Below are 57,671 nucleotides of genomic sequence, written 5' to 3' on the forward strand. Positions count from 1 at the left end.
TCAATCACGACTACCGGCACGGTGACCGGTGCCAACAATTACGGTATTGAAGCCGTCAATCAAGGTACAGGCCCAGTGGCACTCACTGTGGGCGCTGGCAGCACGGTACAAGGCACTGTTGCCGGTATTTCTGTCGAGGCAGCCTCGCCTATTGATATTACCAATGCTGGCACCATCCGCAATTTATCTAACCTCTCGTCAGATATTGCCATCAAGACTCGCTCAGCATCGGGCACCCTCACCAACAGTGGATTGGTGCAAGGTACCGTGCAGTTGAGCGATTCGGGCAATACTGTCATCAACAATGCTGGCGGCACCTGGGATACTTCGGGGGGGACGAATGATTTAGGCGCTCTCGTAGCAGATAATTCTGTGCTCAATAACGGCCTGATTATTGCCGCAAACGGTTCTGCCACCGACCCCCGACAAACGACCACTTTCGACCATGTCGGAACCTTCACCAATGCCGGCGTTCTGAGCCTGGCGAATGGGCGGGTCGGCGATGTTACCGTGATTAACGGCGATTATGTCGGTAATGGTGGCAGCCTGTGGCTCAATACCGCGCTAAGCGATGATAGCTCCGTCGCCGATAAGCTGGTGATTAACGGTAATACGAGCGGCAGTACGAGTGTCAGGGTTGATAACCTCGGTGGAACTGGGGCTCAAACCCTAAACGGTATTGAACTCATCCAGGTGAATGGCTTGTCTGACGGTGAGTTTATCAAAAGCGACCGTATCGTGGCTGGGGCTTACGATTACTCTTTAGTACGCGGATTGAATAGCAATGACTCAAACTGGTATCTGAGCAGCGGACTGTCACCGTTTGATCCCACTGATGGCTCAGCGACCCTGCAAGTGCAGCGTCCGGAAGTTGGCGCTTACAGTGCTAACTTAGCGGCAGCAAACAACATGTTCGTTACCCGACTGCATGACCATTTGGGTGAAACTCAGTATATTGACGCCCTGACTGGAGAGCAGAAAACCACCAGCCTGTGGTTGCGTAACGAAGGTGGTCATAATCGTTCCCGTGATAGTTCCGGTCAGTTAAAAACTCAGGCAAATCGTTATGTCGTGCAACTGGGCGGAGATATTGCCCAATGGAGTCACAATAATCTTGACCGTTTCCACCTTGGTTTGATGGCCGGTTACGGTAAAAGCAATAGCACCACAGTATCAAGTTTGTCCGGTTATAACGCCAAAGGAGAAACATACGGTTACAGCACGGGTGTATACGGCACGTGGTACGCCAATGACTCAGACAAGTCAGGTCTGTATGTGGATAGCTGGGCACAATATAGCTGGTTCAATAATAGTGTTGATGGTGAATATTTAGCGCGCGAAGAGTACAAGTCGAAAGGGATAACAGCGTCAATTGAGAGTGGTTATACCTTTAAGATGGGTGAAAATACCGCTAAAAATGCGACCTATTTTATCCAACCCAAAGCTCAGGTGACTTGGATGGGTGTGAAAGCAGACGACCATAAAGAAGCCAATGGCACCCATGTTACTGGGGAAGGGAATGATAATATCCAGACACGTCTGGGGATAAAAGCCTTTATGAATGGTTACAGCGATATTGATGCAGGTAAAGATCGCGTATTCCAGCCATTCGTGGAAGCTAATTGGGTTCATAACACCGAAAATTTCGGCACCAATATGAATGGCGCGACCGTGAAACAAGAGGGCGCGGCAAATATTGCGGAAATGAAAGTAGGTGTTGAAGGGCAGCTCAACCAACAAGTGAATATGTGGGGCAATGTGGGCCAGCAAATAGGCAATAAAGGCTACAGTGACACAGCAGTAATGTTAGGTGTTAAGTACAACTTCTGATCAGTTTGACCTCCGGGGTTTGCATTCAGATTATGCTGCCCCGGAACTCATGCCATCTCATTATTAACATGCAATTTTTAGCATGTGATATTCCTCTTACCCCTGATCCGAAAATCTTTGAACTCCCGAACTCCCGAACTCCCGAACTCCCGAACTCCCGAACTCCCGAACTCCCGAACTCCCCAACTTCCCAACTCCCAACTGATTTTTACATAAAGCTCCAATCACCTTTTTATAAGGTTCAGTTGAACGTAAAAATTTGATTGTATTACTCAGGGGTTGTGACCTGCTTAATTCACCCGATAACATCTCCTAACTGGAATATCGGTAAGTACATCGCAATCACTAGAACTCCAACAATACTGCCAATAATTAGCATTAAAAGCGGCTCTAACATTTGGGTTAGATTATCGGCCAAATCTTGCGTTTGTTGCTGATGCCAACTTGCCAGCTTTTCTAATAACACATCTAATGCGCCCGATTCCTCACCGACACGAACCATTTGTTGGCATAGGGGCGGGAATAGAGGATGTTGTGCTATAGCAGAATGGAGCGGTGCTCCCTGGTTTATTTGGGCTTGAATCTGTTTTAGCGCTTGTTGATATATGCTGCTATTAATGGAAGCTCGTGCCGCATCCAACCCACCAGTTAAAGGTAATCCTGCATTTTGAGTAATAGCCAGTGTTTGAAATATTTGGCTAAGGCTGCTGCCGCGAATTAATGCAGATATTACCGGAAGGCGTAATAAGAGCCTTTGCTCCCATTGCTGCCAATAGGGGTGATGCCGGCGCATATACTGATATCCAATTGAGATGGATATCAGTAATAAGGCGATAAATACCCCATAGCTCGTAAGATATTCGGACATCAACAGCAGCGTAGCAGTGAGTGCCGGTAATGGTGTATCGAATGACTGATATATTTGCGCAAATTCAGGCAATACCATGACGAGCATAACAATGCTGACAACCAGCGCAATAATGCAGACAAATACCGGATACTTAAGTGCCTTCACCACTTTCTTTTGTAATTTTTGTTGCTGTTCTTGATGCTGAGCTAATTTAAGACAGCATTGTTCAAGATTACCCGTCATCTCCCCCATAGCAATTACCGGTGGATATAATCTGGGAAAAGCGTGAGGGTAAAGGGCCATCACCTCTGATAATGATTGCCCTTGTGATACCTGAATACTGATTTCCTGCAATAAACATTGCCAAGGAAGGGCATCCATTTCTTTTGCTAACATTCGCAAGCTATTAACTAACGGTAATCCCGCTTGCAGCAATGTCGCTAACTGGCGAGTAACTACAATCAGGCGTTCTCCTCGCCAATAACGAATGGATAACCGTTTGCCGCCCTTAATCTCTAATGGTTGTAAGCCCTGACGAAACATATGTTCATAGACAATGTTTTTATTCATTGCCAGTAGTGTGCCCGTTTGTAATTGCCCAGCAGTATTAATGGCTCGCCAGCGAAATAAGCGCTGATAGCTCACGAGATTGTCTCAATTTGTGTTTGTAACCCCACCACACGATGGATTTCACTAATGCTGGTAATGCCACTTTCTACCAAGGCTAAACTAGCGGACAGCAATGTTATTTGCTCTTGTTCTTGTGCGATTCGAGTGAGTTCTGGCGGGCTGACGTTATTAAGCAAAGCTTGTTGAATTGATGGGGTTACATTCAACATCTCATAGATTCCTGTTCGGCCATAATAGCCAGCACAGCAATGTTCACATCCTACGGCAAGATAATGCTGTAATGGGTTTTGTGATACACAAGAAGATGCTTGAATAGAGGTGGGTGATATCTGTCGGCAGTGCAGGCACAATTTACGAACCAAGCGCTGGGCGATAACTAAGAGTAAACTTGATGCAATTAAGTGACGTTCTATCCCCATTTGTGTCAGACGAATCAGCGTTTCCGCCGTTGAATTGGTATGCAGCGTGGAAAGTACCAAGTGCCCTGTTAGTGCGGCTTTAACCGCAATTTCGGCCGTTTCATTGTCACGAATTTCGCCGAGCATAATTACATCAGGATCCTGACGTAGCATTGCGCGTAATACACCAGAGAAATCCAGCCCAATCTTATTGTTGGTTTGAGTTTGATTTATGCCATCAATCGGGATCTCAATAGGGTCTTCAACACTGCAGATGTTTATCTGCGGCTGATTAAGTTGGGCCAGACTGCAATAAAGTGTCACTGTTTTGCCACTACCGGTTGGCCCGGTGACCAAAATCAAACCCTGCGGAGAGGATAATGCTCGAGCTAGTTGTTGGTGAGCGATTGTGGTTAACCCCAGCTTTTCCAAGGTAGGTTGCTGTTGCATATTAAGGATTCGTAGCACTACCTTTTCTCCGAACTGTACTGGGAGAGTTGCAATCCTCATGGAATAGCGAGTGGTGTCTAACTTTAGGGTGAATTGACCATCTTGCGGTAAGCGTTTTTCAGCAATATTCAATTTAGACATGACTTTTAAACAACTGCTGATACGACTGGCTAATTCTGCTGTGGGCGCTGGGATTTCATGCAATACACCGTCTATTCTTAAACGGATGCGATAACTATGTTGATAAGGCTCAAAATGGATATCTGATGCACGTTTCGCAATGGCCAGTCTGAGCGTTTGGGTTATAAATTGAATAACAGGAATATCACTTTCATTATCCAGCAACGTTTCATCAGTATCTTGTCGTGACCGATTTGATGATATTGCCTTAAGCCGTCCCTCCTTTTTTGAAGATATGCCCCGATTGGTTTCTTCGGATTTAGCACCTTTGAATAATTCCAGATTTAATGACTGCTCAATCTTGGCTTCTGGCCAGTATTCAACTCGAATTTTACAACCACAAGTAAAACGTAGTGTTGTTAATAGATCATCATTTACAGGAGTTGCTGAGGCAATAGATAATTTTTGGCTATCTAGTGTTAAGGCTATTACCCTATGACGACGACAAAGTGCATGCAATTCATCATTTATTATCTTGGGTGGATATGCCATGAATTCAGTCATCTTATTTGGCCTTGTCATTGATGTGGAACACTGTCTTACAGCTATCAGTAATGCTGTCATTTACAGCAGTACAGGTTTTTTCCCAGACGATATTTCCATCTTTATATGTGGGTGACAAAGCGAGCGTCAGACTGGCGAGGGTATTCTGGCCCGTAAATGTAATGACACCTTTACTAACTGTTGTGGCACTAACGTAACGTGACGATTGTGCGGTTGGAACTCCATGACTGCCTGCATTACAGTTTTCAAGGCTTGCATGTTCCAAAGCACAAAGCTCTACTGCCATTTTGTAGGGGACAATGGCTTGTAACATATCGGTGAGTGCTGCTTTTTGGATATAACGCTGATAGGAAGGAATACCAATACCGCTAAGAACAGCAATGATGGCGATCGCAACCATTAATTCAATTAATGTAAAACCTCGTTGATTAGTCATATAGCACTTTCCTTGTGTGTGAGAAAACGAGGCAAGAGTGCATTTTTTTACTGTATGGCAATAGGGGGATGAGATTGATTTGCGAAGCAGGCTGTCGACTATTTAGGTTGTTGCAATCGCTTAACAGATAACTTCGGCGGTGTTCGCAAAATAGAATAGAAACCGTATTCCGCCGAAGATAATCTGCTAGGGTTATTGAAAACGCATGGAAAGGTCTAAGGCAGTAATATGTTTGGTGAGTGCGCCGACTGATATGAAGTCAATCCCTGTTTCTGCATAACTTCGCAGCGTTTCCAGCGTGACATTACCTGAAACCTCCAGTTGTGCACTGTTCTGGGTTTGAGCATGTTTATCGCGCATTTTTACAGCATCACGCATCATGGGAATAGTGAAGTTATCCAGCATGATGATATCTGCATTTGCTTCAAGTGCTTGCTGTAGCTCATCAAGGGATTCAACTTCAACCTCGATAGGGACATCCGCATGTATCCAAAATGCTTTGGCAACAGCCTCTTTAATCGACCCGGCAGCAATGATGTGATTTTCCTTAATCAGGAAAGCATCGGACAAACCAAGTCGATGATTACTACCACCGCCACAGAGTACGGCATATTTCAACGCGGTACGCAGCCCTGGTAATGTTTTACGGGTATCCAGTAATTGTGTATTTAATCCGGAGAGCACGGCCACATAGTGGCTCACTTCGGTAGAAACGCCTGATAGCGTTTGCAGGAAGTTAAGAGCGGTACGTTCACCTGTTAGCAGGATGCGGGCTGGGCCAGCTAGATGGCAGAGTACCTGATTAGCCGTCAGATTGTCGCCATCGTTAACTTGCCACTCAACCGAGACTTGAGCACCAAGCTGAATGAAAACTTCATTCAGCCAACGTTGGCCACAAAAAACACCGTCTTCGCGAGTAATAATAGTCGCTTTAGCTTGTTTATCTGCTGGGAGTAATTGCGCGGTTAGGTCGCGTTCTGCATTGACTTCCCCACCAAGGTCTTCACTTAAAGCTTGAGCAACAGTAGAGGGGATATCGTATTGAATTCGTTCCAATAGCTCGGCACGGCGGCTGTCGGCATTATAGCTGCGGGTCGGCATAGAAAACTCCGAAATGGCGAATGGATAGTTGTCTAAACATGCTACTCTGTTGCTGGCAGAAGTGCCATAAAAGAGCCAATCGAAGCATATTTTTAAGGGGCTTAGGTAAAGCATGGAGTTAGAGAATGGCTGGATTTTAGGGGTTAAACGGGTCGTTTCTCCTCATTTTGATCAACGCCCTGAAGGTGACGAGCCTTCTCTGTTGGTGATTCATAATATTAGTTTGCCTCCAGGTGAGTTTGGTGGCCCGTATATTGACCAGTTATTCACTGGCACACTTAATGCTGATGAACATCCTTATTTTGCTGATATTGTGCACTTACGTGTTTCGGCCCATTGCCTGATTCGCCGAGACGGTGAAATTATTCAATATGTTCCGTTCGATAAACGTGCCTGGCATGCAGGTGTATCAACTTTTGATGGCCGTGAGCGGTGTAACGATTTTTCTATTGGGATCGAGTTGGAGGGAACTGATGTGTTACCGTTTACCTCTGCACAATATCGCAGTCTGGCAGCAATAAGTGCATTACTTTTTGCCCATTATCCAATAACAGCAGAGCGGGTGACGGGCCACAGCGATATTGCCCCTGGACGGAAAACTGATCCAGGCCCTGCTTTTGACTGGGCGTTATATCAACAGTGTTTGGCGAGGTTATCTTCACCATCATAATGTGAGAGCCATTCAGAATTAATCAGAAATTTATAATTGAGCGCTCTGAGCTTGTAATCGTCTGATATTGTTGTTCATGCATGCCGGGAGGCATATGCCCTACTTCGGGGTGGGTTAAGTGCAAAGGGAGAATAAGAGCTAATGACACTGTTTACGCTGTTGCTGGTGCTAGCATGGGAGCGCTTATTTAAACTGGGCGAACATTGGCAGTTAGATCATCGCCTTGAAGTGGTATTTGCCCGTTTACGCCATTTTTCGTTGGTACAAACAATCTTACTCACTGTGGTGTGGATGGCGCTGGTATGGCTGGTTTTACAATTAGTGCAAAATATCTTGTTTGGTTTTCCTCTTTTGCTAATTTGGATGCTTATTTGCCTGCTGTGCATTGGTGCTGGTGGCATTCGTAAGCATTACCGCGCCTATTTGAAAGCCGCTCGTCAAGGCGATGCGCATGCTACAGATAAAATGGCAGAAGAGTTAGCATTGATTCATGGCTTACCCTTGGATAGCGGCGAGAAAGCCAAACTGCAATCCCTGCAAAACGCATTATTATGGATAAACTTCCGTTATTATTTAGCCCCTATTTTCTGGTTTGTTGTCTGTGCTAATTATGGCCCAGTAGCGTTAGCGGGATATGCTATGTTACGCGGATATCAAACTTGGCTGGCACGGCATCACACACCTTTACAGCGCTCTCAATCTGGCATTGATCGTATTTTGCATTGGTTGGACTGGGTACCTGTCCGATTAGTCGGGGTTGCTTATGCATTGTTGGGGCATGGTGAAAGAGCACTACCCGCCTGGTTTGCTTCACTCGGTGATTTACGCTCCCAGCAATATCAAGTATTGACTCGGTTAGCACAGTATTCGTTGGCGCGAGAACCTCATTTAGACCCAGTACAAACACCCAGAATAGCCGTGTCTCTGGCACGAAAAGTCACACTGACAGTGATTGTCGTGGTCGCTTTACTGACAATTTATGGCGCATTAGTCTAGCTATTGGCTCATCCGCATGAGTTGCTTTTCATCCACCATGCTCATCAAGAGTGACCAGTGTTGTGAGGCAAGAGGGCTGGGCAGTATCGTTAATATCTCCGTGATGGTTCAGAACAATCATTGAGATTTTTATTGCAGCACCGGTGGCTGGAATATCAGAAGGAAATTGGGCCAGCTTTCAATGCTGGCCCATTAAGAACTTGAATGTCAGATTCCCATGAGTCACATGGAGTTTCTGTTATTAGGCTTTCGCCCCTTTTCTGCGGTTTTTCAGGATGTAACTGATAGCCAGCAGCAGTATCCAAGCTGGAATCAACAGTACTGAAATCTGAATGCCTGGTGTGAAGTACATAATGACCAGAATGCCACTCAGGAACAGTAAGCATAAATAATTACTGAACGGATACCAGAATGCTTTGAATTGCGGGATGACGCCCTGGCGATTTTTGGCCGCACGGAATTTAAGGTGTGCAAGGCTAATCATCGCCCAGTTGATCACCAGCGCTGATACCACTAAAGCCATCAGTAATTCAAAAGCCCGGCCCGGAATCAGATAGTTAATCAACACACAAAAAGCAGTCGCAAATGCAGAAACGGCGATTGCAATAACTGGCACGCCGCGTCCATCAACTTTCAGTAGGATTTTTGGCCCGTTGCCTTGTTTGGCTAAACCAAACAACATGCGACTGTTGCAGTAGACACAGCTGTTATAAACCGACAATGCCGCTGTCAGTACTACGACGTTCAATACAGTTGCTACCACATTACTGTTCAATGCATGGAAGATAAGGACAAATGGACTGCCGCCTTCAACCACTTTTCCCCAAGGGTAGAGTGACAGTAAAATAGCCAATGAACCGATATAAAACAGCAGGATACGATAAATAACCTGATTGGTTGCTTTCGGGATACTTTTGGCCGGGTTTTCTGCTTCAGCTGCGGTTATCCCGACGAGCTCAAGCCCACCGAAGGAGAACATAATAACCGCCATGGCCATTACCAGACCCATGAGGCCATTCGGGAAGAATCCTCCCTGTGCCCATAAGTTAGTTACAGTGGCTTCCGGACCGCCTTGCCCACTCAGCAGTAAATAACCGCCGAATAAGATCATCGCAATAATCGCGACCACTTTAATGATGGCAAACCAGAACTCCATCTCGCCATAAACTTTTACGTTCGCCAGATTGATGGCGTTAATGGCAAGGAAGAAGACGGCGGCTGATACCCATGTTGGGATTTCCGGCCACCAATATTGAACATAGATGCCCACAGCGGTGAGTTCGGCCATGGCGACTAACACGTAGAGCACCCAGTAATTCCAACCAGAAGCGAAACCGGCAAAGTTGCCCCAATATTTATAAGCAAAATGGCTGAAAGACCCAGCAACAGGCTCTTCGACGACCATTTCCCCTAATTGGCGCATAATCAGAAACGCGATAAAACCACCGATAGCATACCCCAGTAAAACTGAAGGCCCCGCCATTTTAATGGTTTGCGCGATACCCAGAAATAGTCCGGTACCAATAGCACCGCCTAAGGCAATAAGCTGAATGTGACGGTTTTTAAGCCCCCGCTTTAGCTCCGTACCTTCCTGTTGAACACTCATTGTTGCTTCCTCTGTCATTATCACTTTTAGCTGACAAACCCTTCATCTTTCAAGTTGATGGCATTCGTTACTCGGGTTTGCCTCTGGAAACCGAAATAACTGCCTTCCTGCATATTGAAATTAATGAGATATAAACGGGTGCCTTTTGCTATGCGTAAGGTTTTGATTACGTTGTTTGTATTATTTTGTTTACGGTGGCTTTGTATTGAATTTACTGCTTTTGCTACCGTTTAAAAGAGAATAGTGGTAGGCGAGAATTATTGCATCTGCTTTTTATTGTAACTGACGAAATTTTAGTCAAAACGCAAAGAAAAATGTTGATGCGTGATCAAGCTGTTGTTTTCGGAAAAAGTAGGAATAGGTGTTTTTTGCACGAAAAGCCGGCAGTTGGCCATTTTAATTATGGTCATACCAGTAGATGGGCAGGAGAGTAGGTGGATTCGGATTTTTCTTGTCTTTATTTGAATTTAAATTCACTTAAATCGATTTTAAATTCATAAATAAAATGACTATATCGCTTCAGCTTGCCTAAAGATCCGTTTCATAAAAGTTAAAACTCATTCATGTCAGGTAATGGTATTACCACTGTTAAGTTATCATTTTGCATAGTGCTCTCGGTAAAGGTGTTAAAATGTGCTGACTTTTATGATTTCGGTCAAGGTCTGTATGGACAGGTAGTGAATACTTTGTTACTTTATCGTCACGTTTTTGAAATTGGTATTACCAATTGACTCCGCGCTACTCGCAGAGACGATTCACTCAATACGGCTTACAGCGCGACTTACAATAAATATGGCCTATAACAAAATACGGCAACCTAAATTATCAGATGTGATTGAGCAGCAGCTCGAGTATCTGATTTTAGAAGGGACGCTACGCCCGGGCGAAAAATTACTGCCTGAGCGCGAGTTGGCGAAGCAATTTGATGTTTCCCGACCTTCTCTGCGAGAAGCAATCCAGCGCTTGGAGGCTAAGGGGCTGCTGCTGCGTCGTCAGGGAGGGGGTACTTTCGTGCAAACCAATCTGTGGCAAAGCTTTAGCGATCCGCTAGCAGAGCTGCTGGCCGACCATCCTGAATCACAATTCGACCTGTTAGAAACCCGCCATGCCCTCGAAGGTGTCGCTGCCTATTATGCGGCACTGCGTGGAACTGATGAAGATCTACAACGTATTCGTGAATGCCATACTGTTATTGAGCAAGCACATGACCGCGGCGATTTAGATGCCGAGGCTGATGCTGTCATGCAGTATCAAGTAGCTGTCACAGAAGCGGCGCATAATGTCGTGTTACTGCATTTGCTACGTTGCATGGGGCCAATGCTGGAACAAAACGTTAAACAAAACTTTGAAATGCTTTACTCGCGCCGCGAAATGCTGGCAACGGTAAGCAGTCACCGCGCCAGGATTTTTGAGGCGATTGTGGCACGCGAGCCAGAGAAAGCCCGCGAAGCTTCACACCGTCACTTGGCGTTTATTGAGGAGATTCTGTTGGACCTCAGTCGGGAGCACAGTCGCCGTGAGCGATCTTTGCGTCGGCTCCAACAGCGCAAGGATTAGACGAATCATTAAGGTTGCGCCTCTGCAAGACCTCAATAACTCGTTTTATACCCTTTGTATTTGAAGCTACAGGGTTGTTAGCTACGTGAACTAGCCCGTATCACTTACTTGAGTAAGCTCATCGGGATGCGTTCGCTTGCTGTCTTTCTGTAACTCCAATTTATGTGGGTATAGGTTCTCATTTGAGAATGATTAGCGGCAACTAAACTGATGGGCCTATCTTCCGGTGTTTTCACCAGGGCACGTGCTTTAGCCCCGGGTTAAAGCACAGGAAGATAGGCTCCAAATAAACCATTAGAAACAGATAAGGAATACCACCATGTCAGAACGTTTAAATAATGACGTGGATCCGATCGAAACCCGCGACTGGCTACAGGCGATCGAATCGGTCATCCGTGAAGAGGGTGTTGAGCGTGCTCAGTATCTGATTGATCAGGTTTTGGGCGAAGCCCGTAAAGGTGGTGTGAGTGTTGCAGCTGGTTCTGCCAGCCGTGATTACATCAACACTATCGCAGTAGAAGACGAACCCGCTTACCCTGGCAACCTGGATCTGGAACGTCGCATTCGTTCCGCTATCCGTTGGAATGCCGTGATGACCGTGTTGCGTGCATCGAAGAAAGATCTGGATTTGGGCGGCCACATGGCATCCTTCCAGTCTTCCGCTACCTTCTACGAGGTTTGCTTCAACCACTTCTTCCGTGCTCGTAACCAAAAAGACGGCGGCGATCTGGTTTACTTCCAGGGCCATATCTCTCCGGGCGTTTACGCACGTGCTTTCCTTGAAGGCCGTTTGACCCAAGAGCAAATGGACAACTTCCGCCAGGAAGTTCACGGTAAGGGTCTGTCTTCTTACCCGCATCCAAAACTGATGCCTGAGTTCTGGCAGTTCCCAACTGTATCTATGGGCCTTGGCCCAATCAGTGCTATCTATCAGGCCAAGTTCCTGAAATACCTGTCTCATCGTGGTCTGAAAGACACTTCAGCACAGACCGTGTACGCCTTCTTGGGCGACGGCGAGATGGATGAGCCAGAATCCAAAGGTGCGATCACCATCGCAACCCGTGAAAAACTGGATAATCTGGTCTTTGTTATCAACTGTAACTTACAGCGCCTTGATGGCCCGGTTACTGGTAACGGCAAAATCATCAATGAGCTGGAAGGTATCTTCAGTGGTGCTGGTTGGCAGGTACTGAAAGTTATCTGGGGAAGTCGTTGGGATGAGCTGCTGCGTAAAGATACCAGCGGTAAACTGATCCAACTGATGAACGAAACGCTGGATGGTGACTACCAGACCTTCAAATCCAAAGACGGCGCTTATGTGCGCGAACACTTCTTTGGTCGTTTCCCAGAAACTGCTGCATTAGTAAAAGACATGAGCGATGAAGAGATCTGGTCTCTGAACCGTGGCGGTCATGATCCGAAGAAAGTCTTTGCTGCACTGAAAAAAGCACAAGAAACCACCGGTAAACCAACTGTTATCCTGGCCCACACCATTAAAGGTTACGGCATGGGCGAAACAGCTGAAGGCAAAAACATTGCTCACCAGGTGAAGAAAATGAACATGGAAGGGGTTCGTCACTTCCGCGATCGTTTCAATGTGCCAGTTGCCGATGCTGAAATCGAAAAACTGCCATACATTACCTTCGAGAAAGAGTCCGAAGAGTATAAATATCTGCACGAACGTCGCCAGGCGCTGGAAGGCTATGTGCCAACTCGTATGCCTAAGTTCACTGAAAAGCTGGAAATCCCAGCATTGTCAGATTTCAGCTCATTGCTGGAAGAGCAGAATAAAGAAATTTCTACCACTATCGCTTTCGTGCGTGCGTTGAACGTGATGCTGAAGAACAAGTCTATCAAAGACCGCATTGTTCCAATCATCGCCGATGAAGCTCGCACCTTCGGTATGGAAGGTCTGTTCCGTCAGATTGGTATTTACAGCCCGAATGGTCAGCAGTACACCCCGCAAGACCGTGAACAGGTTGCTTACTACAAAGAAGACGAAAAAGGCCAGATCCTGCAAGAAGGGATTAACGAACTGGGTGCTGCTTCTTCATGGCTGGCTGCTGCGACTTCATACAGCACCAATGATTTGCCAATGATCCCGTTCTATATTTACTACTCAATGTTTGGTTTCCAACGTATCGGCGATTTGTGCTGGGCGGCAGGTGACCAACAGGCGCGTGGCTTCTTGGTAGGTGGCACTTCAGGTCGTACTACATTGAACGGCGAAGGTCTGCAACATGAAGATGGTCACAGCCATATTCAGTCACTGACTATCCCGAACTGTATCTCTTACGATCCAGCCTATGCTTACGAAGTTGCAGTCATCATGCATGATGGTCTGGAACGTATGTACGGCGAAGCGCAGGAAAACGTTTATTACTACCTGACCACGCTGAACGAAAACTATCACATGCCAGCAATGCCGCAGGGCGCAGAAGAAGGTATCCGTAAAGGTATCTACAAACTGGAAACTGTTGCAGGTAGCAAAGGCAAAGTGCAGTTGATGAGCTCAGGTTCAATCCTGCGCCATGTTCGTGAAGCAGCTCAGATTTTGGCTAACGACTACGGTGTTGGTTCTGATGTGTACAGCGTAACTTCATTCACTGAATTGGCCCGTGATGGTCAGGATTGTGAGCGTTGGAACATGCTGCACCCAACAGAAACTCCACGTGTACCTTATGTTGCTCAAGTGATGAACGACGCGCCAGCGGTTGCTTCTACTGACTACATGAAGTTGTTCGCTGAACAGATCCGTAACTTTATTCCTGCCAGCGAGTTCCGCGTTCTGGGTACAGATGGTTTCGGCCGCTCTGACAGCCGTGAGAACCTGCGTCACCACTTTGAAGTTGATTCTTCTTACGTTGTGGTTGCAGCATTGGGTGAATTGGCTAAACGCGGTGACATCGACACCAGCGTAGTTGCAGAAGCAATTACTAAGTTTGGTATCGACGCTGATAAAGTTAACCCGCGTCTGGCATAAGAGGTAAAGAACAAATGTCTATTGAAATTAACGTACCAGACATCGGTGCAGATGAAGTGGAAGTCACCGAAATTATGGTGAAAGTTGGCGATACCGTTGAAGTTGAACAGTCGCTGATTGCTGTAGAAGGCGATAAAGCCTCTATGGAAGTTCCTTCTCCGCAAGCGGGTGTGGTTAAAGAAATCAGAGTTGCGGTTGGCGATAAAGTCGAAACTGGCAAACTGATTATGGTCTTTGAAGCAGCGGGTGGTGCTACAGCACCGGCTAAAGCAGAAGAAAAAGCAGCAGCACCAGCTCCGGCTGCGGCTGCGGCACCTGCGGCCAGCGCAGCAAAAGATGTTGCAGTTCCGGATATCGGTTCTGACGAAGTTGAAGTCACCGAAATCATGGTTAAAGTTGGCGATAGCGTTGCCGCTGAACAGTCTCTGATAACTGTAGAGGGCGATAAAGCCTCTATGGAAGTTCCGGCTCCGTTTGCAGGCATCGTGAAAGAAATCAAAATCAATACCGGCGACAAAGTTAGTACCGGTTCTTTGATTATGGTGTTTGAAGTTGCAGGTGCTGCGGCACCGGCAGCAGCAGCACCGGCTCCAGCAGCAGCTTCGGCGGCTCCTGCGGCATCAGCAGCTAAAAATGTTGAAGTGCCAGATATCGGTGATGATGAAGTTGAAGTCACTGAAGTGATGGTGAAAGTGGGCGATAAAGTTGCCGCTGAACAGTCACTGATTACCGTTGAAGGCGATAAAGCTTCCATGGAAGTTCCTGCTCCGTTCGCAGGTATCGTAAAAGAAATCAAAATCAGCACCGGCGATAAAGTCAAAACCGGTTCCCTGATCATGGTGTTCGAAGTGGAAGGCGCAGCGCCAGCAGCCGCGGCACCAGCACCACAAGCAGCCGCTCCAGCTGCTCCAGCACCGGCGAAAGCTGCAGCACCTGCTGCAAGCAAAAGCGAGTTTGCTGAAAACGATGCCTACGTACATGCAACGCCGGTTATCCGTCGTTTAGCCCGTGAGTTTGGCGTTAACCTGGCGAAAGTGAAAGGGACGGGCCGTAAAGGTCGTATCCTGCGCGAAGACGTTCAAGCTTACGTGAAAGATGCGGTCAAACGCGCTGAAGCAGCACCGGCTGCTGCAACGGGCGGCGGTCTGCCAGGCATGTTGCCTTGGCCGAAAGTTGACTTCAGCAAGTTTGGTGAAATCGAAGAAGTGGAATTGGGTCGTATCCAGAAAATCTCTGGTGCTAACCTGAGCCGCAACTGGGTGATGATCCCACATGTAACTCAGTTCGATGAAGCGGATATCACTGATGTTGAAGTCTTCCGTAAGCAACAAAACATCGAAGCTGAGAAGAAAAAACAAGATTTGAAAATAACCCCGCTGGTGTTCTTGATGAAGGCCGCTGCTAAGGCGTTGGAAGAATTCCCTCGTTTCAACAGCTCCATTTCTGCAGATGGTCAGAAACTGACATTGAAGAAATACATCAATATCGGTGTAGCGGTTGATACCCCGAATGGCTTGGTTGTTCCAGTATTCCGCGATGTGAACAAAAAAGGTATTGTCGAGCTGTCTCGCGAGCTGTCTGTGATTTCTAAGAAAGCCCGCGATGGCAAGCTGACTGCATCTGATATGCAAGGCGGCTGTTTCACTATTTCCAGCTTAGGCGGCATCGGCGGCACGGCGTTTACGCCAATCGTTAATGCCCCAGAAGTGGCTATTTTGGGTGTGTCAAAATCATCCATGAAGCCGGTTTGGAATGGTAAAGAGTTTGCGCCGCGTCTGATGCTGCCTCTGTCTCTGTCCTTCGACCATCGGGTTATTGATGGCGCAGCAGGTGCTCGTTTCGCAGCTTATATCGCGACCATTATGGCTGATATTCGCCGTCTGGTAATGTAATCATCAGGGCCGGCTTTGTGCCGGCCTTGTTGTTGTTGAGACACTCGTCACGTGATGCGGCTTTTCAGTTTGTTAACAATTCTGTAAACTGCATCGCGATGCAAGCGTCCCGGTGGATGAAGGGCGTTAGAAAACTAACTCGCCTAACATGCCCGATAGATTTCAAAATGCGGCTAACACTGCTGCAGTTTGAAAGATAAGGGTATAAATGACGTCAGACCCGCCGGACAAACAATTAAGAGGTCATGATGAGTACTGAAATTAAAACTCAGGTCGTGGTACTTGGGGCAGGCCCAGCAGGGTACTCTGCTGCTTTTCGTTGCGCGGATTTAGGTTTAGAAACCATTCTGGTTGAGCGTTACTCCACCTTGGGTGGCGTTTGTCTGAATGTGGGCTGTATCCCTTCCAAGGCGTTGTTGCACGTTGCTAAAGTTATCGAAGAAGCCAAAGCATTGGCTGAACACGGTATCGTATTTGGCGAGCCTAAAACTGACATTGATAAAGTACGTGTCTGGAAAGAGAAAGTTATCAATCAGTTAACTGGTGGTTTGGCAGGTATGGCTAAAGGCCGTAAAGTCAAAGTAGTTAACGGTTTCGGTAAGTTTACTGGCGCGAATACCTTGGTTGTTGAGGGCGAAAATGGCCCGACGACCATCACATTTGATAATGCCATTATCGCTGCGGGCTCTCGTCCTATCCAACTGCCATTTATTCCTCATGAAGACCCACGTGTTTGGGACTCTACTGATGCACTGGCACTGAAAACTGTCCCAGAACGTCTGCTGGTGATGGGCGGTGGTATTATCGGCCTGGAAATGGGCACGGTTTACCATGCTCTGGGTTCTAAGATTGACGTGGTCGAAATGGCAGACCAGGTTATCCCAGCTGCGGATAAAGACGTCGTCAAAGTCTTTACCAAACGTATCAGTAAGCAATTCAACTTGATGCTGGAAACTAAAGTGACCGCGGTAGAAGCCAGAGAAGACGGCATCTATGTCACTATGGAAGGCAAAAAAGCACCAGCAGAACCACAGCGCTATGACGCGGTATTGGTGGCTATCGGTCGTGTGCCTAACGGCAAATTGCTGGATGCAGGCCAAGCTGGCGTGGAAGTCGACGAGCGCGGCTTTATCCACGTGGATAAACAACTGCGCACCAATGTGCCGCACATCTTTGCTATCGGCGATATCGTCGGTCAACCAATGTTGGCACACAAAGGTGTTCACGAAGGCCATGTTGCCGCAGAAGTTATCTCGGGTATGAAGCATTACTTCGATCCGAAAGTTATCCCATCTATTGCATACACTGAACCAGAAGTCGCATGGGTTGGTTTGACTGAAAAAGAAGCAAAAGAAAAAGGCATCAGCTACGAGACCTCCACCTTCCCGTGGGCGGCATCGGGCCGTGCTATTGCTTCTGATTGCGCCGACGGTATGACCAAACTTATCTTCGACAAAGAAACTCACCGTATCATCGGTGGTGCTATTGTCGGGACTAACGGTGGCGAACTGTTAGGTGAAATCGGCCTGGCAATCGAGATGGGTTGTGATGCTGAAGATATCGCACTGACTATCCATGCTCACCCAACCTTGCATGAGTCTGTCGGCCTGGCTGCAGAAATCTACGAAGGTAGTATTACTGACTTGCCGAACGCCAAAGCGAAAAAGAAATAAGTTTTTTGCGCTGATGGGCATAAAAACGGTTCCTATTACAGGAGCCGTTTTTTTATGGTGTGGCTAAATACAGGGCGAGCTACAGAGATAACGCATTTCTATTTCGATGGTGTCATTATCGATGGGTTTTACCTCTGTAATCAAAAATTGACTGTTTGGTGGGAATATTCTGGTGCCTTCATTATTGCCAAGTAGGGTGGAAATATCGGTGCTGTTGGTTAGTCCCTTGGGATAATGGATGCTGTAGCTGATATTGACCTCTCCATCAGCAAGATTTTCTGTCTGAAAGTTGGCGATATATTCGGCGTCTGATGTGGTGCTAAAAAAGGCATCATTGCTGTAGACTTCCTCTTCAAGCATTTCGGCTTTAAATTCAGATTTATTTCTGACTTCACCGCGATAAACAATATCTATTTCATCGATATCCAGATGTTTTAAGGTTCTGTTTCTTAATGACAGATTAATATCTGAATTACGTTTTAATGCCTTAGTGAGTTGGGCTATTTCTATTTCAATCTTTGGACTGATATCGTTGTTGTGCATAGCATTATTTATTTTTACATAACTGTCCTCGGTGTAATTTCTTAATGCAAAATAATCTTGGAAGTTAATTTTATCATTAGTGCTTAATGTATTATATTCCTCAATTTCCGTATGAATATCTAGCTGGGTATCAAGCCAAAAATCTTTGCCATAAATACTCTCCATTTCTTCAATTGCAGTGCCAATATCACTTTCCTGGATAGGGCCTCTTAGGTGTATTAGGCTGAATTTGCTTTTTTCGGCGGCTAACTGGTTATCATCCTCTGTATCAGATTCTTTAATGCTGGATAAGTCGGATTCATTTATATTGAGGGAATCAAAATCTAATTCCAGATCTAAACCTAGATCTGACTCTAAATCTGACTCAGGGCGGTCTATTCTTACTTGTTTGGCTGCGGGTTCCTCACCTAAATTCGGTGCATTGGGGTCACCTAACAGATAGCCAATTTTACCATTAACTCTTTTTAAACCACCTTGGGCTTTAGGTCTTGCGCTGGCAGAGATAAGTGGCGTGCTCTCTGAATTAATGTGGGTTCTTGGTGTTGAAAGTGTTATCGGGGTTTTTATCAGTACACTGCCCGAGGGTTTTCCAATAGAAAATGCGAATCCTTTCGGCTGTGGGCTTGGCCCGCCAGCTAATACACCAAGCCCCACTTCTAACGCAATTTCTTCACCTGTTCTGGGCGGTGTTTTTCCTTCATCTTTAGGGACTTTCTTGCAGCTATGACCCATGCGCCATTGACAATGTTGGTGTTGAAATTCTTTCCAATCTTGGCCCACTCTGCGTTTGGGCTCAACTGACCTGGCATAAGTATCATTAATAATGAGGGTTATTAAAGAAAGAAATGCCATCGCAATTTTATGCATATAATATCCTTAGCTATGGGATGCGTTTTTATTAACTTATTATTTTTTGATCAGATGAGGGAATTTTATTTTTTAATGGGGGACTGTGTCTGCACACCAATATTCCTCTTGAGTAAAATAAGAAGATAAAATGATGTGGGATTCATTATTTAATAAAGTAATTGGTTAATGTAGATGTGATGATTTATCTACAAGAATTTATTTACTTTAGAGCGGGAACCCATTGCGTAATTGACTGGGGGTAATATTAAACATCCGCCGCAATGCAGTGGCGAAATTAGCGGCCCGAGTATATCCGGCTATGGTGGCAGCTTGATCAATACTGATACCTTCTTTCTGGAGTGCCAGCATGGCGCGTTTTAAACGACAATGGCGTAAATATTCAAATACCGTGGTGTGATAATTTTCCCGAAAACGGCGTTGCAGTGTGCTGGCACTCATATTGACTAACCGCGCTAATTCATCCATTGAAAGAAGGTCGGCCTCACCACTTTCCAGCCAGTCGCGCACCTGTTGAACACGATTTAGTCCACGTAATGATATTTTATTTTGCTGTTGAGCTTGTTGCTCTAGTGAGCTAAAGGCTTCAATAATCAAACCAATACATTGAGTTTCCCATCGTAAACGTTCCAAGGGTGTCTTGACGGGCGGCGCGCTGGCAATTTGCTGTGCAATCGAACGGGCTTGTATTGATGGTCGCCATAAATGGATCGCCAGATGCTGCTGAGTAAAGTTATACAGTGTTTCCCACTCGCTGGCCTGAGGTAATAAATCGCCATACAACCATTCACGGTCAAAAGTGAGGGTCAGGGTGCGTTCATGGCTGTTGTTCTTACCCAGGCGAGTAAAAAGGGTATTTTCAGTCAGAGAAACCAGCGAAGCATCGCCTTTTTCCTGCAAATGCAGTTGCTTACCGCCAAATGAAATATGTGCGCTGCCGCTGACCACTATCGCCAGCTTCAGTGCTGGATTGAGTTGGTTCTGGGTCTTGATATCGTAAAGGTTAGTCACATTCGCGGTATGCAAAATCAGATGTGGGTTCAGCCGCACGACCTGAAAATCGCCAAATAATACCGGATCGGTGGTCGATGATTTGGTACCGCTCAGTTGGTAGTCAGTGGCGACCAGATGGGATTGCAGCATAATTTGGTCGCGATAAATAGGTTTGGCCGAGGGAGAAACATTGCGCAGCTTATGTTTATTTACCACAGACGAGTTTTTATTTCCCACCGACCGGTTGTTATTCACGGCTGATAGTTTTTTGTTCTCTGGGGGCATAACAAATTCTCCACTGACATTGACGTTTTGACAAAGAGCTTTGCTGTTTTCGCAAACCTTTTCTCTAGTTGCAAATGTAACAATTAGCGCGATGAATTGATAATGAAAATAATTATCAATCTTGTTCGTTTTTGTTGCTCCGTGAATAGATTGGTAGAGATTTTCCTCTGCTGGCGTTTGCTGTGAGCTTTTGCATCGGGGATAGGGTAATGAAAGTAACACGGCAGCAGCGCGCTCTGACGACCTTAGCGAGTTTGATTGGGATCTGTATTGCAACGCCACTGTGGGCGCAGACGCAAGCTACAACTCAAGCAGCGTCTGATATCGCAACGATAAAAAGCGCACCAACAACAGCGGCGACATCATCGCCAGCGACCGCCACCGCCACAGCCACAACAGAGGGCGGCGCGGCGACGGGCGATACCTTGGTGGTGACAGCTCAACAGCAAGTCCGTCAGGCGCTGGGTGCTTCGACGATTACCGCAGAAGATATCCGAAAACGTCCTCCGGCGAATGATTTGTCTGAAATTATTCGTACCATGCCGGGGGTGAATCTTTCTGGTAACTCAGCCAGCGGCCAGCGCGGCAACAATCGTCAGATTGATATTCGCGGTATGGGGCCTGAAAACACGCTGATTATGATTGACGGCATTCCGGTTTCCAGCCGCAATGCGGTGCGCTATGGCTGGCGTGGCGAGCGCGATACCCGTGGTGATACCAACTGGGTGCCGGCGAATATGGTTGAGAAAATCGAAGTATTGCGTGGGCCAGCGGCTGCTCGCTATGGTAATGGCGCTGCCGGTGGGGTGGTGAATATCATCACCAAACAGCCGGATAAAGAGCTGCACGGCAGCTGGAATGCTTACATGAATCTGCCCCAGCACAGTGAAGAAGGGGCGACCCGTCGTACTGACTTTAGCTTGATGGGGCCGTTAACGGATAGTCTCAGTTTCCGCTTATATGGTGGTTACAATAAAACTGATGCAGATGATTGGGATATCAACGCCGGTCATGAGTCTGCCCGCACTGGTAATCAGGCCGGAACCTTGCCTGCTGGCCGTGAAGGGGTTCGCAATAAAGATATCAATGGGTTACTGCGTTGGGAATTCGCGCAAGGTCAATCTTTGGAATTCGAGGCGGGTTATAGTCGGCAGGGGAATATTTATGCCGGTGATACACAAAATACCAACAGCAATGCGATAGTGCGCAGTTTGTATGGCGCGGAAACCAACGTGATGTACCGCGATAATTACTCGCTAACACATCGCGGTTTTTGGGATAGCGGTGTCAGTACCACGTCTTATATTCAGTATGAAGATACGCGTAACTCACGAATCAATGAGGGGCTGGCGGGCGGAACTGAAGGCATTTTCTCTAATAACTATTTCAGTACCATCAAGCTGGAAAACTATTTGGCCCACTCCGAGATTAACTTGCCCTTCGAATTGGGGGTTAATCAGGTGCTGACTCTGGGGGCGGAATGGAATGACCAGAAAATGAATGACCCGACCTCCAATACCCAAACTACCAGTGAGGGCGGCAGAGTCAGTGGTTTAACCGGTACTGGGCGCAATACCCGCACCTCTGCGCAGATAGCCTCGGTATTTGTTGAAGATAATATTGAGCTGACAGATACCACCATGCTCACCCCTGCGCTGCGCTTTGACCATCACAGCACCGCAGGCAGTAACTGGAGCCCAGGGCTGAATTTGTCGCAAGAGCTGGGCGATTACTTCACCATGAAAATGGGAATTGCGCGGGCCTATAAAGCCCCAAATCTTTATCAAACCAACCCTAACTACCTGTTATATAGCCGTGGTCAGGGCTGTTATGGCGGTGGCGGCAGCTGTTATTTGATGGGCAATGACTCGCTGTCGGCTGAAACCAGTGTGAACAAAGAGATTGGGTTCGAGTTCCACAATGACGGCATCATTGCCGGTATCACTTATTTCCGTAATGACTATCGCAATAAGATTGAGCCGGGCCTGGTCTCTATGGGAACCGCCAATGGCGGTAGCGGCGCTTATGCCAACTCCGATATTTTCCAGTGGGAGAATGTGCCGAAAGCATTGGTTGAAGGGCTGGAAGGTAACTTAACTGTGCCATTCACCGATACCGTGCAGTGGAGCAGTAATCTGACTTATATGCTGGAATCGAAAAACAAAACTACCGGTGATTACCTGTCCATCACGCCGGAATTCACCTTGAACAGCTCACTGAGTTGGCAGGCCACGGAGGATTTGTCCTTCCTGTCGACGGTGACATGGTATGGGCGTCAGAAGCCGAAGAAATATGACTATCAAGGCTTGCCGGTCACCGGCACTGCGCTTAATGAAGTCAGCCCCTATGCCATCTTTGGGCTTAGTACCAGCTATACGGTAACCAAGAATGTCAGTGTGACCACGGGGATTGAAAACTTGTTTGATAAGCGCCAATTCCGTGAGGGTAATGCCCAGAATGTGGCGAATATCGCCGGTGCGGGGGCGGCAACCTATAACGAACCCGGCCGTACATTCTTTGTTAGCCTAAACACCCAGTTCTAAAATTATCTCTTGCCTACTTGAAGAGGCTGGGGGTTAGCCAGGTTCGTGACTCGGCCAAGGATAGGCCGCGTTTAAATCTGCTCCCGGTAGATTTGTCACCCGAATCACTCACTCAGGTGAGTATATCGGGATGAGTTCGCAGGCTACCTACCTGCAACTCTCATTATTTGGGTATGTCACTCTCGTCAAAACAGAAACAGTTGTTTTTAGCTGTTTCTGTTCCCTTTATCACCACAATATCTTCCATTCGTTATTCATCGCTTTAAAAGTCATACCGATAACACGTGATGCTCAGAGAGAGATGGTATCCATTCATTAGTTATGGTTATTATAGATTTCAAATTGCAGGAAGGCGGCAATTTGAAATCTATTAGATATATGCGAAGCCGGTCTCTGTGGATAAACCATTTTTGCGAATATTACCCTGTTACCACAGGCTAACTGCGAGCCATTATCATTCCTTAAGATGATTACACTGTACTCAACGATTCAGCAAAAATTTAATGTTGCTTTTATGTGAACGAATTAACACAGAGTTCAAATACTGGTATGCTGGCTGAGCGAAACTGGGCATCTTACCTTACACCTACTGCATCAGTGATGATGGCTGGTGGTAACAATAAGCCTGGCAAAATAAATGATAATTATAGCGAGGAGAGAGTCGTGCTAGAAGAATACCGTAAGCACGTAGCCGAGCGTGCTGCTGAGGGGATCGTCCCTAAGCCATTGGATGCATCACAGATGGCCGCGCTGGTTGAAGCATTAAAAAATCCGCCTAAAGGCGAAGAAGAATTCCTGTTAGACCTGCTGATTAATCGCGTACCACCCGGTGTTGATGAAGCCGCCTATGTTAAAGCCGGTTTTCTGGCCGCAATCACCAAAGGCGAAGCCCACTCTCCCCTGATTACCGCAGAAAAAGCAATCGAACTGCTGGGTACCATGCAGGGCGGCTATAACATTCATCCGCTGATTGATGCGTTAGATGATGAGAAGCTGGCACCGATTGCCGGCAAAGCCTTATCTCACACCTTGCTGATGTTTGATAATTTCTACGATGTAGAAGAAAAAGCTAAAGCAGGTAACCCACACGCCAAAAAAGTGATGCAATCCTGGGCGGATGCCGAATGGTATCTTTCTCGCCCGGCGCTGGCAGAGAAAATCACGGTAACTGTCTTTAAAGTGACCGGTGAAACCAACACCGATGACTTGTCTCCGGCTCCTGATGCTTGGTCTCGTCCTGATATCCCATTGCATGCGCTGGCGATGCTCAAAAATGAGCGCGAAGGTATTCACCCCGATCAGCCGGGCAGTGTTGGCCCTATCAAGCAGATCGAAGAGCTGAATAAAAAAGGCTTCCCACTGGCTTATGTTGGTGATGTAGTCGGTACCGGTTCTTCTCGCAAATCCGCCACCAACTCGGTGCTGTGGTTTATGGGCGACGACATCCCTCACGTGCCGAATAAGCGCGGTGGTGGTGTGGTGCTGGGCAGCAAAATTGCGCCAATCTTCTTTAACACGATGGAAGATGCCGGTGCGTTACCAATTGAAGTCGATGTAGCCAACATGAACATGGGCGATGTCATTGATATCTTCCCATATCTTGGCGAAGTTCGTCGCCATGATACCGGCGAAATCTTAGCCACTTTCGAGCTTAAAACCGACGTATTGTTGGACGAAGTTCGTGCCGGCGGTCGCATTCCCCTAATCGTGGGCCGTGGTTTGACCACGAAAGCGCGCGAATCTTTGGGCTTGCCGGTGAGTGAGGTATTCCGTGTCGCTAAGCCGGTTGCTAAAAGCAATAAAGGTTTCTCGCTGGCACAGAAAATGGTTGGCCGTGCTTGTGGTGTCACCGGTGTGCGTCCGGGGGAGTACTGCGAACCTAAAATGACCTCGGTCGGTTCGCAAGATACTACCGGGCCAATGACCCGTGACGAGTTGAAAGACTTGGCATGTTTGGGCTTCTCGGCTGACTTGGTGATGCAGTCATTCTGTCATACTGCGGCATATCCAAAGCCAGTCGACGTGACCACCCATCACACTCTACCTGACTTCATTATGAACCGTGGCGGTGTGTCTCTGCGCCCAGGTGATGGCATTATTCACTCCTGGTTAAACCGCATGCTGTTGCCAGATACTGTTGGCACTGGCGGTGACTCCCATACGCGTTTCCCTATTGGGATCTCCTTCCCAGCGGGTTCTGGTCTGGTGGCTTTTGCAGCCGCGACGGGCGTAATGCCTCTGGACATGCCGGAATCTGTACTGGTGCGCTTTAAAGGTGAAATGCAGCCGGGGATCACCTTGCGTGATCTGGTGCATGCCATTCCTTACTATGCTATCCAGGAAGGTTTGCTGACTGTAGAGAAGCAAGGCAAGAAAAACATTTTCTCTGGACGAATCCTGGAAATTGAAGGTCTGCCAGAGCTGAAAGTCGAGCAAGCCTTTGAATTAGCTGATGCTTCTGCTGAGCGATCTGCTGCCGGTTGTACCATTAAACTGGATAAAGCGCCGGTTATCGAATACCTGCAATCCAACATTGTGCTGTTGAAATGGATGATTGCAGAAGGCTACGGTGACCGTCGTACTCTGGAGCGCCGTATTAATGGCATGGAAAGCTGGTTGGCGGATCCGAATCTGCTGGAAGGCGATGCAGATGCAGAATACGCCGCAGTGATCGAAATTGATCTGGCGGATATTACTCAGCCAATTTTGTGCGCGCCAAACGATCCGGACGATGCGCGTTTGTTGTCTGATGTTGCCAACAGCAAAATTGATGAAGTCTTTATCGGTTCGTGCATGACCAACATTGGCCACTTCCGGGCGGCAGGTAAGTTATTGGATCAGCATAAAGGCCAACTGCCAACTCGGCTGTGGGTCGCACCGCCAACTAAAATGGATGCTGCCCAGCTGACGGAAGAAGGCTATTACAGCATCTTCGGTAAAAGCGGTGCGCGTGTTGAAATTCCGGGTTGCTCATTATGTATGGGTAATCAGGCGCGGGTCGCGGATGGCGCAACGGTGGTATCTACCTCCACCCGTAACTTCCCGAACCGCTTGGGCACTGGGGCGAATGTTTATCTGGCCTCGGCTGAGCTGGCGGCGATTGCCTCACTGCTTGGGCGTCTGCCGACTCCTGATGAATACCAAACTTATATGGCTCAGGTTGATAAGAGTGCGGCAGATACTTACCGGTATCTGAATTTTGATCAGTTGACTCAATATACAGATAAAGCTGATGGTGTGATTTTCCAAACCGCCGTGTAACCCACTCTATCCTTTGTACTTGCAGCTGCAATTACTTTGGGTATAAGGTGCACCAGCTAAACAAACGGGGGGCCAATGGCCTCCCGTTTTTATTTTAACTACCAAGTTTGATTGGCGTTTTTACGGGTATTTACCGGCTTTGCGAGATAGCGCCAAGTCAGGCCGCCAATAACGATTACACTCAATAAAAGAGCATCAGGAGGGCGTGCTATGGACTATGAATTCTTGCGTGATTTAACAGGGCAAGTGCTCGTCAGATTTTCCATGGGGCATGAAGTGATTGGCCACTGGCTCAATGAAGAAATTAAAGGTGATTTGGCGAAACTGGATCAAATTGAAGCCGCTGCCACTGAAGTTAAAGGCAGTGAGCGCCAATGGCAGCTGGTGGGGCATGAATACACCTTATGGCTGGATGGCGAAGAAGTGATGGTGCGAGCCAATCAACTGGATCTCGACGGCGATGAGATGGAAGAAGGCATGAATTACTATGATGAGGAAAGCCTTTGTCTGTGTGGTTTGGAGGATTTTTTGTTAGTTTTGAAAGGCTACCGCAATTTTATCACTTCAAATAAGTAATTTGGGTGAGAGAAGCTAATACTTCTGTGGCTTCAAGTAATAAAAATATACCCAAAGAACTTGGAGTTGCAGGTAGGCAGCCAGCGAACTTATCCCGATGAGCTTACTCCAGTAAGTGATTCGGGTGGGTGAGAGAAGCTAACACCCCTGCGGCTTCAAGTGCGAAGGGTATGGCGGCTGGCAGACCAGCAGAGCAGTGAGCCGATAACGACCATGCTCACACCCGGCCAGAATGCGGCCGAGGGCGGGGTATTGAGCCATAAACTGGCAATCAATATTGATAACAAGGGTGTGAAATAAGAGAGGGCCGCGACCAATGTGGCGTTGCCTTTTTTCATGGCGCTATCCCAACACAGGTAAGCCAGCGCGGTATTTGCTCCCATCAACAGCAACTCAAAGGTGGCGCGCTGAGTAAAATGCAACTTACCGGGTGTCAGCATAAAGAACATGATCCACAGGCACAGGGCGCAGGCGAGTAAAAACAGAGGCAATGCCCCGGGGCCACGGCTGTACAACCGCACTAAATTGGAATAACCCGCCCAGGTAAAGGCCGCAATCAGCGCCAGACTGTAGGCCAGCGGATTACTACTGACATTAGTGCGCAGGATATTAACATCCAACCCATCACCGCCACTGACCACCCAAACCACACCAAATAATGCCAGCGCGGCCCCCAGCCACAGCCACCAACGCGCCTGTAATTTGAGCAATGGCACTGCCAACAGCAGAGTCAGACTTGGCCACAGATAGTTAATCAGGCCAATCTCAAGTGTTTGCTGGCGATCATTTGCCATACCAATAGCCAGGGCAAAAGCCACCATATACACCACAAACAGTAAACCACAACCATACAGATAAGCCGGATGTTGCCCGCGCAGCGTCGGTTTACCAGCGACCAGCCACACCAAAATCCCACTGACAGTATAAATAGCCGCACCCGCGCCAAATGGCCCCAAGGTTTCAGACAACCCGCGTGTTAAGGCAACACTCATGCTCCACAGCAGGATTGCAATAATGCCATACAGAGTAGGGAGGCGGTTCATGGAGGGGCATCTTCCTTGTGCGACGTCATATAGAAAATAGGATCTTCTTATACCGCGTCAATCAGGATGATGGGAATAGCTGAAATGCATAATTGATAAGTCAGGTTAAGGATTTGGCAGATTTTTGATTGTTGGTTCAATAGTTATCAATATTATTTTGTGCAATGTTAATTATTATTTTCTTTATAAATAATAGGTTAAACAGAAAATCAGTCAAACTGCGATAAAATTTTCATATCGAATTGTGTAGGCTAACTCGAGAGCTACTTCCTCTGACCGAGTCGCTGTGTTGCCTATTGGCAGGCTGCGAATGGGGTGTTAACCCGACACAATACCAGGATGGTGAATTTATGGCAGGATTTGCTTATCAACGCATAGTTAGTTGGCTACTGGTTTATTTCACTGCGGTGCAGCCGTTACATCCAGCGATTGCCGCTGGTATTCAGCCGGATAATCCTCAAACTCAAGTCCAAATCCATAATGAGATTCTGGTAGTCAATATTGCTACACCGAATACTGCTGGAGTTTCCCATAATCGCTACCGCGACTTTAATGTTCCACCAGCAGGGGCCGTGTTAAATAACGCTAACGCGACTCTACATACAGCTCAAACACCTTACTTAGCGGCCAATCCACATTTAACGGGTAATAGCGCCCAGTTGATTATCAACGAGGTCACCAGCCGTCAACCTTCATTACTGGATGGCTCGCTGCGTGTCTTTGGCCAAAAGGCTAATGTGATTATCGCCAATCCTAATGGTTTGAGCTGCAATGGTTGCGGGTTTAGTAATATGGAGGGGATTACCTTAACCACCGGAAGACCGATGTTGAACCGGTTGGGTGAGTTGGACAGGCTCAATGTGGTGGGCGGAGAGATTACAGTAGATGATAAAGGATTACGTTCTTTCCACCAGCAAGACACCACCCTCATCAGCCGCACGCTGAATCTTAAGGGAAAAATCTATGCTAATCAGCTTGATATTATTCTGGGAGCTAATCGGATTAATTACCAGAATGGCCATATTCAACCTGTGCCTGTGTCGCGAGCCACGCCCGCACTGGCATTAGATACCAGTGTATTGGGTGGAATGTATACTGATCGGATCCGTTTGGTATCAACGGAAAAAGGCATGGATGCCAATCTTAATAATATTGTTAGCAATCAAGGGGATATTACGATTGATATTGCGGGGGATATAACCTCCGGAAATATTACTGCGAAAAAGGATCTTAATATCACCAGTAAAAATACCAGCGTCTCTGTGGGCAGTAAATTACTCAGTGGGCGAGATATTACACTGGTAAATACCAAATTAAATAATTTCGGTCAAATAAATTCAGAAGGTGATATACGAATTTTTAGCGACAAAGTATATAACACTGGCGGTTCGGCTAAGCTGCATGCTAAAAACCAGATGTGGATACAAAAAGATGCTGAAGGTAATAAAACCACACTGATCGAAAATAAGTCAGGCACTATTAAAACTGATAACAGTGATTTAATCATTCGAACCGAAAAACTGGATAATTCCCGCCAAATATTTAGTACTGACTGGGAGGCGTTGACGCCGGATTCTACCCATGCACAAATTTATGACTATTCAATACCTTATGATCCATCTTTTATAGATACCGGCGAAATTTCAGAAGATCAGCTTCCCGATAGTTTTCCCAGTGAATGGTTTGATACAGCAACTCTTAGAGTTATTCATGCACTAAGTGTTCAGCTTTTATATAAGGTGAATACTGAGCGGAGTCTGTATCAGATAACTGAGATGACGCCCGCAGCAACAATATATTCAGGTGATAATCTCTATATTAACGCTACTCAGCTGACTAATACCATTAGCAATATCAATGCAAAAAAGGATATTTTCCTGACTGGGAAGGATTTTTTAAATAGTAGCTATAGTGGCTGGATAAAGGATGAGTTTATTGATTATATGGTATGGAATGGCATGCATCACAGTAACTCATCCAGAGAGGAATATTGGCATTCTATATGGACTGAGTCAGAAAAATACAATGGTGCAATCACCACAGATGGAAATGTGGTATTTGATTTTAGTAATAATATTAAATTTTATCCGCTAGCATCAGAGAATCTTGTTACCGATGGTTCTGGCTTTGTGCTTAAAGAACCGAAACAACCAGTGGTAAAAGGTAATAATATCTTGCTGCATGCTAATACTATTTCTGGCAATGATTTAATACAGGCCCGTGGTGATGTCACATTTATTGCTGATGATATAATTAACTTAAATGATGCTTATTTACGCGGAGAAGATATTTCCATTACTGCACTGAATGATATTAATGCCGTACGCGGTGAAATTGCTGGGCGCGATGTTATGTTGCTGAGCAGAAAAGGTAATATTAAATTCAAACAAGATTATGACAGTAAGCACTATTTGCAGCCTGACCAGCACCGAGTTATTAGCCAGATAAATGCTAAGCGGGATTTTAGTGCCACTGCGGGTAATAGTATTAGTTTGACCGATACCTTATTACACCCCGCCAATAATATTTATTTTTTGGCAAATAATGATATTAACATTACGCACAGCAAAGATTTATTAGATGAAATGCACGGTGGGAAAATTTTCAACAGAGAACAAAGTATACAGATTCTTAATACACTATTCTCTTTGCCGGGAAAACTAAAAAGTCATCAGGATATAACCTTTAATGCCGGCAATAATTTGACCCTACACGGAATAACGCTAGAGTCAGGGCAAGACATTAACTTGCATGCCGCTCGTGATATTGATCTGTCACCGCGTGATATTTCATTTAATTTTGACCGTCCACCATCAGAGGATTTTTTCCGTCCAGAAGATGATTACCAGCTATTCTCCGTTGCCTCTCGCACTCCAGAACTTAGTGCTCAGATTAATGCTAAAGGTAATGTATTAATCAATGCTGGCCGCAATATTCTGGCCCAAGCTACCAAGATTTCCGCTGACAACAATATTAACCTCTTGGCAGGTAAGGATATCCAGCTGGCGGCTGTGCGCTATTCTGGCATTGATGATTTGGATGGGGGTCAGCGCCAGGATCGTCATATAGTCACTCGATTACATGCGGGTAAAGCGCTTAATGTCGCGGCGAACCATCAATTACTCGGCTATGGGGCAGAACTCACCTCTGGCGACGATATGACGCTGACTTCCGGCAGTAATATGCGCTTTGAGTCGCTATTGAATGAACAGCATCAGGGCGGTGGTGATAATTTCAGTTTTAATAAGCTGCAACAGCCGACTCGACTTAATAGCGGCGGTATTCTGACGCTAATTTCAAATGGCAGTATTTTGTTTCAGGCCACTCAATTGATGGCTAAGAAGGTGATGGATATCGCGGCTGAAGGTGGCTATCTATTCGCCCAGGCAATGGAAGAAACCAGCCATGCAGAACAGCGCTGGAGTAGCCGCAAGTGGTGGGGGCGGAAGAAAACGCACCATAATGTTCAGTATTCAGCCAGCAATAAGGTCACGGAGTTTACGGCTGATGGAAATATCAGTCTGCTAAGTCGTGATGACAGCAGATATCAGGCCAGCAAAATCGCCGCAGGTCAAAATGCCAGGCTAACCAGTACGCACGGTAAAGTGATTTTTGAAGCAGTCAAAAATACTACGTTTGAGCAAAAAACGACTTTATCGAAAGGTTTTTATATCAAACAAAGTGATAAGGGATATCAGGAAGAAAAATGGGTTTTGCCTAACATTCATACCGGTGGCGAATTAACCGTTGATGCGGCTCAAGGTATCAGCGCCGATATAAAAATCCAAAATGGCCAGTCATTGCGCAATGCCGTGATTGCACTCAGCCATACCCCCGGAAATCAATGGCTGAAAGATTTGAATCTGCGCGACGATGTGCAGTGGCAAAAAGTGATGGATGCCTACCACAGTTGGGATCACCGCAGCCAGCAATTAAATCCGGTGGTTGCGGTCGTCATTGCCATTGCAGTGGCGGCGGCAACGGCAGGATCGGGGTTGGTTGCGGCGGCCGGAGCTGCAGCAGGCGGTGGGATGGCCGGAGGCGCGGTGACGGCCGGAATGTCTTCTTTGGCATCGCAGGCGGCGGTATCGCTGGTGAATAATCAGGGGAATATCTCTAAAACCTTCAAAGAATTAGGCAGTAAATCATCGGTGAAGTCGCTGGTGACCTCAATGGCGGTTGGCGGGGCGCTATCTGGATTTGATGCTGCCTTAGGTTTTGATAGCACTGCCAACAGTGCCCATGCGGCTGAATTACCGCGCCTGAGCAATGGCGATTGGAGCAAGACTGCGCAGCGAGTTGCTGGTCAATCAATTATTCGTTCCAGCCTGGATACTGGCATCAATGGCGGCAGCTTTAAAGATAATTTGGCCACGGCATTATTTGCCAATACTGGCGCTCAATTACATGCCGAAGGGGCGCATTTAATTGGTAATAACGGCCAGGTGTTAGGTGCGCCGGGTAAAGCACTGAGCCATGCATTGGTGGCCGGGGTAGCGGCTGAAATTGGCGGTGGTAGTGGCAATGGAGCCGCCGCCGGTGCACTGGCAGCAGAACTGGCCGGGGCAGTAATGGGCGAGAACTTTATTGGCACGCAGCACTGGCAGGCGAAATCTGAACGTCAGGCCCAGCTCGCCCGGTTCCTCGGTGGGGTGGTCGGTGCAGTCTTTACCGGCAAAGCCGAAGGGGCCTACAGCGGAGCCAATGCAGCTGAAGTTGCGTTTCGTTATAACTATCTCAGTCACCATCAACAAAAACTGATGGAAGCTGAGATGAATGCCGCCAACACACTGGCAGATAAGGGGAAAGTATTTATTAAGTGGGGGGTAACCAGCGCTAAACAAGACGGTGCCTTTGCGGCGGGCATGGTTGCTGGTGTGCCAGAGGGGCTGTACGACAGCGGCGTTGAGTTGGTGGGGTTGTTGCAAGAGCCCAAACAAACCTTTATGGCACTGCGCGAGCTGATTAACAGCGATGATGCAGTAGGAACGGTGGCGCGAGGTATCAGGCAAGACTGGCTGGCGCGGATTGACCGCATGGAAGCACATTATCAGCAAGCTGGCACCCGCGGTGCCTATGATTCAGGAAAAGAAGCGGGTAAGCTACTGGTAGAATATGGTGGCTATGCTACCGCAGCGGGTGGTATAGCGGCGGGTAGTACGCGCATAGCCAGCAAGCAGGTAAGGAAGTTTAGTGAACCAGGGATCGCGAGCGTAAGTCAGGCAACTACGGGCATTCGATGGGGGCAAGGCATTCGGCAGCAAGGTATGCCGTGGGAAAATTATGTAGGAACACAGCTTCCGGCTAATTCACGGTTGCCAGCGAATTTTAAGACATTTGATTACTATAATCCTATTAGTCGAACTGCCATCAGCGTAAAAACCTTAGATACTACGACCGCGGCCAGAGTGGCAAATCCTAATCGGGTCTATTCGTCTCTTAAGGGTAACATTGATTCAGCTGCGAGATTTACGGATTACACATTAGATAATGTTCCTCTGAGTAGTAGCATGATTGGTTTTCGTGAATTGCGTGTGGCAGTGCCAACAGGAACTACACCAACACAATGGACTCAGATAAATCGAGCAATCGAATACGGTCAAGAACTAGGTGTGAAGGTCATTATAACAACGGTGAAGTAATTTTAATTATGGAACAGCCAGATAAGAAATTTTGGGCTTACGCGAAGACCAATAAGGATTTTGTATTTATTGAAACATATTCAGGATATTGGAATTGCCTTCCAGATCCAGAAGGGAAGCAATTTAATCTACTTGCTTCATCTGAAGATGAAACTATAGGCCATGCTATCGTTGAAGCCTTAGCTGCAAGTCGTTTTCTTCATCCTAAAGATTACCCTGATTTTTTTGATATCAGGGGGCGGGTTGTACCGCAATATGAAGAATGGGTTAAGTCGATCATGGACGAATATGGCTATAAAACTAAACGAGCCATGTTTAACGGCATGAAAAGCTGCGGTATAGAAAGCCAGAACGGAATGATCACATTGCGTCCCTCTTACCACGAAAAACTGGAAGCATGGAGTGGCAAAGGGATCACTGAAGCTGATTATGTAGTGATCTCAGCCAACAGCCCCCCAGCTAATATTGGTGCGGCACTGCGATTGGCTCTTAGTCGTTGCAAAGGGTGATATTGAGCTTACCCAGCTACCGAAAATAACGAGCTATTCTCAACATGCACTAGAACAAATAGCGGGAAGAGATGGTGGTATAGGGGTAAGTAAAAGTGCAATGGATAGTGCTTGGGTTAATCCATTGAAAATCGAGTATATCCCATCAAAATATGGGACAACATTTAGATATACAGGTAGTGATGCAGTTATTGTCGTCAATAAAGAAGGAAGAGTGGTTACAGGCTGGGATAAGTTATCTGCGGGAACTGCAAAATGAATGAGAATCTAAATCGGCATCAGCAGAATTTAATCACCGCTTTATGTAATATTAGTGAAGCTTCCAAACAATCACTTGCCGAGAAAGCTATTGCTGAAACGCTGATATTAAATGAGCTCGAAGAGCTGTGTAGCTTAATATCTAATGAGTATATGTTGAATGGTATTACCGAAAATTTTGAACCCAATGACTATGGAAGAGAACTTGAAGATCTGTTGGATATTGTGAATAGGAGGAGATTGAAATAGCTATTGTGGTGTTCATTGCCCAAATAGTAACGTTCACAATAATAAATCATTTATCAATACGCCTAATGAGAACATTTTTACTACTTTAGTTATTAAAGGTAGTTCGTTTAGCCGGGGCAGTAATGGGCGAGAACTTTATTGGCTCGCCGCACTGGCAGGCGCAACTTATGCCACTTCGGTGGGTGGAATAGCAGCGGGTAGTACGCGCCTTGCCAGCAAGCAGGTCAAGAAGTTTAGTACGAGAGGAACAACGGCCGTTGTTGATGCATATAGTCCACTGAATAAGGGCCCTCTAATAGAGCAAATTTCAGGGACTTTTAGAGGCGGTAGTTACAAGGAAAATATTACTACTAAACCCACAACGTTATATAGAGTCTATGGTGGGAGCTCTGGAGAATTAAGTGCTATTGGACCAGAGGCCAAACCTACAGGACCAGTTCAATCAATCATTGATAGTGCTTTGGATCCTAAGTGGGGAAATACTGCGACTAAAATTGTAGAAATAAGGGTTCCTACTGGAGTTAAATTTTATGAAGGAACTGCTGCTCAACAATCAGGTTTAGTTGGTGGTGGTAATCAAGTTTATATCCCTGGAAAGGTGAGTACATCATGGATAGTAAAATAATGCCTTTATATATATGGGAAAAAATTAGTTCTTTCCAATCGATTGGTGAATTTAATAGATTTCAAGAATGGATTTATACTCAACTTAAGAATGAAATTGTAACCGAAGTCCCAGTAGCTGCATATTATGCAAGTGAAAATTTTCATGAGCGTTGGTTTCGAAAAGCCTCTGGTGAAATTTGGCGTTTAGTTGATCCGGATTTTCCTTTTCTAGGATATTGGGGGCCAGTTAGATGATGGGATAATTGTGGGTTTATTAATCAAATATCCCCGCTAAAAAATAGGAATGTTAAGGTTGTACTTGCCCACGCCACATCAGACTTCCGGCATGCTACGGCCATAGTAGATTTCTTGCATTTCTTTATATAACAGGCGGTATTGTTGCTGGTGTGCCAGAGGGACTGTACGACAGCGGCGTTGAGTTAGTGGGAATGCTGCAAGAACCCAAACAGACTTTTATGGCACTGCGCGAGCTGATTAACAGCGATGATGCAGTAGGATCGGTGGCGCGAGGTATCAGGCAAGACTGGCTGGCGCGGATTGACCGCATGGAAGCACACTACCAGCAAGCTGGCACCAGCAGTGCCTATGATTCAGGAAAAGAAGCGGTAAGCTACTGGTAGAATATGGTGGCTATGCCACCGCGGCGGCAAGGCATTCGGCAGCAAGGTATGCCGTGGGAAAATTATGTAGGAACACAGCTTCCGGCTCATTCACGGTTGCCAGCGAATTTTAAGACATTTGATTACTATAATCCTATTAGTCGAACTGCCATCAGCGTAAAAACCTTAGATACGACAACCGCGGCCAGAGTAGCGAATCCAAGGCAAATCTACAGTTCACTGAAAGGGAATATTGACGCGGTGGCTGAGTTTAAGCGCCATAGCCTTCTAGGAAAATTAATTGATTCTTCATTGATTACTCATAGAGAAATCCAGTTAGCTGTACCGGCGAATACCACTACAGCACAATGGCTGGAAATAAACCGGGCTATTAAATATGGGAATAGTCAAAATGTAAACCTTATGGTGACGCAGGTGAAAGGATGAAATTTAATCAAGATCAGGATTATTGGGCTTGCTGCTATTGCAATAATAAATTTTTGCTGATTGAAACGCTGTCTGGGTTGGGTATGGTTGGGTCAGACTCACTCTTCCCGCCTCATTTTTTACCCCCAGATGCAGATGACCACAGTATCGGGGAAGCGGTTTTGACTGCGCTGTCAAACAGCCGGACATTATCGCTTGAAGAGTACTCAAACTTTTTTAATCTTGAAAAGAGCCAGGAGCGATACACTGACTGGGTAGCGATGCTGATGGAGCACTACGGTTGTAAAACCAAAAGAACCTTATTCAAAGGTATGAAAAACTGTTCTATTCATTGCATTAATGGTGAGATTACCATTTCTCCCAGCCGCCATGTAAAACTGGAAGCCTGGGATGGTATAGGAGGTGATGTCACTTTGTCCGCCAATAGCTCCTGTGCTGAAATTGGTGCGGCACTGCGATTGGCTCTTAGTCGTTGCAAAGGGTGATATTGCGCACCCGACTTACCCAGCTACCTTAACCCAAAATCCCGGTAAAAAACCGGGATGCTAAATTTGAAGTTACCCACAGCTCATCACACTTCTGGCACATTCCGGCCATAGTAGATTTCCTGCATTTCTTTATATAACAGGCGGGTAATGCGCTCTCTTTCTTCTGCGCTAAGTTCTTCGGGCTTGGCATTAAACAGATAATGCTTTAAATCGAAATCTTTCAGCATCATCTTGGTATGGAAGATATTTTCTTGGTAAACATTCACATCCATCATGTGATAAAGCGACTTCATATCATCAGACATAAAGTTCTGAATCGAGTTGATTTTGTGATCGATAAAATGTTTCACACCATTGATATCACGGGTAAAACCGCGCACGCGGTAATCCATAGTGACAATATCGGATTCCAATTGGTGGATAAGGTAATTCAGTGCTTTCAGTGGTGAAATAACGCCACAGGTAGAAACTTCAATATCTGCCCGAAAAGTACATAACCCCGCTTCAGGATGGCTTTCCGGATAGGTATGAACACAGATATGGCTTTTGTCCAGATGAGCGACAACTGCATTTGGCAGTGGGCCTGGGTGCTCGGAGGTATCAACATCGCGGGGGTCGACCGGCTCTTCGCTGACCAGAATGGTAACACTGGCCCCTTGAGGGTCGTAATCCTGGCGGGCAATATTCAAAATATTAGCGCCAATGATCGAGCAGGTTTCGCTTAAGATCTCGGTTAAGCGGTTGGCGTTATACTGTTCGTCAATGTAGGCGATATAGCCATCGCGGTCGTCTGCGGTTTTGGCATAACAAATATCGTAAATACAAAAACTCAGGCTTTTGGTCAGGTTGTTGAAGCCATGTAGTTTAAGCTTGGACAATTTAGTTCACCTCCTTACGGATTATCAACGTTTGGCCGTTAAGGCATCCAGCAGATACTGCGGCAAAGCAAAGCTACCGACATGAATGGCTGGGTTATAGTAGCGGCAGGTCAGGCCTGCGGCAGCAAAACGCTGTTGTAATGTAGTGATATCCAATTGACGCAATTGCGGGTTTTGAGTCGCCCAAGCAAAGGTCATGATACCACCGTAATAGGTCGGAATTGCCGCCTGATAAAAGCTGACATCACTGAAATAGTGGCTAAGCTTATTATGGCTATCAACGGCTTCAGCTTGTTGCAGGAAACACACCCCATTTTGGGCTACAAAGATGCCGCCTTCATTCAGGCTACGGGCGCATCCTTGGTAAAAGTCAGAGGTAAACAGACTTTCCCCTGGGCCGATGGGATCGGTACAGTCAGAAATAATAACGTCAAATTTTTCAGTGGTTTGATTGACGAAATTGACACCATCATCAATAACTAATTTGAACCGGGGATCGTCATAGGCTCCCGCGCTATGATTGGGTAAGTACTGGCGACAGAATTCAACAACACCGGCATCAATTTCTACCATAGTGATGTGTTCAATATTCTTGTGGCGACTAACTTCACGCAGCATCGCGCCGTCACCACCACCAATAATCAGCACCTTTTTCGCCTGACCGTGGGCCAGTAAAGGGACGTGCGTCATCATTTCGTGATAAATAAATTCGTCACGTTCGGTGGTTTGTACCACGCCATCCAACGCCATGACTCGGCCCAGCACTGGGTTTTCAAAAATCACCAGATCCTGATGCTCGGTTTTTTCGCGGTACAGTATATTTTCTACTGAAAAATACTGGCCGAAGTTGGCATGTAATGTTTCATACCATAGTTCTTTCTGTGACATGTTCGGGGCTTCTCCTTCGCAGTAACAGCCATGAAAAATGGGGGCAACATAATAGCCAACTCTGCCAGCGGTTGCACGGCAGAATTTCAAGCTGACAGCGTCATTATGAGGTCGGTTAGTTAGCGTAGGCCAATAAACTTAAAGAGTCACGAGCCAGAGACTTGCATTTGGTAGGAACGGGGATGGCAATACCACGCAAATCGCGATAACTCTCTTCACCCAATGCTTTCATATTAAAGCTATTGTAGTTGCGTAGATCCCAGCGATTTTGTTGAGCAAAATAAACAATCGCTCGTTGGATTTCATTATTGGGTAACTCGTTATAACCACAGTCATTTTTCAGATAGACAAATACTGCAGTCAGATCAGCAAGATCTTCTGCTTCAGATTCACTTAATGCAGAACTGGCAGATGAGAATCCGCACAGAGTAAGCAGCAGCATTACTAACGTTGTTCTTTTCATGGTGAAAATAGGCTTATTCATTGTTAAGAGACGTTATCACACTGTGAAGTCTGGGTATATGCGGGATTGATTCACAGTGTGATTGATTGCATCTTGACCTTCCCGCTAGGGGAGGGTTTATGCTCTGGATAAACCTATTTTTGTGCCCTGTCGGCATTTACTTACTGACCATCAGAATGGAGACGACCATGCATCGCCGTGATTTTATCAAATTAACGGCCGCTCTTGGAGCCGCCACCTCACTGCCTTTATGGAGCCGCGCGGCGTTCGCCGCAGATTTTTCCCCCTTACCTATCCCGCCGCTACTCCAGCCGGATGCCAGTGGCATCATTAACCTGAATATCCAAACCGGTACTATGGCCTGGTTACCCACTGCATCCACAGCAACTTGGGGCTATAACGGAAATTTACTGGGGCCAGCTATTCGTCTGCAGCGCGGTAAGCCGGTAACCATCAATTTGACCAATTCCTTACCAGAGGCGACCACGCTGCATTGGCATGGTTTGGAAATTCCCGGTGAAGCCGATGGCGGGCCACAGGCACTTATCCCGCCAGGTGCCAAACGTCAGGTTAAATTTACAGTAGAACAACCCGCGGCCACATGTTGGTTCCATCCACATACGCACGGTAAAACCGGGCATCAGGTGGCGATGGGGCTGGGGGGATTGGTGCTGATTGATGATAGCGACAGTGAGAAATTACCTCTGCCTAAGCAGTGGGGTGTTGATGATATTCCGGTTATTTTGCAAGATAAATTACTGGGTAAAGACGGCCAAATTGACTACCAGCTAGATGTGATGACTGCCGCCGTTGGTTGGTTTGGTGACCGAATGTTTACCAATGGCGCGAGCTACCCACAACAAATTACCCCGCGTGGCTGGGTTCGTCTGCGGTTACTTAATGGGTGTAATGCCCGGTCACTGAATTTGGCACTGAGTGATGGCCGCCCGATGTATGTTATCGGCAGCGACGGCGGGTTACTGGCTGAACCGGTTGCAGTGCAGGAATTGCCTATACTTATGGGCGAGCGTTTTGAAGTGCTGATAGAGACTTCGGATGGTAAAGCTCTTGATCTGGTCACCTTACCGGTGAAACAAATGGGCATGACATTGGCACCATTTGATAAGCCATTGCCGGTATTGCGTATCCAACCATCACTGGCTGCCGGGAGCAAAATATTGCCAGACACCCTTGTGGCGATCCCCGCACTTGCTGATGTCGCCGGTTTGCAAGAACGTTGGTTCCAGCTGATGATGGATCCAAAATTAGATATGCTGGGAATGCAGGCGCTGATGAACCGCTATGGCATGGCAGCTATGGCTGGTATGAATATGGATCACGGTGCTATGCCGGGTATGGACAGTGGTAATATGGCCGGAATGGATCATGGGAATATGAAAGGCATGAGTCATGAGAATATGAAAGGCATGAATCATGGTGCGATGAAAGCAGCGCCCACCTTTGATTTTAGTCATGCCAATACTATCAATGGCAAAGCATTCTCAATGACCGAACCGGCCTTTGATGCCAAACTTGGCCAATACGAAAAATGGACTGTCTCGGGTGAGGGCGACATGATGCTGCATCCATTCCATGTCCACGGTACGCAGTTCCGCATTTTGACCGAAAATGGCCAGCCGCCAGCACCGCACCGCCGTGGTTGGAAAGATACCGTACGAGTGGAAGGGGCGCGCAGTGAAATATTAGTGCGATTTAACCATTTGGCCCCCGCTAGCATGCCTTATATGGCCCACTGCCATCTATTGGAACATGAAGACACGGGCATGATGCTGGGCTTTACCGTCAGCGGGTGAGTCCGTCGCAACATAGCTCAGGCTATGGTAAACTCAGCGGCTTTCTTCCGGCAACCAACGTAAAAAAGCGACATTAATACCTATGAAACATATTGTAGAAGTCATGATTTCCGAGCAGGAAGTCAAAACCCGAATTGCCGAGTTAGGCCAGCAAATCTCCGAACATTACCGCGACAGCGGCAGTGAAATGGTGTTGGTTGGGTTGCTCCGTGGTTCATTTATGTTTATGGCTGACTTATGTCGCGCTATTGATGTTTCCCATGAAGTCGATTTTATGACGGCCTCCAGCTACGGCAATGGCATGAGTACCACCCGTGATGTAAAAATCCTGAAAGATTTGGATGAAGATATCCGTGGTAAAGATGTGCTGATCGTCGAAGATATTATCGATTCTGGTAATACATTAAGTAAAGTTCGTGAAATCCTGCAACTGCGTGGGCCAAAATCATTAGCTATTTGTACGCTATTGGATAAACCCCAGCGCCGTGAAGTACAGGTGCCGGTAGAGTGGGTCGGTTTTGCCATCCCTGATGAGTTTGTTGTGGGTTATGGTATTGATTATGCTCAGCGTTACCGGCATTTACCTTATGTAGGTAAAGTGGTGATGTTGGACGAATAATTGGCCGATGGGCTACTGTGCGTTAGTACTTTGAGCTGATTTAGCGGTGATTTTTATGGGAGAGGGCGCGCTTGAACGTACCCTCCCATAGTGACTTATTTAGTCTTCTGTTGCTTTTGGCTGTAATAACTCGGCCATTGCTTTGCGGTATACCATTTCAAGGCTACCTAAGCTGGTGGCAGAGACTTCTAAATCTCGCAGCAGCCCATCTTCGATACCATATACCCAGCCGTGGATCATGGCTTTTTGCCCGCGCTTCCAGGCCGAACGAACAATGGTAGAATGACCCAAGTTATACACTTGCTCTACCACGTTGATTTGGCACAAAACATTGCTACGATCTTCTGGCGGTAATTCGCCTAGCAGTGAGCTATGTTTGTACCAAAGATCACGGATGTGCAGCAACCAGTTGTCAATCAGCCCCATTTCTTCGCCTTTGATTGCGGCTTCAACACCGCCACAACCCAGGTGACCACAGATAATAATATGCTCGACTTGCAATACATCGATGGCATATTGAACTACCGACAGGCAGTTTAAATCGGTGTGAATCACCAAGTTAGCAACATTACGGTGAACAAATAATTCACCCGCATGCAGGCCGGTAAGTTGTTCGGCGGGGACACGGCTATCTGAACAGCCAATCCACAGAAAACGGGGTTTCTGGGCTTCTGCCAAGTGCTCAAAAAAATCAGGATTGTCTTTACTGATTAAGTTTGACCAAGTCCGATTATTCGCGATGAGCTTCTCTATTTCTTTCATGAATGTAAATAGCCTGTAATGAACGAATTACGATAGGATAATATACGACAAGGATTACGATTTTGAAATCGGAACAGTGAGGTTCCTTTGATTGCGCCATTCTGTCTGCGTAACATTTTCTCGGTGTCTGCTTGGCTCCCTTTTGCCACCCAGAACTTGCCCAATAAGGGTGAGTCAGTAAGCCATGGATGTGCTGTGCCCCCGAGTACTCATTGAATAAGGTTATTTTTTACTTATGATAAATGCACTGGAAATATCGCAGCTGACCAAAACCTATGCGGGTGGCGTTCAGGCATTGCGTGGCATCGATCTGCATGTCGAAGCTGGCGATTTTTATGCTTTGCTCGGGCCGAATGGGGCGGGTAAATCCACCACCATTGGCATTATCAGTTCGTTAGTGAACAAAACATCTGGCAAGGTTAAGGTCTTTGGCTACGACATCGATCAAGATATCGTCAATGCCAAACGCCAGCTCGGATTAGTACCACAGGAATTTAACTTTAACCCGTTTGAGACGGTATTGCAGATTGTAATAACTCAGGCGGGATATTATGGCGTCACACGGCGCGAAGCCCTGCAACGGGCAGAAAAATACCTGAGTCAGTTGGATTTATGGGGCAAACGTAATGAGCGCGCCATCCGTCTATCCGGTGGTATGAAACGCCGCTTAATGATAGCGCGAGCTCTGATGCATGAGCCCAAATTACTGATTCTGGATGAGCCCACCGCAGGGGTTGATATTGAGCTGCGTCGCTCCATGTGGGGGTTCCTGAAAGAGTTGAATGCGCAGGGAACGACCATCATTCTGACCACCCATTATCTGGAAGAGGCAGAAATGCTGTGCCGCAACATTGGTATTATCCAAAATGGTGAATTGGTGGAAAATACCACTATGAAACAGTTGCTTGGCAAGCTTGAATCCGAAACCTTCATTTTCGATTTGGGCATTAAAAGCCCGCTACCAAAGCTGGAAGGGTATAGCTATCGTCTGACGGATACCTCAACGTTGGAAGTTGATGTTAAACGCGAACAGGGCCTGAATGGTTTATTCAGTCAATTGAATGCTCAGGGAATTCAGGTACAAAGTATGCGCAACAAGGCCAATCGCCTGGAAGAGCTATTCGTCACCTTGGTTAATGGTAACGGGGGAGAAAAAGCATGATCCGCTTGTATTGGGTCGCATTACAAAGTATTTGGATCAAAGAAATTACGCGATTTGCCCGTATCTGGATCCAAACTCTGGTGCCACCGGTGATTACCATGTCGCTCTATTTCGTTATTTTCGGCAACCTGATTGGTTCGCGAATTGGCGATATGGGCGGTTTTGACTATATGCAGTTTATTGTTCCCGGCTTGATTATGATGGCGGTTATCACGAACTCATATGCCAATGTCGCGGCTTCATTCTTTGGCGCAAAATTTCAGCGCAGTATTGAAGAACTGTTGGTCGCACCTGTGCCCACACATATTGTGATTATCGGCTTTGTCGGTGGTGGGGTGGCGCGCGGGATTTGTGTCGGTATTTTGGTGACGATTATTTCGCTGTTCTTCGTCCCCCTACATGTCCATTCCTGGTCAATGATTTCACTGACATTAATGCTGACGGCAATTCTGTTTTCCCTTGGCGGGTTATTGAATGCTGTTTTTGCTAAAACATTCGATGATATTAGTCTGGTGCCGACTTTTGTGCTGACACCGCTGACGTATTTGGGCGGGGTATTTTACTCGTTAGCTTTATTGCCCCCATTCTGGCAGGCAGTATCAAAGCTGAACCCTATCGTGTATATGATCAGTGGCTTCCGCTATGGCTTCCTTGGCATTACTGATGTGCCGCTGGTTTACACCATTGGTGTCTTGGTGATATTTATCGCGGTATTTTATGCTTGGGCGTGGTATTTGATTGAGCGCGGTCGCGGCCTGCGCACCTAGTTCTTTTTATGCCTGGCGTTGCGGTGGGGTTTGCTTGCTGTAACGCCAATAACTTTCGTTGTTGGCCTCGGTCGTAAATTATTCGTTAGTTAATTGTTGTTAATACTGGAATTTAATCGTAATAAATAATGTCCCTGCCTAATATCGCCTTTCTCAACTTCAAGCGACTCATGTTATGCTGGCGCACCAGATTTCCCCCTTTTCAATTCAGCGCCGAATGCGCATAAGTAGAACGATAATGTGGCATAAAAACAGAATAGCTATTGGGATGCTACTCGGTATTGTCATGTCGGTAATGCTACCGGCAGCCCATGCAGATCTTCTGCCAGACCAAACGATTCTTACTCCTAAATTGATGGTCGCAGATCGCGATAGTGAAATATATTCACTGGTTGGCGAGGAAGTCATTCCGGTCGGAGAGATTAAAGAAGACCAAATTATTCAGGTATTGCCCGCAGCGGCAGAATACTATGAGTTTAAATTTGGTAACGGCACCGGTTTTATTGATAAAGATGATTTGAAGGATGTCAATAAAGCGAGAAAAAACAATGACATATTGGGCGATTTAAATAAGCCTCTGCCAAATCAAAATATTATCATCAAGAATGAAACTGCGGTTTATTTGGCCGCTGATGTCGACAGTGAACAATTTGCTACCTTGGTAGAGAATTTGCGTTACCCGATTGTCGGCAAGCTGAAAGACCGGCTAGGCAATACCTGGTACCAGGTCAATATTGGCGAACGTTTAGGTTATGTCAGCAGTGAGAGCGCGGAAATAGATAATGGCATTCCTATCCTGACCTATCACCATATATTGAAAAATGAGGAAAATAAGCGTTTCCTGAACACCTCAACCACGACTTCTGATGCTGCTTTTAGTAACCAGATGGCCTATCTGAAGCAGACGGGTTATGACACAATCTCTCTCTATCAGCTTGAAGGTTATCTCAATAATAAGATTAATCTGCCAGCAAAAGTTGTGGTGATAACATTCGATGATGGCCTTAAATCAGTTCATCGCTATGCCTATCCGATTTTAAAAGAAAATGGTTTTCGGGCGACGGCATTTATCATTTCATCGCGTATTAAACATCATCCGCAAAAATGGAATCCTGACTCATTACAGTTTATGAGTATTTCTGAATTGAAGGAGATCCAGGATGTATTTGATATTCAATCTCATACCCACTTTTTACATCGGACAGATAATAAGCGTAACCCAATTTTATTGAGCCGCTCTTATCACAATATTGTTTTTGATTTTGAGCATTCGCGCCGGGCATTATCTCAATTTAATCCGCATGTGGTTTTTGTGTCGTACCCCTTTGGCGGGTTTAACCAAACCGCTATTGATGCGGCAAAAGATGCAGGGTTCCATTTGGCGGTAACTACCATTCGGGGCAAGGTAAAACCGGGTGATAATCCCTATACCCTTAAGCGGCTTTATATTCTGCGCACGGATTCAATTCCGACTATGGCGGAGCGCATTGCCAATGAACCCGGCCAACTACCTGTTCCGGCAGCACCTTTGGTGATGGAGTCTGATTAGCGGCTCAAGAGATAAAAAAGGCGCTTTTAATAAAGCGCCTTTTTATGGTGCCACTTGCCTATAAAGGGGATTACCTGAATCATTGGAGCCATAGCGAATAACCGTATGGCTTCAAGTCCAAGGCTATTAGGCGACCTGAACCGGCACGGCTTTCGCTTTGCGCAACAGCTCATTTTGGCCTTCAAAGTAAGCCACTTTGGGGTGGTGCAGGCGAGCATCAGCATCAGACATCTGGACATAAGAGCAGATTATCAGTTTATCACCGACACAGGCGCAGCGCGCCGCAGCGCCATTCACCGAAATAATTTTGGAGCCACGCTCGGCGGCAATAGCATAAGTTGAAAAACGCTGACCATTATCAACGTTATAAATATCAATGGCTTCGTATTCCAGAATGCCCGCAGCTTCCAGAAAATCCTGGTCAATAGCGCAGGAACCTTCATAGTGCAAATCAGCTTGAGTAACTTTGACCCGATGCAGTTTGCCTTGCAACATAGTGCGTATCATAACTCTTACCTTTGACCCCGGTTATTGCCCAGAAGAAGTCTGGCACCCCATCCCTTCACCAACTGATGTAAGGATAAAGCCAGATTTTTGCTGATTTTATACCCGTTGTCTATGCATATGATTGCGGAGGCTTAACATTTGCTATTTTTCTTAGGAGTTGTGTATCCTCCCCTCTATCCCAAAACTCCTGCTGCGAGAAAGGGGTTACTATGTTATCCGGGCCTGTAACTGTATAGCGACCGGTAACAGTATTAAATACGACTCTTAATATTAGGCTTCCGTTCGGATCGGTAAGTGTTAATTCGGTAAAAACCCCTTTGGGTTCTTTCATAAAACTGCACTCGTAATCAGCGGGCATTAATTTCTTCAGTTCCTCAAAATGACCTTCAGCAATTTTAATAACGTCGTTGGAATTATTTTTATTTGTTGCGTCATAGGGTAGGTGACAGATGCTGTGTAAATGTCCCAGAGCCTCGGCCTTATGACTAGACAAGAAAAAATCCTTAATTTTTTCCCAGATACTCATATAAGGTAGATCCTTGCTCTTTGCCATATTCTCTATTGTTAGCTTACTGATGTGGGTTGAAAACAAAGTGGATACAAGAGGAATCTTCATAAGCAATCTCCTTTTATTTGAAGTTATATTTTATAAAAAAGGCAGATAGCAAGGTTATACGGCTAATACCTTGTTTTGATAGTGATGAGGAGAAAAGAGGGGATTAAAAGGGAATGCAGTGAACATCGCTGGTTTTAGCGATATCCACTGTGATAATAAAATCAGCTTTGTAAATCAATTAGTTGATTATCAATTAGTCGGGCTTTCCCCAACCAGGCAGCCATTAGAATAACGGCTTTTTTGCTCTCGACGGTCAAGGGCTGTAAGGTTTCTGCATCGCGGATAAACAGCTCATCTGGGGTGAAACCGGCCGCTTGTAACTGCTCTGAGGTGACGGCCAGTAAATCATCAATTTGCCGCTCGCCCGAGCTAAGTTTTTCTGCCAAAGCTTGCATTATCTGATGGAGTTGTGGCGCGATTTTTCGCTCTTCGGCGGTCAAATAGCCATTACGCGAGCTCAGTGCCAAACCATCTTTGGCGCGTACAATCGGCACCCCGACAATACTGATGTCATAACCCATATCCGCCACCATTTTGCGGATCAATGCCAACTGCTGATAATCTTTTTCGCCAAAGCAGGCCACATCAGGTTGCACCAGATTGAACAGCTTGCTGACGATGGTCGATACACCACGGAAATGGCCGGGGCGGCTGGCACCTTCTAAAATGGTCGACAGGGCTGGGACATCAACATAGGTTTGATTTTCTAATCCTGTCGGGTAAATATCCACTGCTGCCGGGGCGAAGACCAAATCAACCCCCTGACGGGTTAGCTTCTCACAATCTTCCTGCAAGGTACGCGGGTAGCGGGCTAAATCATCCGGGCGTTCAAATTGCAGCGGATTAACAAAAATACTCACCACCACAATATCGGCATAGGCTTTGGCTTCTTCCACCAGTGTCATATGCCCTTGGTGCAGGTTGCCCATGGTCGGCACCAATGCAACGCGCTTACCTTCTTGACGCCAACGGCGGATTTGCTGGCGCAGCAGCGGCAGAGTTTCAATAATTAACATCCATTTCCCCTGGTATTTTTTAGCAGCAATAAATTACTGGAAAGTATGTTCTGGCGCGGGATAGACGCCGCTCTCAACTTCTTCAATATAAAGCTTAATGGCGGCACGAATATCCCCCGCGCTTTGTGCCAGGAAATTTTTGCTAAATTTAGGTGTATGGCCGCCGGTAATACCTAACGCATCATGCATAACCAGAATTTGTCCGTCAGTAACATTACCTGCGCCAATACCAATCACTGGGATCGTCAAGGCTTCGGTGACTCGTTCAGCCAATTCGACGGGGACACATTCCAGCACTAACAGCTGCACTCCGGCATTTTCTAGCGCCAGTGCATCTTTTAGCAGTTGGTTGGCCGCCACTTCTTCGCGGCCCTGAACTTTGTAACCGCCGAAAATATTGACTGACTGCGGAGTGAGTCCCAAATGCCCACATACCGGCACTGCGCGCTCCGCCAGCATGCGAACGGTATCACATAACCAACTGCCACCTTCCAGTTTGACCATGTTAGCCCCGGCGCGCATCAGCTCTGCTGCGTTAGTGAATGTAAGCTCTGCAGTGGCATAACTCATGAAGGGCATATCTGCCAATAACAGGCTGTGAGGCGCACCACGGCGCACTGCACGGGTATGATAAGCCACATCCGCAACAGTCACTGGCAAGGTAGAATCGAAGCCTTGTAAGGTCATACCGAGTGAATCCCCCACCAACAGAACGTCAATCCCTTGCTCGGCAAATAACTGGGCAAAGCTGGCATCATAGGCGGTGAGTGTGGCGAACTTACGCTTTTCTTGTTTCCATTGGCGTAAGTGACTCATGGTGGTGGCTTTCATCACTCTTTCTCCTGAAATTGTCAGTTTAATAAAACCATTCTACTGTAACCTTAGTCCAACGGCGAGCAATGCCATTTTATTTTGGTAATCATATAGATAGCGGTTTTTTATCTCAGTGGGCAGTTAAAAATATTAAATTGCGGTTGATAACAAAGCGCCATTTTCCCTCCAATCAGCTGTGTCAGCCGTCTGAATAGAATAAAGAATTATCACCAATGGAAAGGGGCGGTTGCATAGAGGGGAGGGCTGGTAAGCATTAATTACCAGAGCACCATGCCATTTTTATCGACTAACTTAAGGCGGGCTGATAACAATTCGCCATCAGGGAAAATAAGATCCGGGGCGATATCGGCCAGCGGATAGAGCATAAACTCACGTTCTTTCAGACCATAGTGCGGCACAATCAGGCGATCGGTTTTTATCACCTGATCGCCATACAGCATAATATCCAGATCCAGTGTCCGTGGCCCCCAGCGATTTTCTTTCCGCACTCGCCCTTGGTTACGTTCAATGGCTTGAGTGTGGTCTAACAATTGCTCTGGAGGGAGCGATGTCTCTAATGCGACCACTGCATTGAGGAAATCCGGCTGATCTTGTGGGCCTAACGGCTTAGTGCGATAAAAAGGCGAACATGCCACTAACCGGGTGCGCGGCAGATGCTCCAGCGCTTCCAGTGCTGCTTTAACCTGTTGCAGTGGCATCGACTGATTACTGCCTAACGCGATGTAGACCCGGATCATGGTATCAATTATGCCCCTTCTTTACGTGAAGCGGGTTTATGCGGGCGGCGAGAACGCGAGCGGCGCGGCGCAGGATCAGCTCCTAACGTATTCAACATATTTTTTTGTTGCAGCGGTGTCGCTTCTTGGAATTCGCCCCACCACTGCGCTAAACGTTGCAGTTCATGGTTATTTTCCACTTCTGAGCGCAGCACCAGTAAGTCGTAAGCCGCCCGGAATTTGGGGTGCTCCATTAACTTATGCGCACGTTTACCCTGACGGCGTGACAACCGCAATTGCAGCAGCCAGATATCTCTCACCAGCGAAGTGATACGCTTTGGAATTGCCAGTGAGCGGCACTCTTCGTCCAGCACATCATTCATGGCCAAGGCGAAAGCATCGTAATATGCCAGGCCACTTTCCTGCGTCAGTTTCTGCGCATGTTCGATAAGCGGATACCAAAGCATAGCGGCAAACAAGAAGGCTGGGTTGACGCGCTTATCATTATGCAAACGATGGTCAGTATTTTTAAGTACCTGAACCAGAATGCGTTCCATTGGCGAATCATGATGCTCGGTAAAATTGCGAGCAATCAGGGGGAATAATGGCTGGAACAGCTGGTATTCACACAACTTTAAATAGGTTTTATAGCCATAACCCGATTGCAGCAGTTTGAGCGACTCTTCAAACAGACGTGCTGGTGGGATCTCGTGCAGCAATGAGGCCAGACGCGGGATAGGCTCTGCAGTTTCCGGGCTGATAGTCATATCCAGTTTTGCAGCAAAACGCACAGCCCGCAGCATCCGCACCGGATCTTCACGGTAGCGGGTTTCGGGATCACCAATCAGGCGGATAATACCTTCTTTCAGATCACGCAAGCCGCCGGTGTAGTCACGCAGTGCAAAATCAGAAATGCCATAGTAAAGGCTGTTGATGGTGAAATCGCGGCGTTGGGCGTCATCTTCGATGGTGCCAAAAATGTTGTCGCGCAGCAGCATGCCATTTTGCGCCTGCTGGGAAGAATTTTTATCGCTGTCTTCGGCAGGTTGTTGTTCATGGTGACCACGGAAAGTCGCAACTTCAATAATTTCTGGGCCAAACATCACATGGGCCAAGCGGAAACGACGGCCCACCAGACGGCAGTTACGGAATAATTTTCGCACTTGCTCTGGTGTGGCGCTGGTTGTGATATCAAAATCTTTCGGCTTTTTGCCCAGCAGCAGGTCACGGACACCGCCACCGACCAGATAGGCTTCATAACCGGACTTATTCAGACGATAGAGCACCTTCAGCGCATTATCGCTGATTTCTCGACGGGAAATATTGTGCTGATCTCGTGGAATTATCGTCATAGAACTCTGTTGTGAAGCCGGCCCCGCTTGATTCTTGCGGCCAGTATTTGTTCTGGCAGGCCTTTTCTCTTTGCGGGCCACGTTATCTTCACCGGGCACTTTATCTTTACGGGCACTGACATCACGAGCCGTGTCATCACAGACAGCTTTGCTATCGCGAGCGGATTTATCATCTCGAATCAGTACCTTACGGCAGAAATTGGCTACTCGGGTAAAAATGGTACACCTCGATAGTGGCAATATTTAACAGAACAACAGAAAAACAGCGGCTAATCATAGCTCACCGTGCTTCCTTTGAGAATGCCGTTGTGTTTTCAGTGGCTGCTATTGCCCCTGATGCGGAATTGCTGCCAATGTCCAATGCTCGACTGCAAAACGTAATAATAACGGCAAATCAAGATCTTGCCAGCACTCTGGCAGGGGTTGATGCAAAAACTTTAGGGCATCGACCAAAATTGGGCGCGGATCACCCTTTGGCAGTGGTGGCGCATGGTTTTGCTTCGATAGCTTATTACCATCATGATTCAGTGCCAGCGGCAAGTGTATATAACCGGGTACTGGTTGCTGTAATTGTCGATAAAGCGCTATTTGGCGCAGAGTTGGCTCAATCAAATCAGCCCCGCGTACAATCTCGGTGACACCTTGGAAAGCATCATCAACCACTACAGCCAAATTATAGGCGAACAGGCCATCTCGCCTACGAATAATAAAATCTTCTTCCGCCAGCGCAGGCTCCGCATGCAGCTCCCCCAGTAATTTATCATAAAAGGCGTAAACTGGCTGGGTCTGTCGTAAACGTATTGCTGCGCCACTGGCGGGCAAATGACGTTCGCGGCAATAGCCGTCGTACAGCCCACCGAGTTGTTGAATGCGGCGGCGCGTACAGGTGCAGTAATAGCTTAACCCTTGTTGTTCTAGCCAGTCCAGAGTGGCGCGGTAGGCGTCATGGCGCTGAGATTGGTAAATAACCGAGCCATCCCAATGCAGGCCATAATGGTCTAGAGTGGGCGGGTCGCGGTGGTGCTTGAACTGCTTTCCCCTGCTCGCCGCGCGTTACAGATAACCGGCGATTTAGCCGCTTTCTGGCAGGGGGCGTATCGCGAGGTACAAAAAGAGATGAAAGGGCGCTATCCCAAGCATATTTGGCCGGATGACCCCGCGCATACGCGCCCGACGCGCAGAACCAAGAAGTATCAAGATTAATAATCTAGGGTTAAGAGCCAATAATTTCAGATGTTTCCCCTTTCTATTCTGTGAATTGGGGAACACATTAAGCCGCAATAATCGCCAAGGTGCGTGGAGAGTAAGACATGTCTGGGGATGACCGCGAGCCAACAGGGCGCAAGGGCAAGAAAGCGCCGCCCAAAGCCACGTCCAAAAGGCCATTGCGCCGGCGGCGTGATGAAGACGATGAATATGAAGCAGACTATTTGAATAATGAAAATCGTTTGGATGACGAAGACCGAGACGATGATGACTATGACGACGAGGAAGAACCGATGCCGAGAAAGGTAGCATCACGTCCCGCCCGCAAAAAACGCCGTTGGCTTGGCTTATTTATCAAACTGTTCCTGGTCGGTGCAGTGATATTAGCTATTTACGGCGTTTATCTTGATTCGCAAATTCGCAGCCGTATTGATGGCAAAGTTTGGCAGCTGCCCGCCGCCGTGTATGGCCGCATGGTTAACCTTGAACCGGGAATGTCTTACAGCAAAAAAGAAATGATCGATTTGCTGGAAGGGATGCAATACCGGCAAGTGACTCGTATGACGCGCCCGGGTGAGTTTACCGTGCAGGGCGATAGCATTGATCTTTTGCGGCGTCCGTTTGATTTTCCTGATGTGAAAGAAGGCCAGATCCGCGCGCGCTTGATCTTTAAAGATGATCGTCTGGCGCAGATCCAAAATCTGGATAATCAGCGCGATTTTGGCTTCCTGCGTCTGGATCCTAAGCTGATTACCATGCTCCAATCCCCTAATGGTGAGCAGCGCCTGTTTGTGCCGCGTGCGGGTTTCCCTGATTTGCTGGTAGATACATTGCTGGCAACAGAAGACCGCCATTTTTATGAGCACGACGGTATTAGCCCGTATTCCATTGGCCGTGCCATGGTCGCTAACCTGACTGCCGGTAAAGCAGTGCAGGGGGGCAGCACCTTGACGCAGCAGTTGGTCAAAAACCTGTTCTTGACCAACGAGCGCTCACTGTGGCGAAAACTTAACGAAGCCTATATGGCTCTGTTGGTGGATTATCGTTATAGCAAAGACCGCATTTTGGAGTTGTATCTAAACGAAGTGTATCTCGGCCAGAGTGGCAGTGATCAGATTCGTGGTTTCCCGTTAGCCAGCTTGTATTACTTTGGCCGTCCAGTAAATGAACTGAGTCTTGATCAGCAAGCCATGCTGGTGGGGATGGTGAAAGGGGCGTCGCTGTATAACCCGTGGCGTAACCCGACACTGGCACTTGAGCGGCGTAATTTGGTGCTGCGGTTGTTGCAGAATCAGGGTGTTATTGACGGCGAACTGTATACCATGCTCAGCGCCCGGCCATTGGGCGTTCAGCCGAAAGGCGGTGTTATCACCCCTCAACCGGCCTTTATGCAGATGGTGCGCCAAGAGCTACAACAAAAGCTGGGTGATAAAATTAACGATTTGTCTGGCGTGAAAATTTTCACCACGCTAGATCCGGTATCGCAAGATGCGGCAGAAAAAGCCATTGAAGACGGTGTTCCAGCCCTAAAAGCGGCTCGCCATCTGGATGATTTGGAAGCCGCGATGGTGATTGTCGACCGCTTCAGTGGCGAAGTTCGGGCTATGGTGGGGGGCGCGCAGCCGCAATTCGCCGGTTTTAACCGCGCCATGCAAGCCCGCCGCCTGGTGGGGTCACTCGCTAAGCCGCCGACCTATCTGGCCGCCTTGAGTGAGCCGGATAAATACCGTCTTAATACTTGGTTATCAGACCAGCCACTGTCAATCAAACTATCGAATGGCACATTATGGCAGCCTAAAAACTATGACCGCCAGTTCCGTGGTCAAGTGATGCTAATGGACGCGTTGGTCAATTCTTTGAATGTGCCGACGGTGAATTTGGGCATGTCAGTTGGATTGGATCAAATCAGTGCGATGCTGCAACGTTTGGGAATCCCGAAAGCGGTAATTCATCCGGTTCCGGCCATGTTATTGGGGGCGATTGATTTGACCCCGGTGGAAGTGGCGCAGGAATACCAGACTATCGCCAGTGGCGGGAACCGCGCACCTTTATCCGCCGTGCGCTCAGTTATTGCTGAAGACGGTACTGTGCTGTATCAGAGCTTCCCACAGGCAGAAAGAATGGTACCGGCGCAAGCTGCTTACCTGACACTGTATGCCATGCAACAAGGGGTTGCCCGTGGAACATCACGTTCACTGTCAGTGAAATTCTCTAAATACAGTCTGGCGGCGAAAACCGGTACCACCAATGACCTGCGTGATAGTTGGTTTGCGGGTATTGATGGCAAAGAAGTGACGATTGCCTGGGTTGGGCGAGACAACAATGGCCCGGCTAAATTGACCGGTGCCAACGGTGCTCTGACCTTGTACCGCCGCTATCTTGAGAACCAAACCCCATTACCATTGGTATTGCAGCCACCGGAAGGGATTAGCCAGATGAACATTGATTCGGCAGGCAATTTTGTCTGCGGTGACGGTGGTGGAATGCGCTCCATTCCTGTCTGGACAGAAAACCCACAAGGGCTGTGTCAGGCCGCTCAACCGGCTGAGCAAGCTAAACCCGAGGGCGACGGTGTCGCGGGTTGGATTAAAGATATGTTCGGCCAATAATATGTATTGGCGGGCCCTGCTTTGTATGGGTGCCCGCCCAATATGTTTTTCTGCTTTGCCTCTTTGCCCCTCATTTCACCACCTTATCCCTTTAAATCAGCTGGCTTAGCGCTTGCAGTTCGCCGCAGGTTACGCATAAACTATTCGCTTTGATAATTATTATCGTTTCGATTCACTTTCTCGTTATTTATCGATAACGTTTGGGTCGCAATAACGACAATATTCAGTAACAACAGCACCGTTAACTTTTAATCGCAGGGCACCATTTTGGACCAACAGGCAAGCCAATCCAGCATATTTACACTCCGCGAGCTGAGTTTTTCGGTTCCTGGCCGAACCTTATTGCAGCCCTTGTCACTGACCTTCCCGCAGGGAAAAGTTTGCGGGCTTATTGGCCATAACGGTTCCGGCAAATCGACACTATTAAAAATGCTGGGCCGCCATCAACCCCCTTCCGGTGGAGAGGTCTTGCTCAATGATGTGCCATTGACCCTGTGGGACAGTAAAGCTTTTGCCCGTGAAGTGGCTTATTTACCCCAACAATTACCGCCAGCCGAAGGAATGACGGTGCGCGAGCTGGTGGCGATTGGTCGGTATCCTTGGCATGGCGCATTGGGCCGATTTCGCCAGCAAGACCGGGAACAAGTAGAAGATGCTATTGCGCTGGTGGATTTAAAGCCGCTTGCCAATCGGCTGGTGGATAGCTTATCCGGTGGCGAGCGCCAGCGCGCTTGGCTGGCGATGATGGTCGCGCAAGACAGCCGTTGCCTGTTGCTCGATGAACCGACTTCAGCACTGGATATCGCTCATCAAGTCGAGGTATTGGGGCTTATTCAGCGCCTGAGTCATGAGCGCGGCCTGACGGTTATTGCTGTATTACACGATATCAATATGGCGGCGCGCTATTGTGACCATTTGGTCGCATTGCGTAGTGGCGAAATGATAGCGCAAGGCCCGGCTGACAGCCTGATGCAATCTGCGGTACTGGAACAAATTTACGGTATTCCAATGGGAATATTACCGCATCCGGCTGGCGGTGCGCCGGTAAGTTTCGTTTATTAATGAAAACATATTTATCGATGCAACAGCCCTATTTGACCGGCCCGGACCTTACCCGGCGCAGACTGCTTACCGCGTTGGCCTTGTCGCCATTGTTGTATTCATTGCCCGGTTGGGCGGCGGATTCCGCCAAAATTGATAGCCGCCGCGTAGTGGCCCTTGAATGGCTGCCCGCTGAATTATTGCTGGCACTTGGAGTTACGCCCTATGGTGTGGCAGATACTCATAACTACCGGCTATGGGTTGAAGAGCCAGAACTGCCAGCAACTGTCATTGATATTGGACAGCGCACAGAACCTAACTTGGAATTGCTACAACAGATGGCACCGTCGCTGCTTTTGATGACTGACGGTTTTGGCCCTTCAGCAGAAAAACTTGCCCCCATTGCCCCCTCCATGAGTTTTGCTTTTAATCAAGAGGGCAGCACCCCGCTGGCGGTGGGCAAGAGTTCATTGCGTGCTCTGGGGCAGCGGCTCGGGCTGGAGACTGTTGCAGAACAGCATATCGCCGATTTTAACGCCTTTATGCAAGCTGCACGTCTGCGCTTCTCTGCTGGCCAAAAGACATCATTACTGATGTTTTCTCTGTTAGATTCTCGCCACGCATTGGTTATTGGCCAAGGTAGCTTGTTCCAGGATGTTTTAAACGAATTGAATATTGAAAATGCCTGGCAAGGTGAGAACAATTTCTGGGGTAGCACTGTGGTGGGTATTGAACGATTGGCCACCGTAAAACCGGGGCGAGCGATGTGTTTCGTTCATGGTAATGATGAAATATTTCATAGTGTTAGTAAAACTCCGCTCTGGCAATCCATGCCATTTGTGCGCCAGAATCAATTACAGATACTGCCAGCGGTCTGGTTCTATGGCGCAACATTATCAGCGATGCGGTTTGTGCGCTTGTTGGAGTCAGTGTGGGGTAAAACCTCATGATAACCAATACGTTGCCTAACAGATGGCTTTTACCTGCCAGTCTGCTGGTTTTGTTGCTACTAAGTGCGGTGGCGCTAACACTGCACAACTTGAGCCAAGTTTTACCGGCCCAGCTTTGGCGGGCGGCGCTATGGCAGCCCGACATTGATGACGTGCACCAAATGTTATTCCATTACAGCCAACTGCCGCGAGTGGTGGTCGCACTGCTAACCGGTGCTGGGTTGGGGTTGGTGGGCGTTTTATTCCAGCAAGTATTACGTAATCCACTGGCTGAGCCGGCGACATTGGGGGTGGCGGCCGGGGCGCAGTTGGGCCTGACTATCGCAACATTGTGGATGCTGCCCGGTGGTGAACTGACCCGGCAATTGGCTGCAATGGCGGGTGGGATAACTATTGGCGTGCTGGTCTTTGGTGTGGCTTGGGGCAAACGAATGTCTCCCGTTACACTGATTTTGGCGGGGCTGGTTCTTGGCCTTTACTGTAGCGCGGTCAGTAATCTGTTGGCGCTATTTAATTATGACCAACTGCAAGGGCTGTTTTTGTGGAGCAGCGGCGCGCTGAATCAACAAGATTGGAGCACCGTGCAGTTTCTGTTACCCCGCTTGCTGATTACCGGTGTATTAGCCGTACTTTTGATTCGCCCGCTAACTTTATTGGGATTGGATGACGGCGTCGCCCGCAATCTGGGATTAGGGTTGTCACTGGCACGATTTAGCGCCTTGGGGTTGGCAATTCTGTTCAGTGCCATGTTGGTTAATGCGGTGGGGGTGATTGGCTTTATTGGCTTGTTTGCGCCTCTGCTGGCAAAAATTTTGGGCGCCAGACGGTTATCGCAGCGCTTAATTCTGGCCCCAGTATTGGGGGCTTTGCTGCTGTGGGTAACGGATCAAGGCATCATCTGGTTAGCACAAGTTTGGCGGGAAATCCCAACGGGTGCAGCAACAGCACTGATTGGCGCGCCGCTATTATTATGGTTGTTACCGCGACTGCACAGCGCATCAGCCCCGACGATGGATTTTGGCGACAATGTTCCCGCTGAACGGCAGCATTTGGCATTGTGGATAGGCGGGGGCTTAGTGCTATTGCTCGCTGGCGTCATTCTGGCGCTGATGTTTGGTCGCGATAGCCAAGGTTGGAGTTGGATTGCTGGTGACGAGCTTGAGGCATTATTACACTGGCGCTGGCCGCGCGTATTGGCCGCACTGGCGGCGGGGATGATGTTGGCGGTTGCCGGAA

46 protein-coding genes and 2 pseudogenes (1 of these 48 running past the window's edge) are annotated in these 57,671 nt (G+C 47.4%); 29 read left to right on the forward strand and 19 right to left on the reverse strand.

Going from position 1 to position 57,671, the window contains the following annotated elements; genetic code table 11:
* The coding region (locus tag YROHD0001_RS0117610; RefSeq protein ID WP_157131854.1) for an autotransporter outer membrane beta-barrel domain-containing protein at positions 1–1,830 on the forward strand (1,830 nt) is incomplete at its 5' end.
* Between the two features lie 295 nt (positions 1,831–2,125).
* Here YROHD0001_RS0117610 and hofC read toward each other — a convergent pair.
* The 4 genes from hofC to nadC all read right to left on the reverse strand — a co-directional run bounded on the left by hofC (position 2,126) and on the right by nadC (position 6,379).
* Positions 2,126–3,325 (reverse strand): protein transport protein HofC, encoded by a 1,200-nt coding sequence (hofC, locus tag YROHD0001_RS11695; RefSeq protein ID WP_032816508.1) that lies wholly within the window; start codon positions 3,323–3,325, stop codon positions 2,126–2,128.
* The gene (gene gspE / locus YROHD0001_RS11690) at positions 3,322–4,842 is read right to left on the reverse strand and encodes a type II secretion system protein GspE (protein ID WP_004714088.1); all 1,521 of its coding nucleotides are present in this window, start codon (positions 4,840–4,842) and stop codon (positions 3,322–3,324) included. Before gspE ends, hofC begins: the two co-directional genes overlap by 4 nt.
* A 1-nt stretch (position 4,843) precedes the next feature.
* Complete coding sequence (gene ppdD / locus YROHD0001_RS11685; protein WP_004714089.1) at positions 4,844–5,278, reverse strand: prepilin peptidase-dependent pilin; 435 nt, start codon at positions 5,276–5,278, stop codon at positions 4,844–4,846.
* A 192-nt stretch (positions 5,279–5,470) separates the two neighbouring features.
* Entirely contained in the window at positions 5,471–6,379 is a 909-nt protein-coding gene (gene nadC, locus YROHD0001_RS11680) for a carboxylating nicotinate-nucleotide diphosphorylase (RefSeq protein WP_004714090.1), read from the reverse strand.
* Between the two features lie 112 nt (positions 6,380–6,491).
* On the opposite strand from nadC, the gene ampD reads away from it, so the two are divergent.
* Complete coding sequence (gene ampD / locus YROHD0001_RS11675; RefSeq protein ID WP_004714091.1) at positions 6,492–7,049, forward strand: 1,6-anhydro-N-acetylmuramyl-L-alanine amidase AmpD; 558 nt, start codon at positions 6,492–6,494, stop codon at positions 7,047–7,049.
* Positions 7,050–7,190: 141 nt separating this feature from the next.
* Positions 7,191–8,045, forward strand: a complete 855-nt coding sequence (gene ampE, locus YROHD0001_RS11670; protein ID WP_004714092.1) for a beta-lactamase regulator AmpE — start codon at positions 7,191–7,193, stop codon at positions 8,043–8,045.
* A gap of 241 nt (positions 8,046–8,286) precedes the next feature.
* Here ampE and YROHD0001_RS11665 read toward each other — a convergent pair whose 3' ends face one another.
* Positions 8,287–9,651, reverse strand: a complete 1,365-nt coding sequence (locus YROHD0001_RS11665) for an amino acid permease (protein WP_004714094.1) — start codon at positions 9,649–9,651, stop codon at positions 8,287–8,289.
* Positions 9,652–10,443: 792 nt separating this feature from the next.
* Here YROHD0001_RS11665 and pdhR point away from each other — a divergent pair.
* The 4 genes from pdhR to lpdA all read left to right on the forward strand — a co-directional run bounded on the left by pdhR (position 10,444) and on the right by lpdA (position 17,756).
* Positions 10,444–11,208: a pyruvate dehydrogenase complex transcriptional repressor PdhR gene (gene pdhR / locus YROHD0001_RS11660; RefSeq protein ID WP_004714097.1), complete on the forward strand. Its 765-nt coding sequence runs from the start codon at positions 10,444–10,446 to the stop codon at positions 11,206–11,208.
* 319 nt (positions 11,209–11,527) lie between these two features.
* Positions 11,528–14,191: a pyruvate dehydrogenase (acetyl-transferring), homodimeric type gene (gene aceE / locus YROHD0001_RS11655; RefSeq protein WP_004714098.1), complete on the forward strand. Its 2,664-nt coding sequence runs from the start codon at positions 11,528–11,530 to the stop codon at positions 14,189–14,191.
* Between the two features lie 14 nt (positions 14,192–14,205).
* Positions 14,206–16,083 (forward strand): pyruvate dehydrogenase complex dihydrolipoyllysine-residue acetyltransferase, encoded by a 1,878-nt coding sequence (gene aceF, locus YROHD0001_RS11650; protein ID WP_004714099.1) that lies wholly within the window; start codon positions 14,206–14,208, stop codon positions 16,081–16,083.
* A gap of 248 nt (positions 16,084–16,331) precedes the next feature.
* Complete coding sequence (lpdA, locus tag YROHD0001_RS11645) at positions 16,332–17,756, forward strand: dihydrolipoyl dehydrogenase (RefSeq protein ID WP_061447466.1); 1,425 nt, start codon at positions 16,332–16,334, stop codon at positions 17,754–17,756.
* A 63-nt stretch (positions 17,757–17,819) separates the two neighbouring features.
* Here lpdA and YROHD0001_RS11640 read toward each other — a convergent pair whose 3' ends face one another.
* Positions 17,820–19,166 carry an ADP-ribosyltransferase gene (locus YROHD0001_RS11640; protein WP_004714101.1) on the reverse strand — a complete coding sequence of 449 codons (1,347 nt, stop codon included), beginning with the start codon at positions 19,164–19,166 and terminating at the stop codon, positions 17,820–17,822.
* Positions 19,167–19,373: 207 nt separating this feature from the next.
* Positions 19,374–20,444 (reverse strand): helix-turn-helix domain-containing protein, encoded by a 1,071-nt coding sequence (locus YROHD0001_RS11635; RefSeq protein ID WP_081452041.1) that lies wholly within the window; start codon positions 20,442–20,444, stop codon positions 19,374–19,376.
* A gap of 209 nt (positions 20,445–20,653) precedes the next feature.
* On the opposite strand from YROHD0001_RS11635, the gene YROHD0001_RS11630 reads away from it, so the two are divergent.
* The 3 genes from YROHD0001_RS11630 (at position 20,654) to yacL (ending at position 26,824) form a co-directional block, all read left to right on the forward strand.
* Positions 20,654–22,987, forward strand: a complete 2,334-nt coding sequence (locus YROHD0001_RS11630) for a TonB-dependent siderophore receptor (protein WP_004714103.1) — start codon at positions 20,654–20,656, stop codon at positions 22,985–22,987.
* Positions 22,988–23,650: 663 nt separating this feature from the next.
* Positions 23,651–26,248, forward strand: a complete 2,598-nt coding sequence (gene acnB, locus YROHD0001_RS11625; protein WP_032816566.1) for a bifunctional aconitate hydratase 2/2-methylisocitrate dehydratase — start codon at positions 23,651–23,653, stop codon at positions 26,246–26,248.
* 210 nt (positions 26,249–26,458) lie between these two features.
* Positions 26,459–26,824, forward strand: coding sequence for a protein YacL (gene yacL, locus YROHD0001_RS11620; RefSeq protein WP_032816510.1), 366 nt, complete (start codon positions 26,459–26,461; stop codon positions 26,822–26,824).
* A 155-nt stretch (positions 26,825–26,979) separates the two neighbouring features.
* On the opposite strand, the gene yddG is transcribed toward yacL, so the two are convergent.
* Entirely contained in the window at positions 26,980–27,867 is an 888-nt protein-coding gene (gene yddG, locus YROHD0001_RS11615; RefSeq protein WP_004714106.1) for an aromatic amino acid DMT transporter YddG, read from the reverse strand.
* 350 nt (positions 27,868–28,217) lie between these two features.
* Between yddG and YROHD0001_RS11610 the strand changes: the two genes are divergently transcribed.
* The 9 genes from YROHD0001_RS11610 to YROHD0001_RS11595 all read left to right on the forward strand — a co-directional run bounded on the left by YROHD0001_RS11610 (position 28,218) and on the right by YROHD0001_RS11595 (position 36,683).
* Positions 28,218–33,509: a DUF637 domain-containing protein gene (locus YROHD0001_RS11610; protein WP_004714107.1), complete on the forward strand. Its 5,292-nt coding sequence runs from the start codon at positions 28,218–28,220 to the stop codon at positions 33,507–33,509.
* A gap of 8 nt (positions 33,510–33,517) precedes the next feature.
* Complete coding sequence (locus YROHD0001_RS11605) at positions 33,518–34,018, forward strand: contact-dependent growth inhibition system immunity protein (RefSeq protein WP_004714108.1); 501 nt, start codon at positions 33,518–33,520, stop codon at positions 34,016–34,018.
* Between the two features lie 100 nt (positions 34,019–34,118).
* Positions 34,119–34,277, forward strand: a complete 159-nt coding sequence (locus YROHD0001_RS20425) for a hypothetical protein (RefSeq protein ID WP_004714109.1) — start codon at positions 34,119–34,121, stop codon at positions 34,275–34,277.
* Positions 34,274–34,525, forward strand: a complete 252-nt coding sequence (locus YROHD0001_RS0117615) for a hypothetical protein (protein ID WP_032816511.1) — start codon at positions 34,274–34,276, stop codon at positions 34,523–34,525. The genes YROHD0001_RS20425 and YROHD0001_RS0117615 overlap by 4 nt, the downstream gene beginning before the upstream one ends.
* 178 nt (positions 34,526–34,703) lie before the next feature.
* A complete protein-coding gene (locus YROHD0001_RS0117620; protein ID WP_186373602.1) occupies positions 34,704–35,150 on the forward strand; it encodes a filamentous hemagglutinin in 447 nt (148 codons plus the stop codon).
* Positions 35,135–35,386, forward strand: a complete 252-nt coding sequence (locus YROHD0001_RS0117625; RefSeq protein ID WP_042542333.1) for a hypothetical protein — start codon at positions 35,135–35,137, stop codon at positions 35,384–35,386. The genes YROHD0001_RS0117620 and YROHD0001_RS0117625 overlap by 16 nt, the downstream gene beginning before the upstream one ends.
* A gap of 152 nt (positions 35,387–35,538) precedes the next feature.
* The gene (locus YROHD0001_RS11600) at positions 35,539–35,772 is read left to right on the forward strand and encodes a hypothetical protein (RefSeq protein WP_004714110.1); all 234 of its coding nucleotides are present in this window, start codon (positions 35,539–35,541) and stop codon (positions 35,770–35,772) included.
* Between the two features lie 3 nt (positions 35,773–35,775).
* A complete protein-coding gene (locus tag YROHD0001_RS0117630) occupies positions 35,776–36,198 on the forward strand; it encodes an endonuclease toxin domain-containing protein (protein ID WP_081452042.1) in 423 nt (140 codons plus the stop codon).
* The gene (locus YROHD0001_RS11595; RefSeq protein ID WP_004714111.1) at positions 36,195–36,683 is read left to right on the forward strand and encodes a contact-dependent growth inhibition system immunity protein; all 489 of its coding nucleotides are present in this window, start codon (positions 36,195–36,197) and stop codon (positions 36,681–36,683) included. The genes YROHD0001_RS0117630 and YROHD0001_RS11595 overlap by 4 nt, the downstream gene beginning before the upstream one ends.
* A gap of 86 nt (positions 36,684–36,769) precedes the next feature.
* On the opposite strand, the gene speD is transcribed toward YROHD0001_RS11595, so the two are convergent.
* From speD to YROHD0001_RS11580, 3 genes are all read right to left on the reverse strand, one after another.
* On the reverse strand, positions 36,770–37,564 hold the full coding sequence (gene speD / locus YROHD0001_RS11590; RefSeq protein ID WP_004714112.1) for an adenosylmethionine decarboxylase: 795 nt from the start codon (positions 37,562–37,564) through the stop codon (positions 36,770–36,772).
* 24 nt (positions 37,565–37,588) lie between these two features.
* A complete protein-coding gene (speE, locus tag YROHD0001_RS11585) occupies positions 37,589–38,452 on the reverse strand; it encodes a polyamine aminopropyltransferase (protein WP_004714113.1) in 864 nt (287 codons plus the stop codon).
* A 115-nt stretch (positions 38,453–38,567) separates the two neighbouring features.
* Entirely contained in the window at positions 38,568–38,915 is a 348-nt protein-coding gene (locus YROHD0001_RS11580; protein WP_032816570.1) for a YacC family pilotin-like protein, read from the reverse strand.
* Positions 38,916–39,103: 188 nt separating this feature from the next.
* Between YROHD0001_RS11580 and cueO the strand changes: the two genes are divergently transcribed.
* Positions 39,104–40,729, forward strand: coding sequence for a multicopper oxidase CueO (gene cueO, locus YROHD0001_RS11575; RefSeq protein ID WP_032816515.1), 1,626 nt, complete (start codon positions 39,104–39,106; stop codon positions 40,727–40,729).
* An 82-nt stretch (positions 40,730–40,811) separates the two neighbouring features.
* On the forward strand, positions 40,812–41,348 hold the full coding sequence (gene hpt, locus YROHD0001_RS11570; protein WP_004714116.1) for a hypoxanthine phosphoribosyltransferase: 537 nt from the start codon (positions 40,812–40,814) through the stop codon (positions 41,346–41,348).
* 99 nt (positions 41,349–41,447) lie between these two features.
* On the opposite strand, the gene can is transcribed toward hpt, so the two are convergent.
* Complete coding sequence (can, locus tag YROHD0001_RS11565; protein ID WP_004714117.1) at positions 41,448–42,110, reverse strand: carbonate dehydratase; 663 nt, start codon at positions 42,108–42,110, stop codon at positions 41,448–41,450.
* 235 nt (positions 42,111–42,345) lie between these two features.
* Between can and YROHD0001_RS11560 the strand changes: the two genes are divergently transcribed.
* The 3 genes from YROHD0001_RS11560 to YROHD0001_RS11550 all read left to right on the forward strand — a co-directional run bounded on the left by YROHD0001_RS11560 (position 42,346) and on the right by YROHD0001_RS11550 (position 45,588).
* Entirely contained in the window at positions 42,346–43,272 is a 927-nt protein-coding gene (locus YROHD0001_RS11560; protein ID WP_004714118.1) for an ABC transporter ATP-binding protein, read from the forward strand.
* Positions 43,269–44,039 carry an ABC transporter permease gene (locus YROHD0001_RS11555; RefSeq protein ID WP_032816516.1) on the forward strand — a complete coding sequence of 257 codons (771 nt, stop codon included), beginning with the start codon at positions 43,269–43,271 and terminating at the stop codon, positions 44,037–44,039. Before YROHD0001_RS11560 ends, YROHD0001_RS11555 begins: the two co-directional genes overlap by 4 nt.
* A 238-nt stretch (positions 44,040–44,277) precedes the next feature.
* Positions 44,278–45,588 carry a polysaccharide deacetylase family protein gene (locus YROHD0001_RS11550; protein WP_004714121.1) on the forward strand — a complete coding sequence of 437 codons (1,311 nt, stop codon included), beginning with the start codon at positions 44,278–44,280 and terminating at the stop codon, positions 45,586–45,588.
* Between the two features lie 126 nt (positions 45,589–45,714).
* On the opposite strand, the gene panD is transcribed toward YROHD0001_RS11550, so the two are convergent.
* The 7 genes and pseudogenes from panD to gluQRS all read right to left on the reverse strand — a co-directional run.
* A complete protein-coding gene (gene panD / locus YROHD0001_RS11545; RefSeq protein WP_032816517.1) occupies positions 45,715–46,095 on the reverse strand; it encodes an aspartate 1-decarboxylase in 381 nt (126 codons plus the stop codon).
* A 109-nt stretch (positions 46,096–46,204) separates the two neighbouring features.
* On the reverse strand, positions 46,205–46,711 hold the full coding sequence (locus YROHD0001_RS0117635) for a hypothetical protein (protein ID WP_032816519.1): 507 nt from the start codon (positions 46,709–46,711) through the stop codon (positions 46,205–46,207).
* 161 nt (positions 46,712–46,872) lie between these two features.
* Positions 46,873–47,727, reverse strand: a complete 855-nt coding sequence (gene panC, locus YROHD0001_RS11540) for a pantoate--beta-alanine ligase (RefSeq protein WP_004714123.1) — start codon at positions 47,725–47,727, stop codon at positions 46,873–46,875.
* 33 nt (positions 47,728–47,760) lie between these two features.
* Positions 47,761–48,558 carry a 3-methyl-2-oxobutanoate hydroxymethyltransferase gene (gene panB / locus YROHD0001_RS11535; RefSeq protein ID WP_004714124.1) on the reverse strand — a complete coding sequence of 266 codons (798 nt, stop codon included), beginning with the start codon at positions 48,556–48,558 and terminating at the stop codon, positions 47,761–47,763.
* 260 nt (positions 48,559–48,818) lie between these two features.
* A complete protein-coding gene (gene folK, locus YROHD0001_RS11530; RefSeq protein WP_004714126.1) occupies positions 48,819–49,298 on the reverse strand; it encodes a 2-amino-4-hydroxy-6-hydroxymethyldihydropteridine diphosphokinase in 480 nt (159 codons plus the stop codon).
* Between the two features lie 8 nt (positions 49,299–49,306).
* On the reverse strand, positions 49,307–50,848 hold the full coding sequence (gene pcnB / locus YROHD0001_RS11525) for a polynucleotide adenylyltransferase PcnB (RefSeq protein WP_071817870.1): 1,542 nt from the start codon (positions 50,846–50,848) through the stop codon (positions 49,307–49,309).
* 105 nt (positions 50,849–50,953) lie between these two features.
* Positions 50,954–51,631, reverse strand: a pseudogene (gene gluQRS / locus YROHD0001_RS0117640) (tRNA glutamyl-Q(34) synthetase GluQRS); the annotation flags it as partial.
* Here gluQRS and YROHD0001_RS11520 point away from each other — a divergent pair.
* The 5 genes and pseudogenes from YROHD0001_RS11520 to fhuB form a co-directional block, all read left to right on the forward strand.
* Positions 51,632–51,832 (forward strand): annotated as a pseudogene (locus YROHD0001_RS11520) (ATP-dependent helicase C-terminal domain-containing protein); the annotation flags it as partial.
* A gap of 107 nt (positions 51,833–51,939) precedes the next feature.
* Positions 51,940–54,444 carry a bifunctional glycosyl transferase/transpeptidase gene (gene mrcB / locus YROHD0001_RS11515; protein ID WP_004714130.1) on the forward strand — a complete coding sequence of 835 codons (2,505 nt, stop codon included), beginning with the start codon at positions 51,940–51,942 and terminating at the stop codon, positions 54,442–54,444.
* Positions 54,445–54,711: 267 nt separating this feature from the next.
* Positions 54,712–55,506 (forward strand): Fe3+-hydroxamate ABC transporter ATP-binding protein FhuC, encoded by a 795-nt coding sequence (fhuC, locus tag YROHD0001_RS11510; RefSeq protein WP_004714131.1) that lies wholly within the window; start codon positions 54,712–54,714, stop codon positions 55,504–55,506.
* Positions 55,507–55,523: 17 nt separating this feature from the next.
* Positions 55,524–56,435 carry a Fe(3+)-hydroxamate ABC transporter substrate-binding protein FhuD gene (fhuD, locus tag YROHD0001_RS11505; RefSeq protein WP_004714132.1) on the forward strand — a complete coding sequence of 304 codons (912 nt, stop codon included), beginning with the start codon at positions 55,524–55,526 and terminating at the stop codon, positions 56,433–56,435.
* On the forward strand, positions 56,432–57,671 hold the 5' portion of the coding sequence (gene fhuB, locus YROHD0001_RS11500; protein WP_032816524.1) for a Fe(3+)-hydroxamate ABC transporter permease FhuB. It continues 758 nt past the right edge of the window; only the first 1,240 of its 1,998 coding nucleotides appear in the window; it begins with the start codon at positions 56,432–56,434; the stop codon falls past the right edge of the window. Before fhuD ends, fhuB begins: the two co-directional genes overlap by 4 nt.

The sequence above is a fragment of the Yersinia rohdei ATCC 43380 genome, assembly GCF_000173775.1.
Lineage (GTDB): Bacteria > Pseudomonadota > Gammaproteobacteria > Enterobacterales > Enterobacteriaceae > Yersinia > Yersinia rohdei.

What these genes read in the sequence shown, in the direction of transcription:
- gspE (WP_004714088.1), bottom strand. Translation starts at nt 4,842, where the DNA reads ATGACTGAATTCATGGCATATCCACCCAAGATAATAAATGATGAATTG.
- ppdD (WP_004714089.1), bottom strand. Translation starts at nt 5,278, where the DNA reads ATGACTAATCAACGAGGTTTTACATTAATTGAATTAATGGTTGCGATC.
- nadC (WP_004714090.1), bottom strand. Translation starts at nt 6,379, where the DNA reads ATGCCGACCCGCAGCTATAATGCCGACAGCCGCCGTGCCGAGCTATTG.
- ampD (WP_004714091.1), top strand. Translation starts at nt 6,492, where the DNA reads ATGGAGTTAGAGAATGGCTGGATTTTAGGGGTTAAACGGGTCGTTTCT.
- ampE (WP_004714092.1), top strand. Translation starts at nt 7,191, where the DNA reads ATGACACTGTTTACGCTGTTGCTGGTGCTAGCATGGGAGCGCTTATTT.
- YROHD0001_RS11665 (WP_004714094.1), bottom strand. Translation starts at nt 9,651, where the DNA reads ATGAGTGTTCAACAGGAAGGTACGGAGCTAAAGCGGGGGCTTAAAAAC.
- pdhR (WP_004714097.1), top strand. Translation starts at nt 10,444, where the DNA reads ATGGCCTATAACAAAATACGGCAACCTAAATTATCAGATGTGATTGAG.
- aceE (WP_004714098.1), top strand. Translation starts at nt 11,528, where the DNA reads ATGTCAGAACGTTTAAATAATGACGTGGATCCGATCGAAACCCGCGAC.
- aceF (WP_004714099.1), top strand. Translation starts at nt 14,206, where the DNA reads ATGTCTATTGAAATTAACGTACCAGACATCGGTGCAGATGAAGTGGAA.
- lpdA (WP_061447466.1), top strand. Translation starts at nt 16,332, where the DNA reads ATGAGTACTGAAATTAAAACTCAGGTCGTGGTACTTGGGGCAGGCCCA.
- YROHD0001_RS11640 (WP_004714101.1), bottom strand. Translation starts at nt 19,166, where the DNA reads ATGCATAAAATTGCGATGGCATTTCTTTCTTTAATAACCCTCATTATT.
- YROHD0001_RS11635 (WP_081452041.1), bottom strand. Translation starts at nt 20,444, where the DNA reads ATGCCCCCAGAGAACAAAAAACTATCAGCCGTGAATAACAACCGGTCG.
- YROHD0001_RS11630 (WP_004714103.1), top strand. Translation starts at nt 20,654, where the DNA reads ATGAAAGTAACACGGCAGCAGCGCGCTCTGACGACCTTAGCGAGTTTG.
- yacL (WP_032816510.1), top strand. Translation starts at nt 26,459, where the DNA reads ATGGACTATGAATTCTTGCGTGATTTAACAGGGCAAGTGCTCGTCAGA.
- yddG (WP_004714106.1), bottom strand. Translation starts at nt 27,867, where the DNA reads ATGAACCGCCTCCCTACTCTGTATGGCATTATTGCAATCCTGCTGTGG.
- YROHD0001_RS11610 (WP_004714107.1), top strand. Translation starts at nt 28,218, where the DNA reads ATGGCAGGATTTGCTTATCAACGCATAGTTAGTTGGCTACTGGTTTAT.
- YROHD0001_RS11605 (WP_004714108.1), top strand. Translation starts at nt 33,518, where the DNA reads ATGGAACAGCCAGATAAGAAATTTTGGGCTTACGCGAAGACCAATAAG.
- YROHD0001_RS20425 (WP_004714109.1), top strand. Translation starts at nt 34,119, where the DNA reads ATGGATAGTGCTTGGGTTAATCCATTGAAAATCGAGTATATCCCATCA.
- YROHD0001_RS0117615 (WP_032816511.1), top strand. Translation starts at nt 34,274, where the DNA reads ATGAATGAGAATCTAAATCGGCATCAGCAGAATTTAATCACCGCTTTA.
- YROHD0001_RS0117625 (WP_042542333.1), top strand. Translation starts at nt 35,135, where the DNA reads ATGGATAGTAAAATAATGCCTTTATATATATGGGAAAAAATTAGTTCT.
- YROHD0001_RS0117630 (WP_081452042.1), top strand. Translation starts at nt 35,776, where the DNA reads ATGGTGGCTATGCCACCGCGGCGGCAAGGCATTCGGCAGCAAGGTATG.
- YROHD0001_RS11595 (WP_004714111.1), top strand. Translation starts at nt 36,195, where the DNA reads ATGAAATTTAATCAAGATCAGGATTATTGGGCTTGCTGCTATTGCAAT.
- speE (WP_004714113.1), bottom strand. Translation starts at nt 38,452, where the DNA reads ATGTCACAGAAAGAACTATGGTATGAAACATTACATGCCAACTTCGGC.
- YROHD0001_RS11580 (WP_032816570.1), bottom strand. Translation starts at nt 38,915, where the DNA reads ATGAAAAGAACAACGTTAGTAATGCTGCTGCTTACTCTGTGCGGATTC.
- cueO (WP_032816515.1), top strand. Translation starts at nt 39,104, where the DNA reads ATGCATCGCCGTGATTTTATCAAATTAACGGCCGCTCTTGGAGCCGCC.
- hpt (WP_004714116.1), top strand. Translation starts at nt 40,812, where the DNA reads ATGAAACATATTGTAGAAGTCATGATTTCCGAGCAGGAAGTCAAAACC.
- can (WP_004714117.1), bottom strand. Translation starts at nt 42,110, where the DNA reads ATGAAAGAAATAGAGAAGCTCATCGCGAATAATCGGACTTGGTCAAAC.
- YROHD0001_RS11560 (WP_004714118.1), top strand. Translation starts at nt 42,346, where the DNA reads ATGATAAATGCACTGGAAATATCGCAGCTGACCAAAACCTATGCGGGT.
- YROHD0001_RS11555 (WP_032816516.1), top strand. Translation starts at nt 43,269, where the DNA reads ATGATCCGCTTGTATTGGGTCGCATTACAAAGTATTTGGATCAAAGAA.
- YROHD0001_RS11550 (WP_004714121.1), top strand. Translation starts at nt 44,278, where the DNA reads ATGTGGCATAAAAACAGAATAGCTATTGGGATGCTACTCGGTATTGTC.
- panD (WP_032816517.1), bottom strand. Translation starts at nt 46,095, where the DNA reads ATGATACGCACTATGTTGCAAGGCAAACTGCATCGGGTCAAAGTTACT.
- YROHD0001_RS0117635 (WP_032816519.1), bottom strand. Translation starts at nt 46,711, where the DNA reads ATGAAGATTCCTCTTGTATCCACTTTGTTTTCAACCCACATCAGTAAG.
- panC (WP_004714123.1), bottom strand. Translation starts at nt 47,727, where the DNA reads ATGTTAATTATTGAAACTCTGCCGCTGCTGCGCCAGCAAATCCGCCGT.
- panB (WP_004714124.1), bottom strand. Translation starts at nt 48,558, where the DNA reads ATGAAAGCCACCACCATGAGTCACTTACGCCAATGGAAACAAGAAAAG.
- folK (WP_004714126.1), bottom strand. Translation starts at nt 49,298, where the DNA reads ATGATCCGGGTCTACATCGCGTTAGGCAGTAATCAGTCGATGCCACTG.
- mrcB (WP_004714130.1), top strand. Translation starts at nt 51,940, where the DNA reads ATGTCTGGGGATGACCGCGAGCCAACAGGGCGCAAGGGCAAGAAAGCG.
- fhuD (WP_004714132.1), top strand. Translation starts at nt 55,524, where the DNA reads ATGCAACAGCCCTATTTGACCGGCCCGGACCTTACCCGGCGCAGACTG.